This is a genomic window from Mameliella sp. MMSF_3455, assembly GCF_030733205.1.
Classification (GTDB): Bacteria; Pseudomonadota; Alphaproteobacteria; order Rhodobacterales; family Rhodobacteraceae; genus Antarctobacter.
The window spans coordinates 1-43,535 of record NZ_JASHJL010000044.1; the positions used below are offsets into that span (position 1 = coordinate 1).

Sequence of the window (43,535 nt, forward strand, 5' to 3'; positions counted from 1 at the left end):
TGGCCGGGCGGGGCTGCTTCGCGTTGCAACTGGCCGAGACCAAGCGGTCGGGTGACCAGGATGATCGGTAATCGATTTGTGGTCATGACGGGCCCCTGCCGGCGGTTGCACCGCCGTCACCGCGCTCGCAGGTTCCGGCCGTGCCGCACGTTGTCGGCGACCAATCCCGGTCAGCAACCCTGCTGGCTGACCCGCAGCGTCATCACCGCCCCGGATCGCGAGACCGGCAATGCGCTCGAGGCTGAAGAACGCGGGCGGGCCCACCGGGCGCGAGCGAACCATTTCTCCCCCACGTTGGATGAGGGCGATCCGGACCTCTCCATATCTCGTATACTCGACAGGACTGGTGGCGGCTGAGGAGCAAGTTGTACATCCGGGTCTCTCCTCTTTGCTATGCATGTGGATCGCACGGGGTCGGGCCGTCCGTCCCCTCCGCTGGCGCTCCGGCAAACACAAATACGGTTTCCACGCCCACCGGGCGCGGACCCTCCGCATTTGCGTTTGCGCCCGTCCCTTGTCCCCCGTGCCCATCGATCCCCATCGCAAAAAGGATAGACCCAAATGACCAACCACTACGTCGCCACCGTTCCCGTCAAGTTCACCGACAACGACGGCCAGGAACGCACTCGCTTCCAGCGCGTCGGCGCGATGTTCCGCAACACTCGCAACGGGGACGGCTCGGAGTTCTTCAGCCTCAAGCTCGACTTCCCCGTCGCGGTCCAGGAGCTGGTGATGTTCCCGCCGAGCTCGAAGGAACCGCAGGAATAATCCTCTGACGAGGATGGGTCGCCCACGGGCGGCCCTTTCCCTGTTCCAGGGAGTGCTGCGCCAGGTCCTGGGACCCGGGCCTTCGGCCGGTGTCCCAGGGAAGGTGTCAGGACCGCGCGGTCCTGACGGGGACATCAGAGATCGCCTGGAACAGGTCTGCCGGCCAGCCTCAAGGGGGCCATCCGGAATAACAGCCGGGCTGCGCCCGCCGGTTTTTCCGGCAGAGATTTGGGCACCCAAATCTGGCCGCCCTTGACCCTGTCCGTCAGCCCCGTTGGGGGGGGATTATGCACCGCCCCTCGCTTCCGTCCGAACACATGCGTGTTCGGCCCGAAACTCGGGCGCGGGCATGACAGAAGGGCGATCGGTGGGCAGGTGGAGAGTGTCGGTTTTCCTGGGCCCTTCTGGCCGGGCCTCGCACCTGCGGTGCTCGGCCTGAAACGGAATTCAAGGTCGCCTGCGGGCAATCTACGATAATATTCCATTGACCGTTATATATAGTTTCGTATGATGAGGGCGGCCTTGAATGAAGGTGGCAGGAAATAGGGAGGCTTTCTTCGCATGAGCCGGACCAAGAGACTGACACAGACGGAGCGGGCGGAGATTGTCCGTGAGGCCGGAGAAGGAGTGGGGACTTCCGTGCTCGCGGAGCGGTTCGGGGTCACGCCGCGGGCCATCCAGTACACGTTGAAGGCGGACGAAGAACGCCAGAAGGATGCGGCCGTGGCGACCGCCGCCGTGACGGTGAAGCTGACCCCTGAAGAGCTTGAAGCGCTCGATGAGGTGCTGGCCGCGGCGGGGATCGAGACCCGCACGGAGGGGGTCCGGCGGTTGATCCAGGCGGCGGGGGGAACCTTCGTTCCGGATGCGCAGCTGGCGGCTGAGATGGCGCGCTACCGGGCCTCCCTGCACGAGGTCGGCAACGGCGTCGTGCAGATCGCCAAGCAGATGGCCAAGGCCAACCAAATGGGGCAGGGGAGTGAAGGCGATGCAAGCGAAGAGTTGTCCGAATTGCGCCTCGCGCAGATGCGTGGGCTGGCGCGGTTCATCCTTGATTCCGCTGACGAGATCGACCTGCTACTGCGCCGTCGTCGGGATGCCATGCAGCTATCCGCGACCGCCGCGCTGAGGGAGTTTGCCCATGCGGCTGAATGATGCCGTCCATGACGTCACCGGAGAGATCTTTCGGGATGGTTGGAGCCGCATCCGGGGCTCGATGCAGGGGCTGCAGGCGTCCCGGCAGAGGCAGCTCGTGCGGACGGCGGCGGGGCATCGTGCGGCGGTCTTCAAGGCGATCCGGGGCGGGGGCACGCATACCAAATCGCAGCTGATGAACCAGCTCGATTACCTCACCACGAAGTCCTCCCATATTGTGGATTCCAGCGGCTTCCTGGACGGGAAGACGAAGCTCGAGGGAACGGAGATCAAGGACCTGACGGAGCGGTTCGCCAAGCGCTGGAGTGCGGAGTTCAAGCCCAAGCTCGGGCAGACGACGCATATGCTCATGTCCTATCCGATCGGCACTCGGGGCGAGGACGTGCGCGACATCACCGCCAATGTCGCGGAGCGGTTCTTTCAGTCCGACGAGGGGCATTTCGATTACATCATCGCGGTGCATGAGGACCGGGATCACCCGCACGCGCATATAGTTTTGAACCGTCGATCTCAGGAGGGTGAGTTCTTCTTCCTGGGCCGGGATCACCGGTTCAACTACGACGACTTCCGCCTCGCCATGGTGGAAGAGGCCGAGAGGTTTGGCGTGCGCCTCGAAGCCACGCGGCGGCTGGATCGGGGCGTTGTGCACTACCCGCCGCGCACCCGCGAGGTCTATGCGGCCAAGGTTGAGGGGCGGGCCGCGGAACTGCGGCCACGGGTCGGGGCCGATCTGGATCGCGCCCTCGAAGAGATCGCCAATACACGGATCATCTATCACTCGCTCGCCGCCGAGGCCTCGGCGGACAATCGTGAGGACATCGCCCAGGCACTGCTCCGCGCCGGGGAGCTTCTCGCGAAGGGCGGCAGACTCGATCTGGAAGGAGGGGTCTACATGGCCGAGGATCAATCATTCGAGGATCTGCGCACCCGCTATGCCGATCAGGTCGCGCGCGTCCAAGGCATGATCGATGCGAAGCCGGAGGCCGAACGGCCGAGGCTCGAGCGCAGCCTCAATGAGATCCAGTCCAGGCTGGCCCATATGCAACCCTTGGGGCTGCGCTCCATGACATTGACCGAGAAGCCCTCGGAGGGCGGGGTCTATTCCGAGACCAATATCGATGCGGCCCGGCTCGACCGCTTGCGGGACCCCGAGGTGCGGGCGCAGGTCGACACCGCGCTGCGCGGGACCGGGATCAGTTCGTCCGTGGTGATCTCCCGGATGGAGACCGGCGCTCAGAATGCCGCGCTGGAGCGGCAGTGGATCGCGGACGATCTGGCGCGGGTTGCCGAGAGGGACGGTTTCAACCTCGAGCGTCGCGCCGATCTGGAGACGGCGCGCGAGACCCTCAACCGGGCCCATGTGCAGCTCGGCGTCGCACTGGAGCGGGCAGGGGTCCTGCGCGAAGACGGTGTCGTCGAAGATCGCACCGTGACGGAGCGGGTCCATTATCACCGGGAAACCACTGATGCCATGGAGCGCGCGATCCGCCAGGACATGCGTGCGGAAGGCCTGACCGATCAGCAGATCGAGGCGCGGGAATGGGAGATCGTCTCCAGCGCGGGGCGGTGTATCGAGGCAGAGCAGCGGAGTTACCTGGATGCGCATCCAGAACTCCTCGCGCGTCCGGGCGACGTGATCGACCGGTCCGAACCCTACAGGGAGCGTATCACCGACGAGGCCCGGGCCCGTGAGATCACGCGCGAGGTCGACCGGATCATGGACGGGCGAGATACGAGGACGCCCGTTGCGGAGGCGGTCGCGGAGGAGTTCCGAGATCGCTATCCCGATATGCCGTCGCATCTCGCCCGCGGGCTTGGTGCGACCTATGCTTCCGTCACCGAGCTGCGCGACTCCGAGGCCATCGACCAGGTCCGCCGCGAAACCGAGCTCCGAGAGACATGGTTCGACCTGCGCGAGGAACAGCTTTCGGGCGAGCGCGAGGGGGAAGCTGTCGAGGGCGCGCCGATTGCCGATCCGGACATCCGGCGGGTCGTCGACCATGAACGGGCCGGCAATCTGCATTCGCCGTTCCAGGATGACGGTCAACGTCTGGACTACCGCGACGCGGTCGAGCGCGAGCTGGACGCGGCGCAAATCGACCGGTTGCAGGACGGGGATGTCGACGTTCTGAAACCCCGGATCGAAGACCGCCTCGACCGGCTCTACGCCGCGAAGACCTATCTGCAATCCGACGCGGCGACCGCTAACAGCGAGGCGACCCGCGCCGTGGTCGAGGAGATCGCCGACCGCGAGTTCGAGCTCCACCGCGCCGATCTGGTGGATGGCGAGAGCGAGCGCGGGGAGACGCACTGATGGGAGGAGTGGGGACAGGCCGTCTGGCCATCGGTGTGGTGCTGGTCACGCTTGTCGCCGTCGCGATCGGCTATGTCATCGCCTCGGCGGTGATCACCTTCCGCAATCTGGGATTCCGGGCCGAGATCGATTTCTTCTACATCGCGCAGAACTACCGGGCGATCGGGGCCGCCCGTCCCGACGATTTCCGCCTGATTAACCTGATCATGGGCGGCGCAGGGGTGGCGGGCCTCATGATGAGCCTGGCGATGTCCGGTTCGGCCCTCACCCGGTTCGGCTATACGCATTGGCAGACCCGCCGCGAGATGAAACGGAATGGCTTCTTCGGCGCGCCGGGCACGGGCTTTGTCATCGGCAAGCTGGGAAAACCCGGATCGCGGGCGCCGTTCCTCTGCTCCCGGACCTTTCCGCATGCGCTGATCGTGGCCCCGACCGGGCGCGGCAAGACCACCGGGTTTGTCATCCCAAACCTGCTGACCTGGCAGGGCGCGGCGGTTGTGCTCGACGTGAAGGGCGAATGCTTCGAGGCCTCCGCGCGCCACCGAGCGGCGCAGGGCGACGCGGTGTTCCGGTTCGCCCCGACCGATTGGGATGACAAGCGCACGCATCGCTACAATCCGCTGTTGAGGATCTTCGAGCTCAAGGACCCGGCGCGCCAGCAGATGGAACTGCAGCTCCTGGCCACGCTCTTCCTGCAGAATGACAATGACCGCGTGCAGGGCCTCCTGAAGGGCGGGATCGATCTCTTCGTCGCCGCCGGCCTCCTGGCCTTCCAGCGCCGCCGACCGACGCTCGGAGAGATTTACCGCATCGCCGCTTCGGGCGGGCAGAAGCAGAAGGAATATCTCGCGCGCGCCCATGAGGTCCAGAACGCCGCGGCGCGGCTGATCTTCACGCGGCTGGCCTCCACCAACAACGACACGCTGACGTCCTATGTCTCGCTCCTGATGACCTCGGGTCTCGACCAGTGGCAGAACCCGGCGATCGACGATGCCACGGCGGTGTCGGATTTCGACTTCCGGACGATCCGCAAGACACCCTTCAGCGTTTATCTCGTCGTCCAGCCGCTGATGGTGAAACCCCTGGCGCCGCTGATCCGGCTCTTCTTCTCCGATCTCCTCTCCGCGCTCCAGGACAAGGAGCCGGGTCCGGATGAACCTTGGCCGGTCATGATCATGCTCGACGAGTTCAATCGGCTCGGAAAGATGCCGATCGTGGCCGAGAGCATCGAAGTGCTGCGCGCCTATCGCGGGCATCTGGCGGTGGTCACCCAGACCATCCCGGCCATCGACGAGATCTACGGCGAGAACACGCGGCGCGCCTTGCAGGGCAACGCCGGGATCAAGCTCTACCTGACGCCTTCGGACGAGAAGACGGTCGAGGAGCTGAGCAAGGCTGTGGGCAAGACCACGAAGACCGTGGTCACACGCTCCCGCGCGGTCGGCAAGAACCCGTTCGAAGGTCGCAGCCAGTCTGAGCGGACGGAAGAAGTCGCGCTCCTGCCGGAAGACGAGGCGCGACGTCTGCCGCTTGATGAGATCGTGGTGGTCGTGGACGCGCAGATGCCGGTCCGGGCGAAGCGGGTCGTTTACTACGAGGATCCGTTTTTCAAAGGCATCCACGCCGCGCAGGAGGGGGATCTGCCGTTTCCGAAAGGCCCAGTTCCTCCGATGGGGGAGTTGCCCCTGAGTGTCCGGGCGATGCCTTCGGCTCCGCGTGGGTCAGGTCTCACGGAACGCGATTTTGAGGCCAGGATGGGTCTTACGGAAGCTGGTGAAAACTTGGCCGTCAATGACGCACCTGCTGCAGCGTCCCGGCCTCTCCGCGCTGCTATCCTCGCGGACGAACAGCGGCAGATGGAGATGGATTTCGGAAGGCAGGAGGCACTCAAGCTCGATGATCCGAACGAGCGGGACAAGGAACAGATTGAGCGGGCACTCAGCGATCTAGAGCGATTGGAAGGGGAAATGAAGAGTTCGGCGAAACCTGTTGGAGAGGCTCGCGAGAAACTCGAGGCCGGTTAAGCCAATAATCGACTTGAGTGTAGAGAAAGGCAGAGGCAAGCTCAAACTGACCCAGACGTACAGAGGCAATTTTGCACCTGCAGCGAGCGAAACACAGTCGCTCGCGGCCCTTGGACGAAGCCGCTCCGCGGCATTGGCGCGGGTTGCTGGTTTTCAGCGATGACCTGACACTGGTGCATTTGGGAAACGGCATTTCTGCCTGACGATTGAGGCCTTCTCAATCGAAAGACAGCAGGTTCCCGTGACAGGGGAGAGGTCGACCCCGCTTCGAAAGCGGATGATCGAGGACATGCGCATCCGCGGGCTGGGCGACAAGGCGCAGAACGCGCCTATCCGGGCAATCAAGGATTTTGGCATTTTCCTCGGGCACCCGCCGGATACCGCCACACCGGAGGAACTCCGCGCCTATCAAATGCACATGACTGATACGGGGGTAACGCCGGGGACTTTCAATGCCCGGGTCGTGGCGCTCAGGTTCTTCTTCGGCATGACCTGCGGCCGCGAGGAGATGAAACGCTACATGCAGTTCCGCACCCAGCCTAGGTGGAATCGCAGATAAATGTGAAATGGTGCACCCGATAGGACTCGAACCTATGACCTCTGCCTTCGGAGGGCTGGATGTCGATTTTGAACAGAGAACAATCAAACAGCGGCCAGGTAAATCGGGAGGACAGTTCGGTCGAACCTACCCAATTCGGGGGCGCTCCGGGTTCGTCTGGACTTTGGGGAGGCTGAAGAGCGCGATGAAGTCTCGGCACTGAGCAGCATCGCCGAAGACTTCCACGCCTGCAGCCTCTGGTGCCACATCCCCGTAGAAGACAGCCGCCAGGGGCGGTGCGGCAGGGGCATCGAAACGCAGGTCTGGCAACTCCGCCGCGCCGCGTTCCACCGGCATCGCGCCGTCATTCAGTCGTGCGGTGAATTGCGCCCTCCCGATCGTGAAGACCGCGACTGCGAAAATCCCGCGTGCGGCCTCCGTATCCAGCATCGTGCGCAAAGACAGCATGAAGGAGACCGGGGAAAGTGGCAACGTGGGGTCGTGCAATGGAGAAGCGGCGGCCCAGCGACCAATTGCCTCGAGAATCGGCTCAGCGGAGTATCCCCAGTCCGTCAGGCCATAGAGCTGCGCTGGAGCCGGTTCCGGCGCCTCGGAGCGAAGAACGACACCATTCGCCTCCAGCCCAGAGAGCCGCTCGGTCAGGACCTTGGCGCTGATACCCGGCAGGCTCGCCCGTATGTCGCTGAACCGGCGCGGCCCGAACATGAGCTCTCGGACGATCAGCATCGCCCAGCGTTCCCCCAGAAGTTCCAGGCCGAAGGCCGTGCCGCAGGCATCCGCGTACCAACGCCCATGGGGGGATTCCGCCGATGAGGTTACTTTTTGTTTTCTCATGGTTGCTTTTTGTAACTCTATGCTCTTACGGTGTCCATAATTACGATACGGCAAGGGAGGGATGGCAATGCCCCAAATGATCTTCGTGAACCTACCGGTGGCCGACCTCGAACGGTCGACCGCATTTTACGAAGCCATCGGCTTCACCAGGGATGCCAGGTTCAGCAATAACCTTGCAGCGTCCATGGTCCTGTCCGACGCGATATGCGTCATGCTGCTGACGCATGATTTCTGGGCGACCTTCACGGATCGCCGTCGTGTCGACCCGGCGCGGGAGGCGCAGGTGCTTCTTTGCATTAGCCGCGAGGACAAGGCTGCCGTTGATGCCATTACTGAGGCTGCGGTCGCTGCCGGTGGTATGGCCGACCCTTGCCCGGTGCAGGACCACGGCTTCATGTATGGACGTAGTTTTGCGGATCCCGATGGCCATATCTGGGAACCCATGTGGATGAGTGCCGAGGCCGCCGAGAAGGGCCCGGCGGAGGTGTCCGATGCCGGTTGATCCCGATGCCGCCATCACCATTACCGCCTACGACTGGGTGCCGGACTTTGCCCAAGGGCAGGTCCGCGATCTGCGAGTACGCTGGGTACTTGAGGAAACGGGCCAGAACTACGCCGTGCGATATCTCTCGCAAGGGCAACAGAAGGAAGCGGCGCACTGCGCGCTGCAACCGTTCGGCCAGGTTCCGACCTACGAGGAGGGTGACCTCACGCTGTTCGAAAGCGGGGCGATCGTCTGGCATATCGCAGAGCGGTTCCCCGGTCTGCGGCCGACAGAGCCAGCGGGGCAGAGCTTGTCGCTGGAATGGCTGTTTGCCGCGCTGAACACTTTGGAGCCACCGATCATGGACCGGGCACAGATGACGATCTTCGAAGTGGCCGAGCCCTGGGCCAAGCTGCGACTTCCCGGCATTGACGAGCGGATTAACGAACGCCTGCAGGAGGCGTCTGATCGCCTCGGCACCGCGGAGACGTTCGGCGGCAGTTTCTCCGCCGGCGACCTGATGATGGTCAGCGTTCTGCGGATCATCGAGGGCGAGGGTCTCGTCGAAGCCTTCCCCAACCTCGCCGACTATGTCGCGCGGGCCACCGAACGGCCGGCCTTCCAGCGGGCCCTGTCCGATCAGCTTGCCGGCTTCACGGGCAATCCGCCGCCCGGTTTCGACGAATGGATGGCGGAGCTTAAAGCGAAACAAGGAGAACTCGCATGACCTACGTTGCTGGATTTCTGACCCCAGTGCCGAACGGGAACAAGCAGGCCTACATCGAAAGTGCCCGCAAGGCTTGGCCGCTCTTCAAGGAATATGGGGCCCTGCAAATCATGGAGGCCTGGGGCGACCAAGTTCCCGCGGGCGAGCACACCGATTTCAGGCGGGCCGTCGCGTTGGAAGACGGCGAGACGGTTTGTTTCTCGTGGATGATCTGGCCCGACAAGGAAAGCCACGACAGGTGTGGCGCCAGCATGGCAACCGATCCGCGCTGGCAGGAGATGGACATGCCCTTCGATGGCAAGCGCATGATGTGGGGCAGCTTCACGCCGATCTTCGAAGACAAGGCTTGACGCCATGAACCAGACGGCACCAGAGCAGCTGACGATCTGGACCTTCGACTGGGTGCCGGAGGGGCCGCGGGGCTATGTGCGTGACCTGCGGCTTCGCTGGGCCTGTGAAGAGGCCGGGCTGAGCTATCGCGTCGGCTCCGTGCCCTTCGAGGAACGCGGGGCCGAGCATCTTGCCATGCAGCCCTTCGGGCAGGTGCCTTACCTGACGGATGGGGATGTCAGCCTGTTCGAAAGCGGCGCCTGCCTGCTGCACCTCTCGGAGAAGAGCGTAGCGCTCATGCCGCGGGAGAGGGCACTGCGGGCGGAAACCTTGTCCTGGGTCCTCGCGGCCCTGAACTCGGTCGAGATGGTCAGCGTGCCCTGGTGGTTCGTCGGACTGTCGTCCCCGCCGGAGAACCCCTTGGAGGGCTGGCTGCGGGCCCGTCTTGCTGTGCTGGAAGACGTCCTGACAGCGCGCGACTGGCTGGTGGATGGTCGCTTTACCGCGGCGGATCTGATCCTGGCCGACGTGTTGCGTCCGCCCTGGATACGGGGGATCGGCCACTATCCCGCAACCGATGCCTACATTGATCGGATTTGCGCGCGGCCGGCCTTTGCCAAGGCACATGCGGACCAGATCGCGCATTTCTCCAGGGCCGACGAGACCCGCGAGGCATGACCGGCGGCTTGCCGTTCCCAGGGAAAGACCACAACGCATGGGAGGAAGAAATGATGACACCGACTTCGACTTCACGGTCCTGAATGGGGGCCCTGCAGGCCTCGGTCCTTGTCGGAGCGATGGCTACGCCCGCGCTGGCGCAGGACACCGAGGGCCGGGCCATGTCCGGGGACCTCGGGATCTATTATCAGGTACACGGCGATCTCGGCTCCGGCATGGTGCCATTTCTCGTGCTCCATGGGGGCATGGGCACCATCGAAGGGGATTTCGGTGCCCTCTTGCCGGGCCTCGCCGCAAGGCGCCCGGTGATCGGGGTGGAACAGCAGGGCCATGGGCGCACGGGCGGACGTGATATGCCGGTCACCCTCGCAGCAATGCGGACCGACACCCTGGCCGTGCTGGACGCGCTCGACATCGAGCGGGTTCACGCGGTGGGCTTTTCCATGGGCGGCATGCTGGCACTGGACCTGGCATTGGCCGCGCCCGAGCGGCTGGCCACGCTCACTGCGATCTCGGTCAGCCAGAACCTGGACGGGATGCATCCGGCCATCGCGGACATGAACCGGAACCCACAGGCCACGCCTTCACCGGAGGCGCTGGAGCTGGTGCCGAGCGAAGAGGACTTTGCCCGCATGCAGGCGGGTTTCGCCCACAACCCGGATGGCCCGGAGCAGTTCCAGCGCACCTTTGCGCAGCTGCAGGCCTTCATGGTCACCGATTGGGGCTGGAGCGACGAGGAGCTTGCCACGCTCGCGGTGCCGACCCTGCTCGCCCTCGGCGACAGTGACTTCACGCCGGTCGGCCATGGTGCACGCATGGCGACCCTTTCGGGGGCCCAGCTGGCGGTTTTGCCGGACACCACGCACTTTTCGATCATGAGCCGCCCCGAATGGCTGCTGCCCCTGATCGAGCACCGTATCACCACGGCCGAAGATTGAGAGCGCGGCCTCAATCGCAAAGGAGACATACGATGACAAAGCGAAAAGCTGCGGTATTTCTCTGGTTCGACACCGAGGCCGAAGCGGCGGCCGAGTTCTATGCCGCAACCTTTCCAGGCAGCCATGTGGACCAGGTGATCCGGTTTCCCGGCGATACGCCAAGCGGGCCCGCCGGCAGCGTTCAAGTCGTGGAGATGACACTGATGGGGCTGCCCTACGCGTTGCTCAATGCCGGCCCGCATGTACAACCCAACGATGCCTACTCGCTCCAAGTCTACACCGAGGATCAAGCGGAGACAGACAGGCTATGGGATGCGATCGTCGGAAATGGCGGCGAAGAAATCATGTGCGGCTGGAGCAAGGACCGCTGGGGCTTTCGTTGGCAGATCACGCCACGAGTCCTGATGGACGCACTGTCGCACCCCGACGCCGCCGCCTCGACCCGCGCACAGACTGCCATGATGGAAATGCGGAAGATCGACATTGCGGTGATAGAGGCCGCCTTGCGCGGCGAGCCGCAAACGTGACTGTGGACCCGACGGAGATCATCGGGAGAGCATGTGCCGGGAGATTGGATCATCCGTCTTCAATTGCCAACTGGGCCTCGGAGATGCAGCGGGACTATGATCCGGGCGCTGATGCGCTCTGGGGCACATGGACGGATTGAGTGCGATCAGCGATCGCGGCGGACTATACCGAAATCGTTGCCTTATTTGGGCAAGCCGGAGTTTGGATCGCATGGCGGGCCGACTTCATTGTCGATCAGCTTTTCAGCCTCCTTCAAGGCTTCCACACTAGCGGGATAAAAGTTGTATTCTGCGAAGGCGCGCAGATCATGCAGAACCTCGATCATCCAGGTCGGATCGGGCGTGTCGCTCATCGTCAGGTTTCTCAGAGGGATTGCAGTTAAGAAAAGATAGTGTCAGACCAATCTTATAGCCAGAAGGTTGACTGATGGCGCCTCGGCATAAAGACGCCGGAATCCGTTTCCTAAACATAACGGTGGACCAGTTCAGAAAGGGCATTCCAGGCCCGCCAGGTGTGATGTCCGACGCCGCGTTCATTGCGGCAGGCATTGACGAAGGCGGTGTGGTCGAGATGGCGCATGCTGAGTTCCTGGAATGGTATTCCGCCAGTTTAGCATGGGTCTTTTAGCCTTTCGAAATTGCACGCGCGAGCGGTCATGATAACGGCCCGCCTTATCGCGACCGGCGCAGACGAAAAACTTCCGCCGATGATGGCCAAACGGGCATACGAATGCTGTTCAGGTGCTCGAATACGGCAAGATCGTCGGAATTGTTAACCGGTCCGACCTGGGAGCGATGCGTGCAGGAAGCGGCTGTCCGGGTTGCCGGTTGCGGCTCAGGCCACCTCTCTGTCGGCTTGGATCCCGTTCTCGGTCACGATGAGATCGAGCGGGATGTCATGTGCCTGCGGATAGATGGTGGAGAGCCATGCCTCTTGCAAACCGATACCGATGACAAAGGGCTTCGGGGTCAACGCCGCTAAGGTGCGGTCGAAGTATCCTCCGCCGTAGCCGAGGCGATACCCTTCCGCCGTCCAGCCGACAAGGGGAGCCAGTGCAATGCCGGGGGTGACCTTGGCTGCGCGCGCTGGCGGGACCGGAATGTTCCAGTCGCCGCGCACCATGCGGGTTTCGGGTGTCCAGCGACGGAATGTGAGGGGAGCCGCTTTGGTTTCGACCAGAGGTAGGGCGACGGTCACGCCCGCCCCGTGAAGCTCGACCATCAGCGGGCGCAGGTCTGGCTCTCCCTTGATCGGCCAATAGCCGGAAAAGACTATGCCTCGCGTCCCGCCGAAACGGTCTTCCAACACCTGCCGCAGATGCACGGCCAGCGCCTCGCCGATCTTCTTGCGTTCGGTAACCGACAGACTCAGACGCGCGGCACGCAGGCGGCTGCGTTGAGCCTGGCGCCAGCGGGCCACATCGCGTTCTTGATCGGGGTCGACCGCCAGCGGGTCAAAATAATCCGGTGCAATCTCGGCCGCATAGCAGGGCGGTGAGGAAAACCCACTTTGACAGCGGAAGCTCTTGAACTCGTCGCTCATGACCGTGCCTTGGCGTCGTTTCGAACCGAGCCCTGCAGGCTATGTGCCGGGCTTGCGTGATCATAGCGTTGAAATGCACCGCGGCGCACGGGGTATCTTCGAGCGCCCCCGCGTCCCGACCGGCATAGAGTGCCATTGCTTCCTGGTTTCCGTTCGCGGGGCGCGTCCTTGCTGAAGAGCCCATTCAAGACATCAGTGCTGGCGCGGCAAAGCAGTTCTCGGATCAAAGTCTTGCTATTTCTTGCCTTGAGCGTTCTCGAGAGGACGGCGAAGTCGTGCGAAAAGGGAGAGAACGGCGTTGATGATGAACTTTGATTGCTGGCGACGACCGAATGCGCAATCCGACTCGATCTGGCGTAGGTCAGGCTGTTGACAGTGTGAGGCCGACATCTGCTTGCTCCTTCGAAGATAGGGATATCGTGCCTTTGCCGGTGGGCCATTGCTTGAAGAGCGCAGCCAGATTTTCTTGAGAAATTTTTGACTTTCTCGGATGGCCCGCCATGAGTCATGCTTTGCCCATGAAGTTCACGTTCGGAGATTGCGCCGTCGACACGGGTCGGCAGATGTTTTGGAAGTTGGGCAAGCCTGTCCGGCTTGAGCCGCAGGTCTTCGATGTGTTGGCATACTTCCTGCAGCATCAAGGAACGGTGATCTCACGCGACGATCTTATCGCTGCCGTCTGGGACGGCAGGGCTGTCTCGGATTCGACGGTTTCAACCAGGATCAATGCGGTCAGGCGCGCCATTGGCGACAACGACCGCGCCAACCGCATGCTCGAAACGCTGAGCAAGCGGGGCTATCGGTTATCTGTCGAAGTCTCTGGCGACACGGGGACAAAACCGGACCCACAAAGCTCTGTGGGCCAAGCCATCAATGTTGCCCGATCTGCGGATGGCACTGTTATCGCCCACGCCACCAGCGGCGAAGGTCCACCCTTGCTGAGAGCCGGGCAATTCCTGACGCATCTGAACATGGATTGGGAAAGTGAAGTGAGACGTCCGACGCTTGATCGGCTCGGCTCGCATTTCTCGCTGACGCGATATGATCAGCGGGGCACGGGACTGTCGGGAGGCCCCGCGACGGATTTCTCGCTCGACCGACTGGTGGAAGACATGCTTGCTGTTGCCGACGATGCCGAACTCGACTGCTTTGGCATCTGGGCGACCTCGCAAGGCGTGCCAGTATCTCTGGCATTCGCGGCGGCCCATCCCGAACGGGTCAACCGCATGGTTCTGTACGGTGGTTTTGTTCAAGGACGCGCCGTCCGTGAACCAGAACCGGACTCGGTTCAGGCGGATACCTTCCTCGAACTGATCGCCGAAGGTTGGGGCAAGCCCGGCGGTGCTTTTGGCAAGGCATATGCGACACTCTTCATGCCCGACGCATCAGCTGCGCAAATTGACGACATGTGCAAAATGCAACTGTCATCTGCGACACCGGATATTGCGATCGCTCTGAGACGTTCAATAGACACATTTGACGTATCTGGCATCCTCGACCAGGTACGAGCGCCGGTCCTCGTGGTTCACTCGGTTGAAGACTCCGTCAACCCGCTGAGCCAATCCCGCCTGATGGCCTCGCTGCTGCCAGATGCGCAGTTGAGCATCGTTGACGGCAGAAATCACGTGCCGCTGCCGGGTACAGACGCATGGGAAACGATTATGCGCGTTTCGGTCGATTTCCTAAAGTCGGATTAGTCCCGCATTGCCGCCGCTCGAACCCTTGCTCCAGCAACGCAAGACGCACCACGCGCCGGATGGGTACCGTGTGTCGGGGGCGGAACACAAGAGTCAGGATTCATAACCAATAGATGACGAGAGCCGTGAGCGCGATGGCAGAGAGGAACTCCTTGGGGCGGCGGTCATAATGGGTCGCGACGCGCCTCGAGTCCTTGAGGCTGCTGACCATGATCTCGATGCGGTTGGGCCGATTGTTTCTGCGCTTGTCGAATTTGACCGGGGTTTTGCACTACATTCGGCCTGGGGTACGGGCGCGTATCCCCTTGTCCTGCAATGCTCCTCGTCACTCAGCACAACCTCTTCCGCAATCCGGCCCACCTTCGCATCACCTCCAGGGACTGCTCTGGAAAATGATATGGATTACAGTTCCGGGCGATTAGGTTGAGATCGCGTAGACCGATCCGTCGCCCAGGTCCTTGAACATGTCGATCTTCGCGCCGTCCCAATGATAGGTGATGTGACGTCCTTGCACAGGGGCGGAGACAACATCCGGATGAAAAGCAGCGAAACAAATGCCGCCAGGATTGCGGACGGACGGATAGACGATACCGTTCGCGCCATCGGCTCGCCGCTCTCGAGCAAAGGTCTGTGAGCGCCCGTAATCGAGTGGGTCGAGCAGGTCGTCAAACCCTGTACTGACATCGGTGAGGACGGCGTCGAGCTTGCCGATCAGCTCGCGCTTGTCCGCGATCCATCCCGGAGCTTCTTCGGTCGCGGCACAAAACAGCTGGGTGTGATGGACGGTCTCGAAGAGCGCCGTTTCGAAACCGTCCGCCCCATAGAATGCGCCAAAGGTGCCGTCGTGGAACCGCCCTTGATGATCTGGGGTCACATGTACGAATGGTGCCATCAGATAGGACGCCCCCGGTCCTCCGACGCGGCGCTCTTCCGGGACGAGATCCAGATTTCCAATCGTTTGCGCAAGTCTGGGGTTGGTCTTGCTTTCCCCCGAGCCGAGGAGCAACCAGTCCGCCGGGTCCGCGATGTCTTCGAATAGATCGATTGGTGGGTGGGCAGAGTTTATCAGGCGATAGTACCTGTCCCAGGTGACCCTGATCTCGGGCGCTGTCACCATGGCCCCCGCATTGCGTCGAGGTAACGCCTGACCCGCATGATGTCGGTGATCTGACCGCCGAGCATGACGTCCAGAGCCGTCGCGCCACCGAATGCAGTATTGGGCCGCTTGATCCAGCCATAGCCTCGTGCCAGATCCTTGAAGAGCAGCCGAAGCGCCTTGTGGATCCCCATGATGTTCGACAGACGCGCGGCCGTATCGATCCCGGCCCGGCCAAGCTCACCGGCTTTCCAGCGTCGGAACGTCCGCATGGAAATGTCGCCCATCAGAACGGCAGCCTGCTCGTCGGTCAGCCCCCAAAGCTCGGCGAGCCTGATGAACGCGCGCTGCATGGCCTGAACCTCCTCGTCGGAGAAACGAGGTGCGGGCGCGGCGGCGTGCGGTTCGATCCGTCTGAGTTCAGGCATTTTCGCCTCCACCTGGCATTTGGCATCGATATAAGATTTTGCTGCCGTTTGTCAATGTGGGGGCCGACGATCCCCCCGCACGATGGAAGGCACAAAGTAAGGTGAAACTTGCCCTGGTTTGACCTGAAACCGGCTTGGGGCACCTGAGCGCGCCCTGTGACTGTGCAATCCGGCGGGATACGGGAGATGGACGTGCGGAGTTGTCAGACTGTTCATGGTTATCGCCTTCCCAACCTGTTCAGACGGGCCAACTGCGCCATCAATTTTGCGCCTGTATCGGACGGGCCTGATCCAGGAGAAACAGGTGTGTTTCGGCTGACACCTGGTCTCTGTGGCATCGTCTGCACTCCGAAGAACTGCCGTGCGCGAAGCGCTGCGTACTCCACCCCACTCGCTCCACCAATAAGGTACCGGTTGTAGGCCTGCTGGCTACCGCCAAGCGCTCTGCCAAAACCGTAGGCACTACCCATCCCTGCCGAGAGCGCAGGCATCATGATGTTTCCTGAAATGGCTCTCACGATGAAGGGCGTCGCGATGATGAACCCCTTGGCCATGAGTACCATCATGAAGAACGGGATGAGGGCCCCGATGTTGGACGAGCCCTCAGGATCTCCAAGCTCTCCGATCAGTGCGGAACTGACGCCTGTGATCGTCGCGAAAACACCCGCAACGACGATCGGATAGAGCGCGAAGGAGACCAGCGCCGAGAGCCAGCGCGCGAAGTAGTCCTTGGTCACCTCAAAAAGGGTGAGGAAAATCATCACCGGCGCGATGCCGATCAGGAGTGCGATCATCAGCCGGGATGCTACGAGAATGAAGGCAGCAAGCCCACCCAATATCGAAAGCAGCAGAACGCCCAGAACGTCAAGCAACGCCCCGGCCATCCAGTTCAGTTCCGAGCCGGCCGCGTTCAGGTATTCGCCAAGCTCGGCGATCAGCCGGTCGAATTCCTCGGCGAAGGTGCCACTAGGTCCCGGCGTTCCGCCGCCGACTGACGCGACCAGCGACCCTGCGATGCTGTCGATGCCGTTCAGGACAGCGGAGGAGAAGGTGTTAAACTGCACCCAATTTGTTGCGAACACCCCTATGAGTCCGACTTTCACCGCGAGCCAGAAGGCGGTTCGGCCATCCATGGCGCGGTACTGGTAGATCATGTTGAGGCAGACCAGAATGACCACAAGCGTCGTTCCGAGAACCAGCATAGTGCCGACTGTCGCCGCTACCGCGCCGAACTGTGTCTCTGCGGCAGAATCCAGGTAGCCCTGGGAGGTCTCGACGAAGTAGGTGACGACGCTCATGAGCCGTTACCAGTTGCCCTCAGCATTGCAGATCGCGATTGCGTCCGGCCTCAACGCGTTGGCGCGCCGGTTGTAGGTGTCCGAGGCCTCCAGCATTTCCCATCGTTCGGCTGAGTCGAAGCGCTCCCGAAACTCCATTTCCGCCGCCTCCCAGGCCGGGAAGCGTGTGTCGCAGGAGCAGGATCCGGTTTCGACGATCCGTTCAAGGTTCTGAGCACGGTAGATGTCCTGTACCAGGACACGTTTATAGGCCTCTCGCACGGCGATGTTTCGCATCCACTCAGGCTCCGCAGGCCGTTCGACGCAGACATACGACGCGCTGTCGAGAGAGGGGACGAGGTCGCGTTCGGCAGCAGCCGGAAACGCCGCAGCGGCTATCGAGATGACAAGCAAGGTGGTTCTCATGTTGCTCCAACTCCCTCGGAAACTTCACGCTTGAGAAACGCGGTGTGGCCAACATGCGCGAACTCGGACATGCTGACGGATACGATCTCCCATCCATCCCGACCGCGGGCGTTCAGGTCGTCTTGCATCGCGATCAGGCTGGTCTTCTTGTCCATCGGATAGGAGATGATCTGGTACTCAAACTGCTTCATGGGTCATGCCTTTCCTGCAACCCGGTTCCGGGGAGATAGAATTCGGTGATGCCGCGAGCGCCGTCCTCGCGGCCCGCCTGGATGATCACGTCGATCGAGCTCTCGATGTACTGGACCATGTCCTGGTAGGTCATGGGGATCTCGGTCTTGAGCGCGGCGATGGCGAGCCGCTGGACGGCGAGTTGGGGGGTCTCGGCGTGGAGCGTTGTCATCGAGCCGCCATGACCGGTGTTGATCGCTTCGAGGAAGGTCATGGCCTCCTTGCCGCGGACCTCGCCGAGGATGATGCGGTCGGGCCGTAGGCGCAGCGTCGCGGTCAGGAGCACGTCGGCAGACTGGAACTCCGCGTCCCGGTTGGCGATCAGTGTGACGGCATTGGGTTGGGCGGGCAGCAGTTCCGCCGCCTCTTCGATGGTGACGATACGTTCTTCGTCGGGAACGTAGGAGAGGATCTTGCGCGCCGCGACGGTCTTGCCGGTCGAGGTGCCGCCGGAGACGATCATGTTGAGCTTGTTCTCGACGCAGAAGCGGATAGCCGCGTAGATGTCACCGGCGGCCACGACCTCGCGCAGCGCGCGGTTCTTCTCCTGGCGCAGCTCTTCGAGCCTGCGCTCCTCGCCGTAGAGGAAGCGGAGTTCGATCAGGTCGAGCGGAAGGTTCGAGAAGAACCGCAGCGAGATCGACATGCCCGCGAGGACGGCGGGCGGGGTCACGACCTGGGCGCGGATAGGGCGGTTGCGATAGGTGATCGAGACCGAGACGATGGGCTTGTCCCTGCTCATTGTCGTATTTGCGGAGGAGGCGATCTGGTTCCCGAGATCACGCAGCTCGGTGACACTCAGGCGCTGGTCCAGCGCCTGCATGAAGTGATCGCCCTGGAACTCGCCCCAGCAGGTGCCGTCCGGGTTGATGCAGATTTCGATCGCGTCGTCACGGGCGGCGTCCGGGAGCTTGTCGAGCGAGGCCTGGAGATAGGAGAGGGTCATTTCAAAAGATCTCCAGATCGCGATCGACCATGACCGTGACCCGCGCGCCCTGGTCGACATAGAGGACCGGACCGATGGAGAGGTAATCGTCGATCACGGAATCGGTGGCATCCGCCAGGTCGTCGCCCACATCCTTGAGAACGTCTCCGGTCGTCTTGTCGTCGACTTGCGCTGATGCCGCGCCAGGCGCGGCCGAGATGATGGATATCAGCGCGGCGGAACCGAAACGTTCGTCGAAACGGGTATCGACGAAGCCAGTGACCCCGGAACGCCCGAGCGCGTCACCCCCGAACGAGCTGATCTGGACAGTCTGGCTATCCGGCAGGATTATCCGGTCCCAGGCAATGGTCGCCCGGCGCTGCGCGATCTCGATGCCGGAGCGATAACGGCCAATGAGGCGTGACCCGCGCGGGATCAGGAGACGCGAACCATCATAGCTGAAGACGTCCTCGGAGACGATGGCACGGGTCTGGCCGGGGAGCGAGCTGTCGAGGGCGGTCTCCATCACGGCCTGGATCATCGTGCCCTGGATGACGGTGTTCGAGGGGTTGGCGATCACCTCGGCCTGGGTGACTGTGCTCGGCAGCGCGCCGTTCAGAACGAAATCCGTCACCTCGCCCAATCTACGTTTCGTGAGGTCTGTGCCACCTGCGATGGCACCGCCCGAGCTACCGAAAGCGATCACTGGTGAAGCGATCCGACGTTCCTGGAACGCACGTTCCTCTTCGGCCCGGCGTTTGAGCTCCGCCAGTCGCCGCTCTTCTTCCTCAATTCGGCGCCGTTCCTCTTCGCGGAAGCGAAGTTCTTCCTCGGTCGGTCCGAGCGGGGCGGGCGACGGTTTGTTGACTTCGAGCAGCGCAAGGTCCAGGTCCATCCGCAGTTCCTGGAGTTCGCGATCCCGCTCGGCAAGTTCCTCTTGAAACAGCTTCTGGGCCTTGTCGGACGCCTCCCTCAGTGCTGCGATCTGCGCTGTCAAACCTTCGATCGCCTTGGCGGCGGCATCGCCACCCGCGACCACCGGCTCCGGCGCGGTTTTCAATTCATCGATCTGCGCCTGCAACGCCTCTATTTGTGCGAGGAGTTCTGCATTGGGCTCGGTGAGTTCGGGTTCAACGAAAACGACGTCGGGTTCGGGGGCAGGGGGCGGGACGAAGGGATCAATGCCGCCGAAACCGTCGCCCTCGAGCTGGAATTCGTCGGGCGTCGCCGTCGGCAGCGCAGGCTCTTTTTCCGGAGGCGTGAACAGATAGAGCGCCAGGCCGCCGGCAGGGATGAGGCCCAACATCAGAACGACGAGAAGTCGGGAGCGCCGTATCGCGGGTGCGCCCCGGAGCTTGCGGCCCTGTTCGAGGGCGGCAAGACGTCTTTCGAGATCTGGGTTCGGGTTGTCGCTCATGAGGGGCTTCCCCCGGGCGGCGTCGCCTCGATGCAGACGATCTCCTCGCCCAGTCGCAGCACCCATTGACTATTGACGCCCGAGACGCGGATCACACCCCCCTCGATCGCACCGGTGTTCACTGTGCGCTCTCGCCCTTTCGCATAGCGAAAAATTGCCGGGACCGGCGCGTTTCGCGGGAAGGCGAAATAGGTGAAGGTGCCATCATCCCAGACTCTTGTTGGGGTGAACTCGGTCCGCGCGCTGGCGCCGTAATTGGTGTTCGGTGCCGCGCGTGCGATGGCGTTTGCCGGACGTCGGTTGTCCTGCGGGTAACGGAACTGGACCACGTAGAAGGTCGGGTTCGAGACCTCGCTGACGTCGAAGTAATAGCTCCGTCGATTGGTGTAGACGGTGACATTGGTACGGAGGTCGCCAGCGAGGGGTTTGATCGCGAAGGCGCGGCCGCCCGGCACGCCGTCGATCTCGAACCCTTCCGTGTCACCGGCGATGATCGACCGGATGCTCTCGCCCTCGCCAAACTCGATGGTCGTGACATGGGTGAGCGAAATGCTGAGGCGGTAGACCTGGCCCTCCTGGTAAGTGGCGATCCGGACGCGGCTGTCGTTCGGGCCGCCACGCGGGATCGCCTCGGCAGACGCGAGGGTGGGCGCCAAGGCAAGACACACATAGATGAAGGACAAGACGCGCAAACCTAATTCTCCAATCTGTCGGAGCGGATCGAATATTCGACTACCGTGAAGCCGAACGGGTTGGTCCAGACCTCGTCGATGGACCGCCTCTCCTCGGGGCGGAATTCGAAGAGGAGCGTCGCGGTGAACAGCCCCGCCTGAACGCCCTGGATCGAGGTCAGGCGCTTGCGCAGTCGCACGGTTGCCCGGTTTGCCCCGATCCGGTTGATGCTGAGGATTTCGACATCGAGCCGGGCATTCGGTCCGTAGACCGCCGGTGGATAGTCGGCGTTTGCCGAGTTCCAGATCTGGCGGAGCGAGGCTTGGGCCGCTCCGTCGGAGCGGCGCAAGACGCTGCGAATACGCAGGTCGTTGTCGATTTGGTTATAGATCTCGCGGTCGGTCACGTATCGGAAGACCTCCGCTTCGATAATCGCTCGGTTCTCGGTGACGGTGGTGGCGCCGACCGAGGCTTCGGGCAGGGCGAAGCCGGTCTCGGGATCGTAAGGGACAACGACGGGCGGGGGATCGACATCGAGGATGGCCACGGCCGCCGCGCTCATACTGCCCAGGATGCCGAAAATCAGGCCAAGGAGCCCCAGGCGCTGCCAGAGCCGTTCCCGTCTCAGTGCGCCGTAGACCAGTTCCTCCTCGATGATGGCCATTTCTTCGTCCAACAATCAGTCCTCAGTCCTCAGTCCTCAGTCCGCATTCAGTTCCGGGAGAGTGAACTCCATGAATCGCTGCTCCTCGGCGATGGTCGCGGCATTGATGACGCCACGGGTGCCGTCACCCACGGTCTGGATCGCTTCGAGCTGCCACATGGCAACAAGCGCGATGGCAAGCTCGGCTGTGACCCGGGTATTGAGGTCGACGCTCTCTTTCAGCTCGTCCATATCGTCGATGAGTCCGACCAGCCGGTCGATGCGCTTGAGGGATTGCCCGGCATCGTCGTAGCTGTTCTGGGCCGCGGCAGAGACGAGGGCGCCTGTCGCGGCCCGGGTTGCTGTCCGCGCGGCGCCGAGATTGCCGCTGCGGGCCATTTCGGCGAGCGTGTCCTCGTCAAACCCGAGGTCGGCCAGAACCCGGTCCATCTGGGTTTCGATTGCCTCGGCGCCGGATCCGGTGAGGCCGGAGAAATCCCCGGTCTTGATCGCCTCGATGGTTGCCAGGATGTCGCCGAATTCCTGGTCGAGGAGGCCGTTCAGTTCGTCCTCCATCTGGGTTTGGATGATTTCCGGGAGTTCGGCGAGGCGCGTCAGCGCCTCATAGGTTCGCTGCAGCTCCGCGAGCTGGTCCGTGAGTAGGCCAAGTTGTTCGCGCAGTTGGGTGAGCTGTTTGTTCTGCAGGATCTCGTCCTCGATCATCTGCCGGAGTTGCTGGATGTTCTGGGCGATGTTCCGGGCGTCGATGACCGGTACACCCTGGGCCTTTGCCTGGGTGAGGGTCAGGATTGGCAGGCTGAGTGCCAGGGCGCTGGCAAGGGCCAGTGTGCGGAGCGGTGTTGCAATGACAAATCTGCCGGACATCATTTCAGATCCTCCGAAGTGAACTCCATGAACTCGTTCTCGGCCAGGCGCGCTGCCGCCTGGGCCAGTTGACCGGCGCTCAGTGGCTGGGTCCGTGCGGCTTTGAGGCGAATGCGCGCGGCCATCAGGCGGACCAGTTCGGCCCGGGCATAGGTGTTGAGCGCCATGCTCTCCTGGATGTCCCGGGTCGCGCCAATCCGGATGACAATGTCCTGGATGCGGAGTGCCGCCTGCCGGATCGCGGCAGGGGAGTTGTTGCCGTAGAACGCTGCGTCGTGCCCCATCAGCGAGAGCTGGGCATTGGCGAAGAGCGTGGGATCGATCGTGCCGAGGGCTTCAATTCCGCCGATCCGGGCGAGGTAGAGATTGTAACGTTCGGGGATGACCGTGACGTAGTGCCGGGTCTCCTTGAAAGGCGGCACGCCGCCATATTCGAATACCCGGCCCGGACCCGCATTATAAGCCGCGAGCGCGTTGATGATATTGCCATCGAAGGTGTCGAGCTGCGCCGCGAGATAGCGCGCCCCACCTGTCACCTGCAGATAGGGGCTGTCATAGTATTCTGGATTGATGCCGAGGTCGCTGGCGGTGCCCGGCATGATCTGGGTAAGACCGAAGGCCCCGACGGGAGATCGTGCCCCGATGGAAAACCGGCTTTCCTGCCAGATCAACGCCTGCAGGAGGGCCCGCCATTGCACGACCGACAGGCCCGCGCGGCCGACGCCTGCGAGGCCCGCGGTCTCCTGGGCAACCCGGATGATCAATTGCTCGATGGTCTCCGCCGCGTCACCGAACATCTGGGTGCTGCCTGGATTGGGATCGAAATCGCCCAAGCCGTAGACCGCCGTGACGGACCGGTCCGGATCGCCGCCACCCCTCTCGAGATCGTCGACCATATCCGGCAGGTCCGCTCCGTCGAAACTTGTCTGCGCGTGGAGGATGTCGCGCAACACCGCGAGCTGTTTCCGCTCGATCTCGGCCAGAAGTTCACGGGTGGTGAGTTTGTCGCGCTGCAAGGCGAGGTCGGCATCCCGGTCGCCTGTCTCGACGATATCGCGTGCCGTCAACCCGGAATCGTTGACGGGCACGCCCTGCGCCAGGGCGGTTGTGGGCAGAAGGGCTGCCAGGAGGATATGAGCGGGCCTAGTTATCAACGCCGTCCTCCGGGGCTTGGAGGGGTGTGAAGATGCATTCCGGCTCGGTCTGGCCGTGGGAGGCGCGGAAGGCGAAGCAGTTGGCTTCCGGTTCCCGATACTGCGCGCAAGACGCCAGGGCACAGAGCATTGCGAAGAGAAGAGCGATGCGGATCATGAAACCCTCCAGAAATCCAAGCGGCCGCGGTAATCTTCCCCGACGAGGGCCTCGCCCTTCTCCATGCCGCCGAGGACGGTGAGACAGGCGCCGAGCGCCGAGAGGTCGACATCGACCACCACCGAGCCGCTGTCGTCGCGGATGAGCGCGAGACGGCTGTCGCTGCCGGTGTTCAGGAGCACGTCGAGCTCCTTCTCGTAGAGGTTCAGCATCGCGTAGTCGGACGCATGGGCGCGGATGTTCGGGAGCAGGATCTGCGTCGGCACCGCCTCGACGATGGTCTTGCCGGTCCGCGTGCGCTCGAGCTGGCTCGCGTACTGCGTCATCATCACCGCGACCGTGTTCTGTTTCCGGGCGGTCACAAGCCAGTTTGACAGCCGTTCTGCGAAATATGGGTTGTCGAGCGCCTTCCAGGCCTCGTCGATGACGATGATCGTCGGCCGCCGATCCTCGATCTCACGCTCGATCCGGCGGAAGAGATAGGAGAGGACCGCCATGCGTTCCCTCTCGCTCTCGCTGTCGAGAATGCCGGTCAGGTCGAAACCCACGACGTCGCCCTCGAGCGAGAAGGTGTCCTCAAGGCTCTGGCCGAAAATCCAGCCGTAGCGGCCGTCCTCCGTCCATTCGAGGAGGCGCTGGTGCAGGTCGCCATTGTCATCGGTGGAGACGAAGAGCGACGCGAAATCCCGCCAGTTCCGCAAGGCCGGATCCGTCGCGGTGGCGTTCTGGCGGACCACCTCCTGGATGCGATTGCTCTGGGTGGGGGTCAGTGGCTTGTCGGCGCGGTGGAGGAGCGAGCCCAGCCAATCCGAGAGCCAGGCCGTTCCGCGGGCGTCGATCTCGGTCCAGAGCGGGTTGAGGCCCGTCGCCTGGCCGGCCTTGATCGAGGTGTAACGACCGCCATTGGCGCGCACGGCCATCTCCATGCCGAGCCGGTAGTCGAAGACGAAGACGCGCGCCCCGACCCGGCGGGCCTGCGTCATCAGGAAGGCGGAGAGGACCGATTTGCCCGAGCCGGGACGCCCGAGAATGAGGGTGTGCCCGCTGGTGGGCTCTTTCTCGGGGCTGCCCTGCTCGTGGTAGGAGAACCGGTAGGCGCTCTGCTCCGGCGTCGGGAAGAGCGTGATCTCCTGGCCCCAGGGCAGCTGGTGTTTCTCTTTCCCGAGCGGTGTGCGATGCAGCGCCGCGAAATCCGCGAAGTTGCGGTTGGTGACGGCACTGGCGCGGACGCGCTTCGGCTGATTGCCCGGGTGCTGGCTGAAATAATGCGACTTCGCCGCCATCCGCTCGCCGATCATCTTCACGCCCTCGGCCGCGGCGGCATTCACGATCTCGGCGCCGAGGGTCTGCAGCTCGTCGAGACTGCCCGAGAAGACGGTCACGACCATGTGGTGCTCGCCGAAGCTTTGGCGTTTGGCCTCGAGATCGTCATGGGCGATGTCGAGCGCCTCGAGGAGCGAGAGCGCGGCATCCTGGGAGGCCTGCATCTGGCGCTTCTGGCGTTTGATCCGGCCCGCCATCAGGTTCGAATTGATCGGCGTGAAGGAATGCGTGACGATCATGTCGACCGGCAGGTTCAGCATGTCGAACATGGTGCAGGTGGTAGCCTCAGAGTATTCAGCGATGGTGAAGCTCTTGCCGAAGCGGTGACCGACCACGCCGTCTGAGAGCTCGAAATGGTCTTCGCGAAAGGTCACGCGGGTGTTGGCGACGTTGGCGGCGAGAAAGCCGTAACGGTTTGCCGGGTAGAGCGGCAGTTCGCGGCCCGTGTTAAGCGCGCCCAGGAAGCCGACGAGTTCGCCTGAGGCGGCAGAGAGCAGACGGGGATTGAGTTCGGCGAAACCGGAGGTGAAAACTCTGACCGCGTCCTTGAGGCACCGGACCCTCTTGGCCGTCTCTTCCTTGAACCGCTCCGGCGCGCTTCGGTTCACGAAGCCGAGGAAACTCTTCGGCGGCGGGCGGTGAATGATGGTGAGCGTCAGGGTCTTGTCGCGAAGACCGGCCGATCCCAGCCTCAGACGCCAAGCCTCATCCACTGCCGCTGCAAAACCGTCCCCCCGGACCGGGAGCAGATCCGGCGTGATCGACTTCGAGACCTTGTGCACATAGTAGCTGAACTCGGGGCCCAGCTGCGCGATGATCCGGGCGAAAAGCGCGGTCACCTTGTCGAGATAGGCATCGTCCGTGGTGTAGCTGTTCACGCCGCCGAGGCGGACACACTGGAAGAGCTCGTTGACCCGTGTCCGGACCGTATGGTCATCGACGAGGCTGACATAGGGCAGCATATGTGCGAGGCGTTTTTCGCGGGCGTACCAGTCTGGCAGAAGGGTGCGCTCATCATAGGTCTCGTCCAGGGCTTGATTATGGCGCATAGCTGTCGCCCCCGTGGATGGCGCGGTTCCGCGTCGGCGGGGTTTCCTGGAGCGCCGTCATCATCACGTCGATGAAACGCGGATCCCAGTCCGCCGCTTTCCAAAGCACGGGATAAAGCACTGTCGCCACGCCCAGCACCACCATGTGCTGCACCCAGACGAAGAGCAGCACCGAGCCGAAGAGCCAGACCATGGCGTACATGATCGGCAGCCCAAGGAGCTTCGGCGGACGGACAAGTCCCAGGAAGAGGGGGGATTGCTCTGCCACGTTGTCGACTCCTTACGGTGAACCACCACCAAACACAGCGGCAACGATCGTCGGTGCTGCGGCCACGCCTGCGATGCCCACCAGCACCCAGAGTGCCTGGCGCAGATCGATGATGTTCATGAACCAGCTGATGAAGACCCCGAGGACGGCAAGGGTGGCGAGAACGACGCCCAGTGGACCGGTCAGGGCATCCACGATCCCCTGCAGGAGGCTCTGGATCGGGGAGAGGTCGATGCTTTGCGCGAGTGCCGGCTCGGCGATGGCCACGATAAACGTGGCGGACAGAGCAATGGTTGCGACAGGGTTTTTCATGAAGTCTCTCCTTCCAGCCGATTGAATACGGCCAGCACCCGCTGGATGTGGGAATGGGTTTCTTGAAAGCGGGGAATGCCGCGATGTTCGCGCACGGCGTCGGGACCGGCATTGTAGGCGGCGAGCGCGAGGCGCACGTCACCGAACTCCGCCAGCATCTGGGCGAGGTACCGAGCCGATCCGTCGAGGTTCTGCCGCCAGTCATGGGGATCGACCCCGAGCGCGCGGGCGGTGCCCGGCATGAGCTGCCCGAGCCCGATCGCCCCGGCATGGGAGACGGCGTTCGGGTCATATGCGCTCTCGATCTCGATATTGGCCCGATAGAGATTCAGCCAGTCCGTGACGGTGATGTCCGCCGCGCGAAGACCAGAGTGGCTGGCATAGCGCAGACCGGTGTCCTGGATCGCCGCGAGGATGTCCGGGCGAGGCGCGGGGGTATTCGGCGCGATTGCCGCGATCCGCAACTCATCGTTCTCGGCAGCATCCTTGTCCTTACCAAAGATGCGCAGCCCGTCTGAAGCAGATCCTTGCCCGATGCCGTCATTGTAGTTGCGGGCAAAACTGGATTGCGCGCGTGACGGGGAGAGCGATCCGTCGCGCCCCATCACCAGTACCATTTCAGCCGAAGCCGGAACGCTCAGGATGGCGAGAAGAAGGACGCTAACCCCGGCTGGCGGCGATCTCCTCGCCGGACAGCTTCTGGACCGTCCGCTTGCCTTCCTCGAGAGGGATGTCGGCATGGGAGAAGCCGATGCCCTGCAGGAAGGAGATGACGCCGGTGACGGTCCTGATCTCGCGGATCTTGATGTCGTTGCGCGAGGTCCGGGTCCGGGCGGTGACCAGGAGTTTTTCGACACCTTCGTCGCTGACAGCCCGCAGAATCCAGACCCCGTGCCAGTTGGGGCCCTTCTTGAAGGCGTCCTCCTTGCAGACAACTTCGACGCGATAGCCGCTGGCGACCAGATCGCGGAATCTGGGTTCGGTGACCACATTTGGCGCTTCTTTTTCTAGATCCATCACCCGGGCTTGGTCTCCAATAAGGCGAGTGCCCGGGCATCTCAAGTTGCCACCCAGACATACGATGATATAGTTTTGAGGCGCAAGATGTAATATCGTGCCGCCAAGCGGATTATCGCTCATGAAACGGATAGACCGGAGACATGATGTCGATCAAGGGATTTAAGCGTTTACGGCGCCAATGGTTGCGCCGCGTCCATGGTACGGTTGTTATAGCTTTGCTTATGGTATCCGTAGGCGGCGCCGTCGCCGAATCCTGTGTTACGCCGCAGCGGCCTTTCGTCCCGAGCGACCCGAAGGCCAGGCGGGACTACGCTGACATTATCCGTCGGGACTTTGAACTCTACATCAGGGATATCCAGAACTACTTCCGCTGCCTCGACGAGGAGCGCGCCCGGGCGTTTGAGGAAGCGCAAGAGGTCAGCGCGGAATATGGAAGGTTCCTCGGCTTGGTCGGGAATTAGCTCGGGTCTGCATTCGCGCTGCTGAATTGGCAACGCAGCTCGAACCCTGGACGCCTCGAATGGCGGGGTAGCAGCGGCAGGGTGCTCAGTCAACTTTCGCCTCCCTTGGCAACGTCACTGTTACATCCTCTGTCCTGCCTCGGGTGCGCTTGGTCGATGACGTAGTTCGATCAAGTTCACGCCATCAGTTTGCAGCAGGGAGAAAATTTCTTACACCTTTTCATTGCGTTAAGGCCGTTCCTTTCGTTCTGTTTCGCCATGTTTCGTTTTTTGCCGTGATTTAGCTCTGATGCGGTGCGCAACTATGAGGAGAGTAAATCGACGGGGTCAGTACGCAGGCGCGTTTCCGTCGGCCAACGTGAGAAGGAGCTAAATCTTTGGAGCAACAAGACTGTACCGGTCTTCTGGGAACCGACTCAGCTGCGCGGAGGAAATTCCAAAATGCTTGGCCAAGGACGCCTGTGCGGACTGATCGCGGTGCCCCCAGATCATCGGGTCCGTTGTGAAAAATCGCGGGAACCTGAGGGCAGAAGCAGTGGCCATCGCGCGGCTACTCGGAGAAGATAAAATCTGCAACATTGGTTTGGTCTACCTCTGGAACACGGCCGAGCTGACGTTTCTCTGGAATGGCGCGCGTGACGCCGTCAAATTCATCGATCCCCCGTTAAGCCGAGCCGCTCTGGCGAAAGCCAAGTCTGTGACGCCTGTCGAAGTGATCGCATTCCTGGAGTCGCTGCCTGCCGTCGCGGGGAAGAGCCAAGATGAACGCGCACTGCTGTGCCCATCACGACCTTCAATCACATAGCAATGGTGACTGACATGTACATATGCTGTAAATTCAAGCGACGTGCGAATTCCTTTGGCCGTCCGACGATGCACCACTCCGCATCGCGTCTCGCTGCATGTGTTGCCTTGGCATTCGTGTCAATATTCGGCATGTCGGATCGGACGCAGGCCCAGACCTATCCGATCGACTGCGCGATCCTCCTGTGTCTTTCCGGTGGTTGGCCGGCGTCCGAGCCATGCGCGCGAGCTCGGGCCGAGTTTATACGCCGGATCACACCCCGTCCGGTTGAGCCGCCGCTTCAAATCTGGCGCTGCCCGATGGGCGCGTCCGACCGGGTGGATGACGGCGGAAACATGACGGAACGCCTATTTGACATCGTGTTCGACACTGGTCGCTCATTGCCGCAGTCGATTGAGGCAGGGGCGCCTTATCAACAGGACATGCGCGTATTTGCCTCGCTTCGAGGACATCGTGCTGCGGTACCGCCGTTGCTGGCGGCGCTCACCCTGCAACTGATCCGGAATCGAGCCGACATCGACATCAGTGGGCCCGAGTTCAATTTCGTGCGGTCCATACGCATCTTCGATGTGCGCTACGCTTGGCAACGCGAGTCCGACCGCAGCGGGGACTGCAGACGCCGTGCGTTCGTCATGCTCGGGACCTACGGAACACAAGGCGACTTTTCATGGCAGCCCTCGACGGTTGATGCCCTACCGGTTGCCCATGTTGGCCTCGAGCGATGGGGGGAGCATTGTCCGGACATCCACCATCGCTCGGTCTTCGTGGAATGGCGCGACTACGCAGGCCACTATGGCTTCGAGCAAGTGAACTACTGAGCTGCATGCGGCGAATGGCCGACGCCTGGGTGGCCGCCATTGATCTGGAAGACCCCGGTGACGACACTTCGATGTGCAACTTCAAAAGACCTGATCCTTGTCGTGTACTCTGTTGTGCATCACGACAGGCGATGCGATTCCACACCGGACGGCTTGAGGTTGTGGGACCGCAAACTTGTGCTCGCTTTCGCCTGCTGGTCGTGGGCCGAACCGTCGAGCGACTTCGAGTTCATCTCGAGGACACTCCGGGAAGAAGATGAGCGGAAACGCCGTGGCGATAGGTCTTCGCAATGCGCTTTTGCTCGGCTGATGCGCCGAGGTCGAGAGACAGTCACGAGTAATCCGAGTTCCGTTTGCTCGATACGTGAAGATGGAGACATACTCCTTATGGTTGTGTTATGCTGGTGGGCACCCGGCGCGGCGAAGATTCCTGTGGCAGGAAGCTTGATAAAAAACGGAAAATATTATCTCCCTCCGAATGGGGGAGGAGGCGACTTCAAGGCGCTGTTCAACCGTCTGGCGTCTGCCGGTGCCGGCCGTCGTGTTGACGAGAATGGTTTTCCGCAAGGTCCCTGGACCCCCGATCTTCTTGCGGATGCCATTTCAAGGATCGAAGCCAACGGGTCCGGGATCGAGCTTCGGACCGTTCAGCTCTGGTTTCAGGACAACGACAAGGGCATCAGTTCGGACAATATCCGGTGGCTGGCAAGGATTTTCGGATGCGACGATCCGGATGCCGCGAGCGCGTGGCAGATAGAACTGATCGCGGCAAACAAGCGGCTGGCAGCGAAGAGAAGAGGTCTCCAATCCGCCGAGACGTATGGCGCGGGAGCATCCGTATTTGTTTCTCGAGGACCTCGAGCAGCGGAACCCGCAACTCCGGCGCAAGAAACGACGGCGAAGGCGCCGACAAGTGGCTTCAATTTGGCCAGACGGACAGAGGCCATGTTCGACGGGCGGAACACGCTGAATCTGCCGATCGTCATATGGGCAGGCAGCGCCTTGCTTGCCATCCTGGCTTATGCCGTAGGTACTCACAGCATCACCTTTAGCCCGGTCCCGGGCTTGGACAAGCAAGTCGGGCTCCTGTGGGCGCCAAGCTGGACCGTAGACAGAATCGTGTTCGTCGCGCTGTTTCTGTTCATCGTGTCAGAGACGCTGCATTCCTGGAAGACCGAGTGGCGGGCCAAGTTTTCCGACGACGGTGGAGAGCAAAGCCGGGATGCCTCTTGGCTTCGAAGAATGGACGATGCCGCTCCGATGTGCTGGCTCATTCTCGGAGCCTGCCTGCTGGTGGTCTTCCTGGGGCAGTGGCTGGGCGTCTATTGGCTCGTTTTGGCAAAAGGCGTCACCGGAAACGCAATGATTGACTGGATTCTTGTGGCGATCGAACGGCCGGACGTCGTTACGGTGTCAGAGGCCGTTATCGTATCGGGTTTGGCTAACCTGTATTCTTGCTTTGTCTATTGGGCCTTCTTCTCGGGGCTTGTCTTGCTACACGCCATGGCGGGAGCTTTTCAGTATGCTGCCGGCTCTTGCGACGCTGACCGCGCGGCCCTGCAAGTCACGAACATGTTCGATATTGGAGGAAAATTGATGGGAGCGATCTTCTGTTGCACGGTCTTTGGGATTTTGTCCGCATCCAGCATCAAGCTGAACGCGGTCTACCTGATATCCGATGGCGAGAACATTCTTGCCTGGTTGCTGGGCGATGCATTGGCGGCCCTGGGCGCAACCCATAACGAATGGGGGTGGCTTGAGAGGACCGCCTGGCCTTACGTGACAAGTTTCTTTGTGATCTTCGTAACCTGCTTTGTCTTTTTCGCCTGTCAGGCCCGGATCCGTTCGGGCTTGAAGAAGGTCAATTCACTGGCGGGCAATATCGAACCAGGCGAAAGATCAAGGGCTGAAGGCCTGATGAAGCAAGCGCAGGTTTCCTGGCAAAAGATGAGCGGGGTCGTTGGGCTGCTCACTGTCAATTTTGCCTTGCTGGGAACGTTCACAGGGTTTTCGATGCTTCTGCTTCTCAGCATCTCGGTGGGAGTCGCCAGCTGCATCTGGTGGGCTGGCAGTGCTGAAACCAGAGTGGGTGAGATCTGATGGAGCGAGCGCCACTTCATACTGAACTGGCAAGGGTTCCGGACGGAGGGGCCGCATATTGGGTTTGCGCCGAAGATGGGGTGCGTCTTCGCGTCGGGGTTTGGGGCGGAGGACCTGAATGTACAGGGACCGTCTTCCTCTTTCCTGGGCGCACGCAGTACATGGAACTTCACGGCCCGACGATTGAGAGCTTGCGTCGCTTTGGGTACGGAACCCTTGTGCTGGATTGGCGCGGTCATGGGCTTTCCGACAGGGTCACCGTAGACAGCAACACAATACATGTGGGTCGCTTCTCCGATTATCAGCAGGACGTCGCCGCCCTAGTCAGGATGGCAAAGACCCTAGAGGTGCCCAGACCATGGTTCCTGGTCGGGACTTCAATGGGCGGCTGCGTCGGCTTGCGTGCCTTGGCCGAGGGTCTTTCAGTGGCTGCGTGCGCTTTCACCGGTCCGATGTGGGGCATCAAGCTGAAGCATGTCGAACGGATTGCGGCCTGGGCGCTTTCCTGCGGCGCTCAGGCGAGCGGTAGAGGTCACGTCTATTGTCCGGGCCACGACGGCAAGAATTATGCCCTCGCCAACCCGTTTGCTGGTAATAGGATTACCAACGACGCGGACATGTATCAGTTCTGGCGAGATCAGGCTCAAGCGCATCCGGAGCTACAGATGGGGGGATCCAGCATGGGGTGGCTCTATCAGGGACTGCTCGAGTGCCGGCGCCTCTCAAAAATTCCCGCTCCCGATACACCCTGCATCACCTTTTGTGGCGACGAGGATACTATGGTCGACCTAGGGGCGATTCAGCACCGTATGGAGCGCTGGCCAAACGGTCAGTTTGAGCTGATTCAAAACGCCAAACACGAACTGCTTCTGGAGGCTCCAAGAATCCGCCAGCGCTTACTGACCAAGATTTCTGCTGTTTTTGCGCGGTCTGGCTTCTGAGATATTGCACCTTGGTGGGCGACAGCCATCTTGAGCAGCGCCGTCAGGCACGTTGGCGGCGGCGCGGTTCCTTTCACGGAGGATTGCGGCATGGCGATGCGATTACAACCTCCACCGCCCCACACGAGCCTCGACGGGTTCACACTACGGGAGTATCGCCAACGGCCAGAAGAGGACCAAACCCAGATCAGAGCTAACCAATACACGCGTTCTCCAAGGGGAGCGGGTCATCCTTTATCGGCTTGCGGTCGGTTCAGTGGTTAAGTTCTGACAAGGTGAGGCAAGGGATTGGCGTGGCGAGGAATTGTCGGGCGCTGATCTCGTGCCTGTTTCATGCCCGGCCAGTAGGCAAGGAAACCCGGTCGACAGCGTCGATCTCAAGTTCCACAAGGGCATAGGTCCATCGGCATTTCTCTTGTGTGGCGGTCATGTCCCGAGAGGTGGTGTAGCTCACCGTGGGTCTCACGCTTTCAAGCGATTCGTCGCATGATTTTGATGTCGGACGATCGGTCTACCAACCGGCTCGGCCCCGGGAGACGTCGGCTCGCTTGTCTTCCGGCCAAGCCGCGGATGATTGCCGCTGCGGCTGGTTGTCGGGCCAATGGGCAACATAATCTAGATTATACGCCTTACCTGACTCGCTGGGGTCTATTCGAAACTGGGTTGCGACAGGTCCTCTGTCGTGCTGCAAGGCAGGGATCCAAGTTACCTGGAAGCCGCACGCCGTGGCGCCTTGCGCCCGGCCTTGGGCCGGACGAGCCAAGGGCCGATCCGCACAACCAGCAGCGCGAAGGCGCCGGTCCAGAGCAAGGCAGCCAGGTCTATGCCGTCGAATGCCCCGCACTGCACAGCCTGGCCCGCGACGCGCGCCGCCGTCGCCGCGACGATCAGGACGAAAGCCGCGGACAGCAGCCGGCCGGCCATCAGCGGACGGCCCGTATGCCCCATCGTCGCGCGCATCATGACCGCCACGGTCATGCCGCCGACGGCCCCGATGCCCAGCACGTGCGACCCGCTTGCCGGCGCGGCGAGGCCGAGAGCGGCCAGAGCCACGGCAGCGAACCCCAGCGGCACCATCAGGTAGGCGACATGCAGCATCAGCAGCAGCGGCGAACGCCAGGTCGCCGCGCCGCGCCAGCGGGCCAGGCGGACGAGTTGCACGAGGGCGGCGGCGAGGCCGAGCACGGCACAGATCACGGTGTCGGGGGCGACCACCCAGGCGGCCAGGGCCGCCGCGCCCACGGCCAGCGACAGCGCATCGACGCGGGTGAAACCCGCGGGCAAGCGCGTCTCGCCACGCTGGACCAGCCAGTTGCGGGTAAAGCTCGGGACGATTCGCCCGCCGATCAGCATGACGAGGAAGATCAGCAGCGCGATGCCCAACCGGCGGCCGTGATCCGCCGTTCCCTGTGCCGCCGCCTCGGCGTGGAACAGGATGTTCGCCAGCCAGAGCAGCGTCACAGGGACCAGCACCTTGAGGTTGCGCCAGTTCCGGCCGGCGACGATTTCCCGCGCGATCATCGCGGCCACGGCCAGAAGGAACAGCTGGTCGATCAGCGCCACCGCGACGGGCCCCAGACCCGTCAGCCCCGCCACGGCCACGCGTCCCGCCAACCAGAAACAGAGCAGAAACGCCAGCGGCGCCCCCCGTGTCGGCAGGCGGCCGGTCCAGTTCGGCACCGCGGTAAAGAGAAACCCCGCCACGACGGCGGCGCCATAGCCGAAGATCATCTCGTGAATGTGCCAGTCCGTCGGGGTGAAAGGGCCGGCCAGCGCCAGATCGCCGCGCCAGATCAGCCACCAAGGGGGAATGGCCAGCATCGCGAAGAGCGCAGCCGACAGGAAGAACGGTCTGAAGCCGTAGGAAAAGAGCGCCGAGCCCTTGTATGTCTCGCGGGGGGTCATCGTGAACTCCGGTCCGGAGGGCAGTCGGGCGGCGCCTTCGGCACCGCCCGGGTCAATCGCATGACGAATTGTCGGGGCGTCACTCGACCTGCTCGATCAGGTCGGCCATGCGGCTCGTGGCCTTGCCCTTGTGCTTGACTGCGGCCGCCTCGTCGAGGTTCACCGGGTCGCCCACGTCGATCACGGCCACCATGCCCATGGCATAGTGCGGGGTGCATTTGACGCCATAGACGCCTTCCGCCTCGACGGTCAGCTCGAACGGCTCGTTGAAGCCGGTCTTGAAGGCCGAAACCCCCTCGGGCAGCATGCCGGCGATACTTTCGACGTTGTGGCCCTTGTCGGTCGGCAGGAACCGGATCACGTCGCCGGGCTCGGCCTCGACGTAGGCGGGTTCGAACACCATTACGCCGGCCTCGCCCTTGTTGAGCATTTTGACCTCGTGCACTGCGCCTTCGCTGGCGAACGCCGCACCGGCGGCAAGGGCGACGGCGGCAGACATCATCATCGTCTTGAACATCGGAACTTCCTTTCTTCGTATCCGGTTGTTTCGTCTGCCCCCGATGTGCAGTAATTGGGCGATCCGAACGTTGCTCTGAAACAAACTCCCGGTCCGAAGCCTTGCCCAAGCTCGACGAAAGCCTGCTGACCGGCCTGCCGCCGTTTTCCCAGCTGAACCGCGCCCAAATCCGCGAAATCCTCGATCAGGCCGGGTCGCGCCGATACGAGGAAGGCACCGCGATTTTCCGCGAGGGTCATGACGCCGAAAGCTTCTTCCTGCTGCTGGACGGCTACCTGCGGGTAGTCCGCACGACTCCGGGCGGCGACCAGATCATCGTCCTGCACATCTCTCCGGGGCAGCTCTTCGGCATCGCGCCGGCGCTGCAGCGCGACACCTACCCCGCTACCGCCATCGCGGCCGCGGAATCGATCGCCCTGTCCTGGTCCGCACGTGTCTGGTCCGATTTCACGGCGCGTTATCCCGGCTTTGCCACCGAGAGTTACAAGACCCTCGGCCAGCGGCTGGGCCAGATCCAGGAGACCCTGACCGAAATGGCGACGCAGGCCGTGGAAAAGAGGGTCGCCTGCGCGGTCCTGCGCATGGCCAACCAGAGCGGCCGCAAGACACCGAACGGCATCGAGATCGCCTTTCCGGTCACGCGGCAGAACGTCTCGGACATGACAGGCACGACGCTGCACACTGTAAGCCGCCTGCTGTCGGCCTGGCAAAGGGACGGGATCGTGGAATCGACGCGCAAGCACATCGTCGTCACCGATCCGCATGCCCTCGTCCTGCTGAGCGAGCAGTAGCGGTCTCCCTGCCCTCCATCCTGCGCTTCACCTCCGCGCGGAACGCATCCTCGTCCAGGCCGTATTCGAGGCAGGCGTCGGTGATGGCGTGAAACGGGGCGATGGGGCAGCCCGGGCACAGCATCCTGCGATCCAGAAACGCGCCCGCGGCCTCGGGCCACTCGGCAAAGAGATCTGACAGGGGCAGATCCGGGTCATCGAAATCGGGGCGTCGCATGGGCGTTCCTTTCATAGCCGCATGCTGCACTCATGTTTCGCCGCCTTCTTTGCGTTTCCGCAACAAGAGCCGCGGAGGCACCCGGTAGACAACGGTCATCCGAAACAAATCGTCGGGACCGCGACATGTCAGAACTACTTACAAAATCGCGGGCCAGGAACGTGTTCTACGGAGGATCCCTGTTCTTCGTCGTCGTGTTCGTGGCCCTGACCGCAGACAGTCACCGCCAGATCGTCAAGACCGCCACCGCGGGAATGCCGCTGACCGAGGAAGTTGTCCTCGGCAAGCACGTCTGGGAACGCAACTCCTGCATCAACTGCCACACGCTGCACGGCGAAGGCGCCTATTTCGCCCCCGAGGTCGGCAACGTCATGACCCGCTGGGGCGTTCAGGACGATCCCGAGCTCGCCTACGAGATGCTGAACGGCTGGATGCAGGCGCAGCCCTCGGGAATCGAGGGCCGCCGCCAGATGCCGCATTTCGAGATCACCGAGGAAGAGATGCGGGCGCTGTCCGAATTCCTCCGCTGGGCGGATCAGACCGACACCCAGAACTGGCCGCCGAACGACGCGGGATAAGGGAGAAAACAGATGAAATACCAATCTCAACAGGTGGCCTACGCCTATTTCATTGCGGCGATGGCGCTGTTCGGCATCCAGGTACTGGGCGGGCTGTTGCTGGGCTGGATCTACGTCTCGCCCAACACTCTCAGCGAAGTGCTGCCCTTCAACATCGTGCGCATGATCCACACCAACGCGCTGATCGTCTGGCTGCTGCTGGGGTTCTTCGGGGCGGCCTACTACCTGGTGCCCGAGGAATCCGAACGCGAGATCTTCTCGGTCAGGCTTGCCTATATCCAACTCGCGATCCTCGTGGTCGGAACGCTGGGTGCGGTCGGGTCCTACCTCGTGGGCATCCACGGCGGGCGCGAGTTCCTCGAACAACCCCTGTGGGTCAAGTTCGGCATCCTCGTCGCGGCGGTGATCTTCCTCGTGAACATCTCGCTGACCTTCCTCGCGGGGCGCAAGACGGCGATCACCAACATCCTGCTGATGGGCCTGTGGCTGCTCTGCCTGCTGTGGGTCTTTGCCTTCATCAACCCCGACAACCTCAGCCTGGACAAAATGTACTGGTGGATGGTCGTGCACCTCTGGGTCGAGGCGACCTGGGAGCTGGTCATGGCCGCGATCCTGGGCTTCCTGATGCTAAAACTGACCGGCGTCGACCGCGAGGTGATCGAGAAATGGCTCTATGTCATCGTCGCCACCGCGCTGTTCTCGGGCATCCTCGGGACCGGGCACCACTTCTACTGGATCGGCACGCCGGGCTACTGGCAGTGGATCGGCTCGATCTTCTCGACCTTCGAGGTGGTCCCCTTCTTCGCGATGATGAGCTTTGCCTTCGTCATGGTCTGGAAGGGCCGCAAGAACCACCCGAACAAGGCCGCGCTGCTGTGGTCGCTGGGGTCCTCCACCGTCGCCTTCTTCGGCGCGGGCGTCTGGGGTTTCCTGCACACGCTGCACGGGGTGAACTTCTACACCCACGGCACGCAGATCACCGCCGCGCACGGGCACCTCGCCTTCTACGGCGCCTATGTCGCGCTGAACCTGGCGATGTTCACCTATGCGATGCCGATCCTGCGCAACCGGGAACCCTACAACCAGGTGCTTAACATGGCGTCCTTCTGGCTGATGACCGGCGGCATGGCCTTCATGACCTTCACGCTGACCTTTGCCGGCACCATCCAGACGCACATGCAGCGCATCGTGGGCGACTACTACATGGACGTGCAGGATCAGTTGGGCCTGTTCTACCTGATGCGCTTCGGCTCGGGCGTGGCCGTGGTCTTGGGAGCCCTGCTCTTCATCTACACCATGCTCGTGGTGCGCCGCCGCGAAGTTGTCAAACCCGGCCCCGTGGCCGTACCGGGAGAGTGAGCCATGAAAGATCTGCAAACCTCCGACCTGCCGTTCTACCGGCCCGTCGCCGACGAATGCGACGTGTTCGAGACGGCCCATGCCAACGGTCTGCCCCTTCTTCTGAAGGGGCCCACCGGCTGCGGCAAGACGCGCTTTGTCGAGCACATGGCGGCCCGGCTCGGTCTGCCGCTCCACACCGTCGCCTGCCATGACGACCTCAGCGCCGCCGACCTGATCGGGCGCTACCTGCTGAAGGGCGGCGAAACCGTCTGGGTCGACGGGCCGCTGACCCGCGCGGTGCGCGAGGGCGGCATCTGCTACCTCGACGAGGTGGTCGAGGCCCGCAAGGACGTCACTGTCGTGCTGCACCCGCTGACCGACGACCGCCGCCGGCTGGTCATGGACCGCACGGGCGAGGAACTGGAGGCGCCAAAGCCCTTCATGCTGGTGGCCAGCTACAACCCCGGCTACCAGAACATCCTGAAAAAGCTCAAACCGTCCACCCGGCAGCGTTTCATCTCCATCGGGTTCGACTTTCCGGCGCCGGAGGTCGAAACCCCCGTCGTCATGCGCGAAAGCGGCCTGGACGAGGCGCGCGCCACGGCGCTGGTGCGGCTGGCGGGCAAGATCCGCGCGCTGTCCGGCATGGACCTCGAAGAAGGCGTCTCGACCCGCCTGCTGATCTACGCCGCGACGATGATCGCGCGCGGCATGGCGGTGGATCGTGCCATCGAGGCCGCGATCATCGAACCGCTGAGCGACGAACCGGACGTGCAGCAGGCGCTGCGCGACCTCGCCGCCGTGATCTACGGGTGATGCCGATGCTGCATGTCCTTGACCTGATGGAGCCCGAGGAAACCGTCGGCAACCTCTGGCACGACATGGCCTCGCGCTGGGGCGTGGTCGATGCGGACGCGGCGCGGGCCGTCACGTTCGGGGAGATGCGGCCCTCGGTGGCGGCGCTCTTCCGGGCGTTCGGCGGCGCGGCGGGGGTGGAGATCGCCCCCGCCCCGCTCACCACCTCGGATCACCGGCCCGACCGGATCCGCCGCATCGGCACGCCGCGGGAAAAGCTGCACCTGGCGGATTTCGACGGCGACCGCCTGCGCCTGCCGCCGCAGATCGACGTCTTTCCGACGCGCGAGATGAACCGCGCCTGTTATCTCTGGCTGACCGCGCTGGCCGCCTTTGTCGAGATCCCGCCCGCCGAGGCCGATCCGCTGGCCGCCGACCGCGCCGAGATCGCGGCGCTGGCCCTGGCCTCGGACCGCGCCTATGCCGCCTGCCCGGGCCTGCGGGCGGCCCATGCGCACTTCTGCGCCCATATCGTCACCAACCGCCACCGCACCGGCCTGCCACGCTGCGAGGCCGGCGTGGAACGGCTGCTGCTGGATCAGCTCTGCGGCCATGATCCGCACGAGGAATGCCTGTTCTGCCCCGCGCCGCGCGGCTATCGCAGCTTTGCCCCCCTGTCGATCTGGCCGCGCCTGCGGTCCGGCAGGACCGGCAGGACCGCCGCGGCGGAAGAGGCCGAGGCCCCTGCCCCGGCGATGGCCCTGCCGAACCGCAAGGACGCCCGGCGCGAGGAGCGCGACCAGGCCAACCGCCGCGACAGTTTCATCGTGCACCGGTTCGAGTCGATCATGTCCTGGGCCGAGAGCCTGAACATCAACCGCATGGTGGACGACGACGACCAGGACAACGCCGCCAAGGCCGCCGAGGACCAGGACCACCTGACCCTGTCGCAGAACGTGAAACGCGCCGCCACGCGCCTGCGGCTGTCGCTGGACCTGTCGCCGCAGGACGCCGACCACGAACGCCTGGCCGGCATCCATACCTATCCCGAGTGGAACCGCCGCGCGGGCGACTACATGCCCGGCCACACCCGCGTGCTGGAGGCCGAGGCGACGCCGCGTGCCGACTATGCGCCCGATCCGCGCCTTGTCGCGCGGGTGCGGCGGCAGTTCGCCCCGCTGCATCCGCGCCGCGTGATCCTGCCCCGCCAGATCGACGGCGAGGACCTGGATCTTGACGCCGTCGTAACCTCGCGCACCGACATCGCCTGCGGCCACGAGGGCAGCGACCGCGTCTGGCAATCGGGCCGCCCGATGGCCCGCGACCTGAGCGTCGCCATACTGATGGACTGTTCCCGCTCGACCGAGGCCGCGCTTGGCGAGACCTCGGTCATCGAGGTCGCCCGCGAGGCGCTGGCCGCGCTGGCCGAGGGCATCGATACGGCGGGCGACCGGCTGGGCATCTGGGGGTTTTCCTCGCTGCGCCGCGACCGCGTCTTTCTGCACCGCGCCAAGACCTTCGCCGAACCAATGAGCCGCACGGTCACGACTCGCATCGGCGGCTTCCGTCCGGGCCACTACACGCGGCTCGGCGCCGCCATCCGCCACACCTCGGCGCAACTGGCCGAGGAAGGCGCGACACGCCGGCTGATGCTGGTGCTGACCGACGGCAAGCCCAACGACCTCGACCATTACGAGGGACAACACGGGATCGAGGACAGCCGCATGGCCGTCCGCGAGGCCCGCGCACTGGGACAGGCGGTGCACGGCGTCATCGTGGACGCCGACGGGCAGGACTGGTTCGCCCGGATCTTCGGGCGCGCCGGGTTCACCCTGCTGCCCGATGCCGCCCGCCTGCCGCGCGCCCTGCCCGAGATCTACCAGACACTGACCATGGAGAGCTGACATGAAACGCCTTCTGACAATCGCCCTCACCGCCCCTGCCCCGGCCTTCGCCGCCGGCTTCGACCGGCCCGTGCCGCAGCCGCAGACCGATGTCGCCGAGTTCTGGTTCCTCGTGGGCTCCATCGCGCTGATACTGGCCCTCGCGGCGGTGCAATGGCTGGTCGCACGTCGATGAAACCCAGTTGGAAGCTGCTGGTCGGGCTCTACCCGTTCGGCGCGGGCGCGATGGGGGTCAACCTGTTCTTCGCCTCGCTGATCGGCTCGTGGCTGGGCTGGCCCGTGCTGACGCCCTGGCAATCCGCCGCCGGCGGGCTGGTGATCGGGCTGCCGGCGACCTATGCCTTTGCCTGCCACATCGTGCGACTGATGAAACAGGCGGAGGACCCATGACTGGCTGGACGGAATACGCGCTGGCGCTGGCCCTGTTCGTGGCCAGCCACTTCGTGCCCCGCCTCGGCGGGTTGCGCGAGACGCTGATCGGCGCCGTCGGCCGGCGGGCGTATTTCAGCCTCTACGGGCTGCTCTCGCTCGCCCTGCTGGCCTGGATGATCCTGGCCGCCGGACGCGCGCCTTACGTCGAGCTCTGGCCGCAGCTGCCCTGGACACGCTGGGTGCCGAACCTGGCCATGCCGCTCGCCATGGTCCTGCTGACCTGCGGCACCGGTCTGCGACAGCCCTTCACCCTCGGCGGACGCAAGGCATTCGACCCGGCCCGACCCGGTTTCGCCGCCGTCTCGCGCCACCCGCTGTTCCTTGCGCTGGCCCTCTGGGCCGGGGCGCACCTGGCGCCCAACGGCGACCTGGCCCACGTGATCCTCTTCGGCAGCTTCACGGTCATGGCGCTGGTGGCGATCCCCGCCTTTGACGCGAGAGCCCGCCGGGTGCTCGGCCCCGAGGCGGCGGCGTTTTTCCGCACCACCCGCGTTCTGTCGCTCGCGCCGCTGTCTGACCCTGCGTGGCGGCGCGCGAACGCCGCCGGGCTGGTCCTGCGCTGTGCCATCGGGCTGCTGCTGTGGCTCGCGCTTTTGTACCTGCACACACTCGTCATCGGTGTTGCGCCCTTTCCGGCCTGAAGCTTGATCCCGCACAAAGTCGGCGCGCCGCGAAAGGCGCATATCGGGGGCATGAAACAGATCGACCGCCTCAGATCCTTCGGCCTCTTCGACGCCAGGGTGCCCCTCTACACCTCATACCCCACCGCGCTAGTCTTCTCGCCGGAGGCGGGCGCCACCGACTAGGCCCGTGCGCTCGCCGCTCTGGACCCCGGTGAACCCGTCTCGGTCTACCTGCACATCCCGTTCTGCGAACGCCTGTGCTGGTTCTGCGCCTGCCGCAAGCAGGGCACCAAGACCCTGTCGCCGGTCGAGAGCTATCTCGGCACGCTGGAATGGGAACTCGCCCTGCTAAAGGACGTGCTGCCAGAGGGTCTGCGCATGGGCCGCATGCACTGGGGCGGCGGCACACCGACAATCCTCGCCCCCGCGATGATCCACTGCCTCGCGCAGGCGGTGAAGGCAGTGTTTCCGCCCACCGATGACTGGGAGTTCTCGGTCGAGATCGACCCGACGATGGTGGACCGCGCCAAGATCGACGCGCTGGCCGCCGAGGGCATTAATCGCTCCAGCATCGGCATCCAGGATTTCGACCCGCTGGTGCAGAAATCCATCGGGCGACTGCAACCCTTCGACATCACCCGCGCCTGCGTCGACGACCTGCGCGCGGCGGGAGTCCGCTCGCTGAACACGGAACTTGTCTACGGCCTGCCGCATCAGACCGCCGCGCGCCTGCAGGACACGGTCGACAGGGTGCTGGACCTCGACCCGGACCGGGTGGCGCTGTTCGGCTATGCTCACGTGCCCTGGGTGTCGAAACGGCAAAAGCTGATCCCCGAGGAGGCCCTGCCCGCCGAAGAGGCCCGTCACGACCTTGCCACGCTTGCCGCCGCGCGGTTCACCGCGGCGGGTCTGACCCCCATCGGCATCGACCATTTCGCCCGTTCGAGCGACGGGCTGGAACGCGCCGCCGCCACCGGGCACCTGCGCCGCAACTTCCAGGGCTATGTCGATGACAGCTGTGCCACGCTGATCGGGCTGGGCGCCTCGTCGATCTCGCGCCTGCCGACCGGCTATGTCCAGAACGCCCCCGCCACCGCGGCCTATGTCCAGCGGATCAAGGCCGGGCAGCTGGCCGGCGCGCGCGGGCACATGATGACCGAGGACGACCTGCTGCGCGCCCGCGCCATCGAGATGCTGATGTGCGACTTCCGCCTAGACCGGGCCGGGTTGTGCGACAGGTTCGGTCCGCTGGCTGGTCAACTGGACGCCGAGATCGCGCTGGTGGCGGACCGCTTCGGCAATTTCGTGACCGTGACCGATGAGGCGCTGGAGATCGCCCCCGCGGGCCGTCCCCTGACCCGCATCATCGCCAGCGCCTTCGATGCGCATGTCCCCGACGGCATGCGCTACAGCCAGGCCTCGTAGGACCGTGGGGGGGGATCACTC

At 63.2% G+C, this 43,535-nt stretch carries 47 protein-coding genes, 1 tRNA gene and 3 pseudogenes; 26 read left to right on the forward strand and 25 right to left on the reverse strand.

The window, feature by feature from the left end; genetic code table 11:
* Window positions 1–561 precede the first annotated feature (561 nt).
* The 5 genes and pseudogenes from RBB42_RS22840 to RBB42_RS22860 all read left to right on the forward strand — a co-directional run.
* The gene (locus RBB42_RS22840; RefSeq protein ID WP_088672019.1) at window positions 562–768 is read left to right on the forward strand and encodes a hypothetical protein; all 207 of its coding nucleotides are present in this window, start codon (window positions 562–564) and stop codon (window positions 766–768) included.
* Between the two features lie 561 nt (window positions 769–1,329).
* On the forward strand, window positions 1,330–1,923 hold the full coding sequence (locus tag RBB42_RS22845; protein WP_305970534.1) for a transposase: 594 nt from the start codon (window positions 1,330–1,332) through the stop codon (window positions 1,921–1,923).
* The gene (locus tag RBB42_RS22850; RefSeq protein ID WP_305970535.1) at window positions 1,910–4,237 is read left to right on the forward strand and encodes a relaxase/mobilization nuclease domain-containing protein; all 2,328 of its coding nucleotides are present in this window, start codon (window positions 1,910–1,912) and stop codon (window positions 4,235–4,237) included. Before RBB42_RS22845 ends, RBB42_RS22850 begins: the two co-directional genes overlap by 14 nt.
* 8 nt (window positions 4,238–4,245) lie before the next feature.
* Window positions 4,246–6,261 carry a type IV secretory system conjugative DNA transfer family protein gene (locus RBB42_RS22855; RefSeq protein ID WP_305970574.1) on the forward strand — a complete coding sequence of 672 codons (2,016 nt, stop codon included), beginning with the start codon at window positions 4,246–4,248 and terminating at the stop codon, window positions 6,259–6,261.
* A gap of 241 nt (window positions 6,262–6,502) precedes the next feature.
* Window positions 6,503–6,805: pseudogene (locus tag RBB42_RS22860) on the forward strand (site-specific integrase); the annotation flags it as partial.
* A gap of 23 nt (window positions 6,806–6,828) precedes the next feature.
* Here the strand turns inward: RBB42_RS22860 and RBB42_RS22865 are convergent.
* Window positions 6,829–6,965 (reverse strand) — tRNA-Arg (locus RBB42_RS22865).
* Window positions 6,947–7,654: a winged helix-turn-helix transcriptional regulator gene (locus tag RBB42_RS22870; protein ID WP_306043384.1), complete on the reverse strand. Its 708-nt coding sequence runs from the start codon at window positions 7,652–7,654 to the stop codon at window positions 6,947–6,949. Before RBB42_RS22870 ends, RBB42_RS22865 begins: the two co-directional genes overlap by 19 nt.
* 67 nt (window positions 7,655–7,721) lie before the next feature.
* On the opposite strand from RBB42_RS22870, the gene RBB42_RS22875 reads away from it, so the two are divergent.
* The 6 genes from RBB42_RS22875 (at window position 7,722) to RBB42_RS22900 (ending at window position 11,338) form a co-directional block, all read left to right on the forward strand.
* Window positions 7,722–8,156 (forward strand): VOC family protein, encoded by a 435-nt coding sequence (locus tag RBB42_RS22875; protein WP_305970537.1) that lies wholly within the window; start codon window positions 7,722–7,724, stop codon window positions 8,154–8,156.
* Window positions 8,146–8,865 carry a glutathione S-transferase family protein gene (locus tag RBB42_RS22880; RefSeq protein ID WP_305970538.1) on the forward strand — a complete coding sequence of 240 codons (720 nt, stop codon included), beginning with the start codon at window positions 8,146–8,148 and terminating at the stop codon, window positions 8,863–8,865. Before RBB42_RS22875 ends, RBB42_RS22880 begins: the two co-directional genes overlap by 11 nt.
* Window positions 8,862–9,215 carry a DUF1428 domain-containing protein gene (locus RBB42_RS22885; protein ID WP_305970539.1) on the forward strand — a complete coding sequence of 118 codons (354 nt, stop codon included), beginning with the start codon at window positions 8,862–8,864 and terminating at the stop codon, window positions 9,213–9,215. Before RBB42_RS22880 ends, RBB42_RS22885 begins: the two co-directional genes overlap by 4 nt.
* Before the next feature lie 4 nt (window positions 9,216–9,219).
* Window positions 9,220–9,873 carry a glutathione S-transferase family protein gene (locus RBB42_RS22890; protein ID WP_305970540.1) on the forward strand — a complete coding sequence of 218 codons (654 nt, stop codon included), beginning with the start codon at window positions 9,220–9,222 and terminating at the stop codon, window positions 9,871–9,873.
* A gap of 83 nt (window positions 9,874–9,956) precedes the next feature.
* Entirely contained in the window at window positions 9,957–10,811 is an 855-nt protein-coding gene (locus RBB42_RS22895) for an alpha/beta fold hydrolase (protein ID WP_305970541.1), read from the forward strand.
* A gap of 32 nt (window positions 10,812–10,843) precedes the next feature.
* Window positions 10,844–11,338 (forward strand): VOC family protein, encoded by a 495-nt coding sequence (locus RBB42_RS22900; RefSeq protein WP_305970542.1) that lies wholly within the window; start codon window positions 10,844–10,846, stop codon window positions 11,336–11,338.
* A 182-nt stretch (window positions 11,339–11,520) separates the two neighbouring features.
* Here RBB42_RS22900 and RBB42_RS22905 read toward each other — a convergent pair whose 3' ends face one another.
* Window positions 11,521–11,691: a hypothetical protein gene (locus RBB42_RS22905; protein ID WP_305970543.1), complete on the reverse strand. Its 171-nt coding sequence runs from the start codon at window positions 11,689–11,691 to the stop codon at window positions 11,521–11,523.
* Between the two features lie 482 nt (window positions 11,692–12,173).
* The gene (locus RBB42_RS22910; protein ID WP_305970544.1) at window positions 12,174–12,881 is read right to left on the reverse strand and encodes a 5-formyltetrahydrofolate cyclo-ligase; all 708 of its coding nucleotides are present in this window, start codon (window positions 12,879–12,881) and stop codon (window positions 12,174–12,176) included.
* A gap of 500 nt (window positions 12,882–13,381) precedes the next feature.
* On the opposite strand from RBB42_RS22910, the gene RBB42_RS22915 reads away from it, so the two are divergent.
* Window positions 13,382–14,578, forward strand: a complete 1,197-nt coding sequence (locus tag RBB42_RS22915) for an alpha/beta hydrolase (RefSeq protein WP_305970545.1) — start codon at window positions 13,382–13,384, stop codon at window positions 14,576–14,578.
* A gap of 100 nt (window positions 14,579–14,678) precedes the next feature.
* Here the strand turns inward: RBB42_RS22915 and RBB42_RS22920 are convergent.
* The 18 genes and pseudogenes from RBB42_RS22920 to RBB42_RS23005 form a co-directional block, all read right to left on the reverse strand.
* A pseudogene (locus tag RBB42_RS22920) lies at window positions 14,679–14,903 on the reverse strand (transposase); the annotation flags it as partial.
* Between the two features lie 93 nt (window positions 14,904–14,996).
* On the reverse strand, window positions 14,997–15,695 hold the full coding sequence (locus RBB42_RS22925; RefSeq protein ID WP_305970546.1) for an RES family NAD+ phosphorylase: 699 nt from the start codon (window positions 15,693–15,695) through the stop codon (window positions 14,997–14,999).
* A complete protein-coding gene (locus RBB42_RS22930) occupies window positions 15,689–16,102 on the reverse strand; it encodes an MbcA/ParS/Xre antitoxin family protein (protein WP_305970547.1) in 414 nt (137 codons plus the stop codon). Before RBB42_RS22930 ends, RBB42_RS22925 begins: the two co-directional genes overlap by 7 nt.
* 218 nt (window positions 16,103–16,320) lie before the next feature.
* Entirely contained in the window at window positions 16,321–17,400 is a 1,080-nt protein-coding gene (locus tag RBB42_RS22935; RefSeq protein WP_305970548.1) for a TrbL/VirB6 family protein, read from the reverse strand.
* A 6-nt stretch (window positions 17,401–17,406) separates the two neighbouring features.
* A complete protein-coding gene (locus tag RBB42_RS22940) occupies window positions 17,407–17,805 on the reverse strand; it encodes a hypothetical protein (RefSeq protein WP_305970549.1) in 399 nt (132 codons plus the stop codon).
* On the reverse strand, window positions 17,802–17,996 hold the full coding sequence (locus tag RBB42_RS22945) for a DUF4177 domain-containing protein (RefSeq protein WP_305970550.1): 195 nt from the start codon (window positions 17,994–17,996) through the stop codon (window positions 17,802–17,804). Before RBB42_RS22945 ends, RBB42_RS22940 begins: the two co-directional genes overlap by 4 nt.
* Window positions 17,993–18,982, reverse strand: coding sequence for an ATPase, T2SS/T4P/T4SS family (locus RBB42_RS22950; RefSeq protein ID WP_305970551.1), 990 nt, complete (start codon window positions 18,980–18,982; stop codon window positions 17,993–17,995). The genes RBB42_RS22945 and RBB42_RS22950 overlap by 4 nt, the downstream gene beginning before the upstream one ends.
* A 1-nt stretch (window position 18,983) precedes the next feature.
* Window positions 18,984–20,378: a TrbI/VirB10 family protein gene (locus RBB42_RS22955; RefSeq protein WP_305970552.1), complete on the reverse strand. Its 1,395-nt coding sequence runs from the start codon at window positions 20,376–20,378 to the stop codon at window positions 18,984–18,986.
* Window positions 20,375–21,034 carry a TrbG/VirB9 family P-type conjugative transfer protein gene (locus tag RBB42_RS22960; protein ID WP_306043841.1) on the reverse strand — a complete coding sequence of 220 codons (660 nt, stop codon included), beginning with the start codon at window positions 21,032–21,034 and terminating at the stop codon, window positions 20,375–20,377. Before RBB42_RS22960 ends, RBB42_RS22955 begins: the two co-directional genes overlap by 4 nt.
* A 38-nt stretch (window positions 21,035–21,072) precedes the next feature.
* Window positions 21,073–21,714 (reverse strand): VirB8 family type IV secretion system protein, encoded by a 642-nt coding sequence (locus RBB42_RS22965; RefSeq protein WP_305970554.1) that lies wholly within the window; start codon window positions 21,712–21,714, stop codon window positions 21,073–21,075.
* A 36-nt stretch (window positions 21,715–21,750) separates the two neighbouring features.
* Complete coding sequence (locus RBB42_RS22970; protein WP_306043842.1) at window positions 21,751–22,578, reverse strand: type IV secretion system protein; 828 nt, start codon at window positions 22,576–22,578, stop codon at window positions 21,751–21,753.
* Window positions 22,578–23,666: a lytic transglycosylase domain-containing protein gene (locus tag RBB42_RS22975; protein ID WP_305970575.1), complete on the reverse strand. Its 1,089-nt coding sequence runs from the start codon at window positions 23,664–23,666 to the stop codon at window positions 22,578–22,580. Before RBB42_RS22975 ends, RBB42_RS22970 begins: the two co-directional genes overlap by 1 nt.
* A gap of 55 nt (window positions 23,667–23,721) precedes the next feature.
* Complete coding sequence (locus tag RBB42_RS22980) at window positions 23,722–23,889, reverse strand: hypothetical protein (protein ID WP_305970556.1); 168 nt, start codon at window positions 23,887–23,889, stop codon at window positions 23,722–23,724.
* Window positions 23,886–26,261, reverse strand: coding sequence for a VirB4 family type IV secretion/conjugal transfer ATPase (locus RBB42_RS22985; protein ID WP_305970557.1), 2,376 nt, complete (start codon window positions 26,259–26,261; stop codon window positions 23,886–23,888). The genes RBB42_RS22980 and RBB42_RS22985 overlap by 4 nt, the downstream gene beginning before the upstream one ends.
* Window positions 26,251–26,529: a VirB3 family type IV secretion system protein gene (locus RBB42_RS22990; protein ID WP_305970558.1), complete on the reverse strand. Its 279-nt coding sequence runs from the start codon at window positions 26,527–26,529 to the stop codon at window positions 26,251–26,253. Before RBB42_RS22990 ends, RBB42_RS22985 begins: the two co-directional genes overlap by 11 nt.
* A 12-nt stretch (window positions 26,530–26,541) precedes the next feature.
* On the reverse strand, window positions 26,542–26,841 hold the full coding sequence (locus RBB42_RS22995) for a TrbC/VirB2 family protein (RefSeq protein ID WP_052244893.1): 300 nt from the start codon (window positions 26,839–26,841) through the stop codon (window positions 26,542–26,544).
* Window positions 26,838–27,458 carry a lytic transglycosylase domain-containing protein gene (locus RBB42_RS23000; protein ID WP_305970559.1) on the reverse strand — a complete coding sequence of 207 codons (621 nt, stop codon included), beginning with the start codon at window positions 27,456–27,458 and terminating at the stop codon, window positions 26,838–26,840. The genes RBB42_RS22995 and RBB42_RS23000 overlap by 4 nt, the downstream gene beginning before the upstream one ends.
* Before the next feature lie 43 nt (window positions 27,459–27,501).
* Complete coding sequence (locus RBB42_RS23005; RefSeq protein WP_028288544.1) at window positions 27,502–27,858, reverse strand: hypothetical protein; 357 nt, start codon at window positions 27,856–27,858, stop codon at window positions 27,502–27,504.
* Between the two features lie 224 nt (window positions 27,859–28,082).
* Between RBB42_RS23005 and RBB42_RS23010 the strand changes: the two genes are divergently transcribed.
* From RBB42_RS23010 to RBB42_RS23030, 5 genes are all read left to right on the forward strand, one after another.
* The gene (locus RBB42_RS23010; protein ID WP_305970576.1) at window positions 28,083–28,322 is read left to right on the forward strand and encodes a hypothetical protein; all 240 of its coding nucleotides are present in this window, start codon (window positions 28,083–28,085) and stop codon (window positions 28,320–28,322) included.
* A gap of 535 nt (window positions 28,323–28,857) precedes the next feature.
* Window positions 28,858–29,127 (forward strand): hypothetical protein, encoded by a 270-nt coding sequence (locus RBB42_RS23015; RefSeq protein WP_306043385.1) that lies wholly within the window; start codon window positions 28,858–28,860, stop codon window positions 29,125–29,127.
* A 131-nt stretch (window positions 29,128–29,258) separates the two neighbouring features.
* Window positions 29,259–29,945: a hypothetical protein gene (locus tag RBB42_RS23020; protein ID WP_305970560.1), complete on the forward strand. Its 687-nt coding sequence runs from the start codon at window positions 29,259–29,261 to the stop codon at window positions 29,943–29,945.
* Between the two features lie 432 nt (window positions 29,946–30,377).
* Window positions 30,378–32,045: an RcgA family putative transporter gene (locus RBB42_RS23025; protein WP_305970561.1), complete on the forward strand. Its 1,668-nt coding sequence runs from the start codon at window positions 30,378–30,380 to the stop codon at window positions 32,043–32,045.
* Window positions 32,045–32,986 carry an alpha/beta hydrolase gene (locus RBB42_RS23030; RefSeq protein ID WP_043146640.1) on the forward strand — a complete coding sequence of 314 codons (942 nt, stop codon included), beginning with the start codon at window positions 32,045–32,047 and terminating at the stop codon, window positions 32,984–32,986. The genes RBB42_RS23025 and RBB42_RS23030 overlap by 1 nt, the downstream gene beginning before the upstream one ends.
* A gap of 705 nt (window positions 32,987–33,691) precedes the next feature.
* On the opposite strand, the gene RBB42_RS23040 is transcribed toward RBB42_RS23030, so the two are convergent.
* Both RBB42_RS23040 and RBB42_RS23045 read right to left on the reverse strand, forming a co-directional pair.
* A complete protein-coding gene (locus RBB42_RS23040; RefSeq protein ID WP_305970563.1) occupies window positions 33,692–34,891 on the reverse strand; it encodes an NnrS family protein in 1,200 nt (399 codons plus the stop codon).
* A gap of 79 nt (window positions 34,892–34,970) precedes the next feature.
* The gene (locus RBB42_RS23045) at window positions 34,971–35,408 is read right to left on the reverse strand and encodes a pseudoazurin (protein WP_305970564.1); all 438 of its coding nucleotides are present in this window, start codon (window positions 35,406–35,408) and stop codon (window positions 34,971–34,973) included.
* 101 nt (window positions 35,409–35,509) lie between these two features.
* Between RBB42_RS23045 and RBB42_RS23050 the strand changes: the two genes are divergently transcribed.
* A complete protein-coding gene (locus tag RBB42_RS23050; RefSeq protein WP_305970565.1) occupies window positions 35,510–36,199 on the forward strand; it encodes a Crp/Fnr family transcriptional regulator in 690 nt (229 codons plus the stop codon).
* Here the strand turns inward: RBB42_RS23050 and RBB42_RS23055 are convergent.
* Window positions 36,159–36,416 (reverse strand): DUF1858 domain-containing protein, encoded by a 258-nt coding sequence (locus RBB42_RS23055; RefSeq protein WP_043146644.1) that lies wholly within the window; start codon window positions 36,414–36,416, stop codon window positions 36,159–36,161. The genes RBB42_RS23050 and RBB42_RS23055 overlap by 41 nt on opposite strands.
* A gap of 125 nt (window positions 36,417–36,541) precedes the next feature.
* Here RBB42_RS23055 and RBB42_RS23060 point away from each other — a divergent pair, with 125 nt between their 5' ends.
* From RBB42_RS23060 to hemN, 8 genes and pseudogenes are all read left to right on the forward strand, one after another.
* Window positions 36,542–36,994 (forward strand): c-type cytochrome, encoded by a 453-nt coding sequence (locus RBB42_RS23060; protein WP_305970566.1) that lies wholly within the window; start codon window positions 36,542–36,544, stop codon window positions 36,992–36,994.
* 12 nt (window positions 36,995–37,006) lie between these two features.
* The gene (locus RBB42_RS23065) at window positions 37,007–38,353 is read left to right on the forward strand and encodes a cbb3-type cytochrome c oxidase subunit I (protein WP_305970567.1); all 1,347 of its coding nucleotides are present in this window, start codon (window positions 37,007–37,009) and stop codon (window positions 38,351–38,353) included.
* Window positions 38,354–38,356: 3 nt separating this feature from the next.
* Complete coding sequence (locus RBB42_RS23070; RefSeq protein ID WP_305970568.1) at window positions 38,357–39,151, forward strand: CbbQ/NirQ/NorQ/GpvN family protein; 795 nt, start codon at window positions 38,357–38,359, stop codon at window positions 39,149–39,151.
* A 5-nt stretch (window positions 39,152–39,156) separates the two neighbouring features.
* Complete coding sequence (locus tag RBB42_RS23075; protein WP_305970569.1) at window positions 39,157–41,034, forward strand: nitric oxide reductase activation protein NorD; 1,878 nt, start codon at window positions 39,157–39,159, stop codon at window positions 41,032–41,034.
* A 1-nt stretch (window position 41,035) separates the two neighbouring features.
* Window positions 41,036–41,209 carry a hypothetical protein gene (locus RBB42_RS23080; protein ID WP_190285507.1) on the forward strand — a complete coding sequence of 58 codons (174 nt, stop codon included), beginning with the start codon at window positions 41,036–41,038 and terminating at the stop codon, window positions 41,207–41,209.
* The gene (locus tag RBB42_RS23085; RefSeq protein ID WP_306043843.1) at window positions 41,206–41,424 is read left to right on the forward strand and encodes an NnrT protein; all 219 of its coding nucleotides are present in this window, start codon (window positions 41,206–41,208) and stop codon (window positions 41,422–41,424) included. Before RBB42_RS23080 ends, RBB42_RS23085 begins: the two co-directional genes overlap by 4 nt.
* Entirely contained in the window at window positions 41,421–42,107 is a 687-nt protein-coding gene (locus tag RBB42_RS23090; protein WP_305970571.1) for an NnrU family protein, read from the forward strand. The genes RBB42_RS23085 and RBB42_RS23090 overlap by 4 nt, the downstream gene beginning before the upstream one ends.
* A gap of 51 nt (window positions 42,108–42,158) precedes the next feature.
* Window positions 42,159–43,514, forward strand: a pseudogene (gene hemN, locus RBB42_RS23095) (oxygen-independent coproporphyrinogen III oxidase).
* Window positions 43,515–43,535: the final 21 nt, after the last annotated feature.

Excerpts from the sequence above, each read along its gene's own strand:
- RBB42_RS22845 (WP_305970534.1), top strand. The coding sequence starts at position 1,330 with ATGAGCCGGACCAAGAGACTGACACAGACGGAGCGGGCGGAGATTGTC.
- RBB42_RS23090 (WP_305970571.1), top strand. The coding sequence starts at position 41,421 with ATGACTGGCTGGACGGAATACGCGCTGGCGCTGGCCCTGTTCGTGGCC.
- RBB42_RS23040 (WP_305970563.1), bottom strand. The coding sequence starts at position 34,891 with ATGACCCCCCGCGAGACATACAAGGGCTCGGCGCTCTTTTCCTACGGC.
- RBB42_RS22885 (WP_305970539.1), top strand. The coding sequence starts at position 8,862 with ATGACCTACGTTGCTGGATTTCTGACCCCAGTGCCGAACGGGAACAAG.
- RBB42_RS23020 (WP_305970560.1), top strand. The coding sequence starts at position 29,259 with ATGTCGGATCGGACGCAGGCCCAGACCTATCCGATCGACTGCGCGATC.
- RBB42_RS22995 (WP_052244893.1), bottom strand. The coding sequence starts at position 26,841 with ATGAAAAACCCTGTCGCAACCATTGCTCTGTCCGCCACGTTTATCGTG.
- RBB42_RS23070 (WP_305970568.1), top strand. The coding sequence starts at position 38,357 with ATGAAAGATCTGCAAACCTCCGACCTGCCGTTCTACCGGCCCGTCGCC.
- RBB42_RS22905 (WP_305970543.1), bottom strand. The coding sequence starts at position 11,691 with ATGAGCGACACGCCCGATCCGACCTGGATGATCGAGGTTCTGCATGAT.
- RBB42_RS23000 (WP_305970559.1), bottom strand. The coding sequence starts at position 27,458 with ATGGTACTGGTGATGGGGCGCGACGGATCGCTCTCCCCGTCACGCGCG.
- RBB42_RS23065 (WP_305970567.1), top strand. The coding sequence starts at position 37,007 with ATGAAATACCAATCTCAACAGGTGGCCTACGCCTATTTCATTGCGGCG.
- RBB42_RS22940 (WP_305970549.1), bottom strand. The coding sequence starts at position 17,805 with ATGAGAACCACCTTGCTTGTCATCTCGATAGCCGCTGCGGCGTTTCCG.
- RBB42_RS22935 (WP_305970548.1), bottom strand. The coding sequence starts at position 17,400 with ATGAGCGTCGTCACCTACTTCGTCGAGACCTCCCAGGGCTACCTGGAT.
- RBB42_RS22850 (WP_305970535.1), top strand. The coding sequence starts at position 1,910 with ATGCGGCTGAATGATGCCGTCCATGACGTCACCGGAGAGATCTTTCGG.
- RBB42_RS23085 (WP_306043843.1), top strand. The coding sequence starts at position 41,206 with ATGAAACCCAGTTGGAAGCTGCTGGTCGGGCTCTACCCGTTCGGCGCG.
- RBB42_RS23060 (WP_305970566.1), top strand. The coding sequence starts at position 36,542 with ATGTCAGAACTACTTACAAAATCGCGGGCCAGGAACGTGTTCTACGGA.
- RBB42_RS22890 (WP_305970540.1), top strand. The coding sequence starts at position 9,220 with ATGAACCAGACGGCACCAGAGCAGCTGACGATCTGGACCTTCGACTGG.
- RBB42_RS22980 (WP_305970556.1), bottom strand. The coding sequence starts at position 23,889 with ATGATCCGCATCGCTCTTCTCTTCGCAATGCTCTGTGCCCTGGCGTCT.
- RBB42_RS22950 (WP_305970551.1), bottom strand. The coding sequence starts at position 18,982 with ATGACCCTCTCCTATCTCCAGGCCTCGCTCGACAAGCTCCCGGACGCC.
- RBB42_RS22985 (WP_305970557.1), bottom strand. The coding sequence starts at position 26,261 with ATGCGCCATAATCAAGCCCTGGACGAGACCTATGATGAGCGCACCCTT.
- RBB42_RS23075 (WP_305970569.1), top strand. The coding sequence starts at position 39,157 with ATGCTGCATGTCCTTGACCTGATGGAGCCCGAGGAAACCGTCGGCAAC.
- RBB42_RS23005 (WP_028288544.1), bottom strand. The coding sequence starts at position 27,858 with ATGGATCTAGAAAAAGAAGCGCCAAATGTGGTCACCGAACCCAGATTC.
- RBB42_RS22875 (WP_305970537.1), top strand. The coding sequence starts at position 7,722 with ATGCCCCAAATGATCTTCGTGAACCTACCGGTGGCCGACCTCGAACGG.
- RBB42_RS22870 (WP_306043384.1), bottom strand. The coding sequence starts at position 7,654 with ATGAGAAAACAAAAAGTAACCTCATCGGCGGAATCCCCCCATGGGCGT.
- RBB42_RS23045 (WP_305970564.1), bottom strand. The coding sequence starts at position 35,408 with ATGTTCAAGACGATGATGATGTCTGCCGCCGTCGCCCTTGCCGCCGGT.
- RBB42_RS22955 (WP_305970552.1), bottom strand. The coding sequence starts at position 20,378 with ATGAGCGACAACCCGAACCCAGATCTCGAAAGACGTCTTGCCGCCCTC.
- RBB42_RS22930 (WP_305970547.1), bottom strand. The coding sequence starts at position 16,102 with ATGCCTGAACTCAGACGGATCGAACCGCACGCCGCCGCGCCCGCACCT.
- RBB42_RS22900 (WP_305970542.1), top strand. The coding sequence starts at position 10,844 with ATGACAAAGCGAAAAGCTGCGGTATTTCTCTGGTTCGACACCGAGGCC.
- RBB42_RS22965 (WP_305970554.1), bottom strand. The coding sequence starts at position 21,714 with ATGGCCATCATCGAGGAGGAACTGGTCTACGGCGCACTGAGACGGGAA.
- RBB42_RS23010 (WP_305970576.1), top strand. The coding sequence starts at position 28,083 with ATGGTATCCGTAGGCGGCGCCGTCGCCGAATCCTGTGTTACGCCGCAG.
- RBB42_RS22945 (WP_305970550.1), bottom strand. The coding sequence starts at position 17,996 with ATGAAGCAGTTTGAGTACCAGATCATCTCCTATCCGATGGACAAGAAG.
- RBB42_RS22970 (WP_306043842.1), bottom strand. The coding sequence starts at position 22,578 with ATGTCCGGCAGATTTGTCATTGCAACACCGCTCCGCACACTGGCCCTT.
- RBB42_RS22840 (WP_088672019.1), top strand. The coding sequence starts at position 562 with ATGACCAACCACTACGTCGCCACCGTTCCCGTCAAGTTCACCGACAAC.
- RBB42_RS23030 (WP_043146640.1), top strand. The coding sequence starts at position 32,045 with ATGGAGCGAGCGCCACTTCATACTGAACTGGCAAGGGTTCCGGACGGA.
- RBB42_RS22925 (WP_305970546.1), bottom strand. The coding sequence starts at position 15,695 with ATGGTGACAGCGCCCGAGATCAGGGTCACCTGGGACAGGTACTATCGC.
- RBB42_RS22915 (WP_305970545.1), top strand. The coding sequence starts at position 13,382 with ATGAGTCATGCTTTGCCCATGAAGTTCACGTTCGGAGATTGCGCCGTC.
- RBB42_RS23055 (WP_043146644.1), bottom strand. The coding sequence starts at position 36,416 with ATGCGACGCCCCGATTTCGATGACCCGGATCTGCCCCTGTCAGATCTC.
- RBB42_RS23080 (WP_190285507.1), top strand. The coding sequence starts at position 41,036 with ATGAAACGCCTTCTGACAATCGCCCTCACCGCCCCTGCCCCGGCCTTC.
- RBB42_RS22910 (WP_305970544.1), bottom strand. The coding sequence starts at position 12,881 with ATGAGCGACGAGTTCAAGAGCTTCCGCTGTCAAAGTGGGTTTTCCTCA.
- RBB42_RS22880 (WP_305970538.1), top strand. The coding sequence starts at position 8,146 with ATGCCGGTTGATCCCGATGCCGCCATCACCATTACCGCCTACGACTGG.
- RBB42_RS22895 (WP_305970541.1), top strand. The coding sequence starts at position 9,957 with ATGGGGGCCCTGCAGGCCTCGGTCCTTGTCGGAGCGATGGCTACGCCC.